Origin of the sequence: Sphingobacterium sp. (genome assembly GCF_039596235.1) — a bacterium.
In the GTDB taxonomy this organism is placed as follows: Bacteria; Bacteroidota; Bacteroidia; order Sphingobacteriales; family Sphingobacteriaceae; genus Sphingobacterium.
The window spans coordinates 691,090-748,760 of the sequence record NZ_JBCNKE010000002.1; the positions used below are offsets into that span (position 1 = coordinate 691,090).

Here is a 57,671-nt window from a genome sequence, read left to right on the forward strand (position 1 = left end):
CCAATGCCTTACTTGTGAGATTGTACATATAATCATCATCGCATGTTGATTGATAAATAGGTTGAAGAATGATTGGTTAATTTTTCTTGAACTGGTTAGGTATGATGATACCTATGTTCGCGTGGTTCATTTGGCAAAAATGAACTGTCATTTAGGGACCGTTCTGTGCTATCATATTTTTGTTTAATAATTGGTTTATTTTCCCGATCTTAATTGCATCGCAACCGGTTGCATCATTGAGACGCAATTTCCCCATAAGGGGAGATGCCTTTCAAAGCAGTTTATAATTGTAGACCAAAGCTAGCCATTGTAAATTCGTACGGATAGCAAGAATGTTTAAATGAAGGATAAGAATGTCAAAAATGACTGCCAATAGCGTGTAAATCCTTGTACAGACTAGTTTGATCGGGATTAATTTGATAATTTAGTTGACAGTTCACTTCAAGTTTTTGGGGTGGGATAATATACCTAAAGATATGATACGGATTTTACTGGCATTAAGCTGGATATTGCTGACCTTATTTTCCTATGGGCAAAACCAGCCTGTAACATTTCAACGCTATTCTTCAAAAGACGGACTTTCTTCCAATACCATCTATAGTATCTATCGCGACAGCTATGGTTTTCTTTGGCTGGGGACAGAGGATGGGCTGAACCGCTTCGACGGGCGTCATTACAATGTCTATCGCTATGATGCCAATCAAGCGAACAGTTTAATGGCAAACCATATTTCGGCCTTAAGTGAAGACAGGAAGGGTAGAATATGGATTGGTACAAATGGCGGCGGATTAAGTTATTATGATCGGGAGGCCGACCGTATCCGCTCGTATAATCTTACACCCGATGGTAAATGGCTCAGCACGGCAATCAATGCAATTGATCAGGATGCAAATGGAAATATCTGGATCGCTTCCTATGGTGCGCTGTATATCCTGGATGTCAATGATCTCCAAAAAAAGATGGATCCGACCTATCGACGTATTGTCGAAACGTTTGTGGGCAAAGTAACGGGCTGTGTCTTTCGGGATCGGCACAACAACATGTGGGTCTCGTCGGAGAACGGAATTTTTCGTATCGCAGCAGATTTAAAGACCATCAAACGTTTTGAAGTTCTTTCGGAACAGGAAGGTTATGGAAATGGGATTGAAGTGACGTCCATTGTCGAAGATGATCAGGGTAGAATCTGGATCGGGTCTATGCTCGGACTTAAATATTTGAATCCGGGCGATACGCAGTTTAATAAATTTAGCGCCGGAGCAGGTAGAAGTGCTTTGAGCAGTCCACGCATTTATACCTTGTGTTATAATCAAAAGCAGGACTTATGGATCGGAACGGACAATGGTCTCGATGTACTTAATACCAGTGATTTTACCATTCGGACCTTTAAGCCCGACCCAAGTAATGTGCATAGCCTTTCCCATAAATCAATACGGTCAATTTTTAAGGACAACAGTGGAATCTACTGGATAGGTACATTTCAGGGCGGCTTAAATAAATTCGACACCAATTTAAGTCAATTTAGCTTAAAAAGCCTGGATTTCCTGGAAGGCATGACCGGCGATCCAGCGATTGTGACCTCCTTTGCAGCCTATCAAAATAAGGTCTTTTTGGGCGTGGACGGTGGTGGCATTTGGAAATACGACCGCACTACGGATCGATTGTCTCCCGTTGCGCTTTCTGCCAACCTGCCTAAAGATCTCACGGTGCTAACCTTGCAAAGAAACCTGGACCAGCTTTGGATCGGCACCTATCAGCAGGGGCTGATCTGTTATGATCTCCCTACTGGAAACCTCAAAAGATACACTGCTGGCAGTAGAAAAGACAACTTGAATAGTAACGATATTTTTTGTTTGAAAGTTGATTTTCGGGGAAATACCTGGGTCGGGACAAACGGCGGCGGCGTAAACATCATCCAAAAGGGGAGCGGAATTGTTAAAAAATACAAACGCGAGGAGCAATCAGACGATGGAATTGAGCTATCGGGGAATTTTATACGTGCACTGGCGGAAGACCAGGATCACAACATGTGGATAGGGACCTACGGCTCGGGGCTGCTGATGTACGACCCTTTGAAACAACGGACTACAGGTTATGATAAAGCAAAAAATAAGCTTCCAAGCAATTATATACTAGCTATACATACCGATAAAAAAGGGAATCTGTGGGTAGGAACAAACGGTAATGGCATCGGTTTGCTGCGAAAAGGGAAAACAATCTTTGAGACGCTTTCCGAGAAAGATGGCCTATTGAATGGTGCTATTCAAAGTATTGTGGAAGACGATCGCGGGCGGATCTGGTTTTCAACGAACAAAGGTTTGAGTTGTTATTCTCCAGCACAAAATAAGTTTAAGAATTATTCAAATGCAGTCGGATTGCAAGAAGGTGCCTTTATGCTCGGGGCTTCGTTAAAAATGGACGACGGAGAAATTTACTTTGGCGGACAAAAGGGGTTTAACCATTTTTATCCCGCTCATTTAAAAACCAACAGCAATCCTGCCAAGGTCGCACTGACCGACCTAAAGATTGACAACGTGATCATTCAGCCTACCGAAAAAGGTCCGATACAAGAGTCTCTGTTGACCGCCGATCGCATCAACCTGAAGTATAAGCAGAATTTTTCAATTTCTTTTGCAGCACTAAACCTTACCGTGCCGGAAGATAACCAGTATGAGTACCGACTTGTGGGTTTCGATAAAAACTGGATTCGTAATGGAAAAGAAAATAGTGCCTATTACACGAATTTAGATCCTGGGGATTATGTCTTTGAGGTACGTGCGAGCAACAATGATGGTGTTTGGAACAAGGAAATTAAATCGATAGCGATACACGTTGCGCCACCTTTTTGGCGTACAATGTATGCCTATTTATTTTATGTACTGGCCTTCGTCGCAGTGCTGCTGTCCATCAGGCACCGTGGTATTCAAAAGTTGAAGCAGAAATTTGCCCTTGAGCAGGAACGCATCCAGGCGCGGCAGCTGATTGAACAGCAAAAAAGGGATGCGGAGACCAAGCATCAAGTGGATGCGATGAAGATCAGGTTTTTAACCAACTTAAGTCATGAATTCCGCACGCCGATCTCTCTGATCATGGGCCCGATAGATGCTTTGGTCGCTAAAAATAAAGATAGCAAACTGGGCGAGCAGCTTAATTTGATCAGCCGTAACGCACGTCGCCTACTGAACCTGGTCAACCAGTTACTTGATTTTCGGAAAATGGAATACCATGAACTGAAATTGCAGGATGAAGCCGGTGAGCTAGTTTCTTTTGTCCAGGAAGTATACCGTTCATTTCAGGACATGGCCTTGCAAAAAGGGATTGATTATTCTTTTTACCCTTGTCAGGAAAAACTGTATTGTCGATTTGACCGTAACAAAGTTGAGCGCGTTTTATTTAATTTGATCTATAATGCCTTCAAATTCACGAAAAAGGGTGGGGATATCGCGGTAACGATATCTTCGGTAAGCATTGTTGACACCAAACTGCATGTTTATCTTGAGGTGCGTGATACGGGCATAGGTATCCCTGAGCAATTGCAGCAGTCGATATTTGAAAGCTTTTTTCAACATGATACTGAAGGGATGATAGCAAGCCAGGGTTCCGGTATTGGACTTTCGATCGCCCAGTCATTTGTTCAGATGTACCATGGCGAGATTTCGGTAAACAGTCAGCCCAACAATGGGAGTACCTTTAAGTTTGATCTTTGGTTAGATCAAGCTGAACCGCTATACGAAGGGGGGCAAGAGCAGGAGACGATCGTATCTGCGCAGCCGCCGGAGCTTAGACAAAGTCCATTGGTGTTGATTATTGAAGATGATGAAGATTTTAGATACTACCTCCACGAGTCCCTAAAAGAACATTATCAGATAATCGAAGCTACCAACGGGAAGGATGGCTGGCAAAAGGCACTTTTTCATCATCCGGACCTTGTGGTAAGCGATGTTCAGATGCCTTATATGAACGGTATGGAATTTTCACAGAAGCTTGCACAGGATAAGCGGACAAAACATATCCCTGTTGTTTTACTGACGGCATCGCAGGTGGATAACGGTCTTGTCTGTGGCCTTGAGTCGGGTGCGGTGGGTTACCTGACCAAGCCCTTTGATATGGATGTATTGGTGGCGAAGGTTAACAGTTTGCTCCAGCTGAACCAGGCTTTTAAGGAGGTCTATAGCAAACAGGTATCTATACTGGCTCCCGAAATGACGATCAAGTCCGAAAAGGATAAATTTTTACAGAAAGTGCTCAGTTATGTGCACGATAATATCGATAATCCGCAGTTGTCGGTCGAAGCCCTGAGTGCTCACACATCGATGAGCAGGGCCTCCCTCTACAACAAACTACTGGAACTTACCGGAATGTCGCCCGTAGATTTTATCCGCTCAGTAAAACTAGAAAAGGCGGCGAACTTGTTAGAAAAAAGCGATAAGTCCATTTCTGAGATCGCTTACGAAACGGGGTTTGCCAATCCAAACTATTTTACAAAAGTCTTTAAGGCTAAATATCAAATGACACCAAGTGAATACATCCAGTCACAAAAAAGTACAACGGTTGAATAAGCGCACAACCGTTGCCTAAAAACATCGTTTTAACGCATTTTTTTAGAAGGGTAATCTGTTTTAAACATTTTTACCCTTCTTTTTTTTATTTGTTGCAATCGTATCTAGCTGAAAGCAATAGTTTTGTCCTATAACCAATCGCTGGAGATCTAGCGAATACAAAACTAATCAACTCAAAAAAATGAAATTTTTTATCGATACCGCAAGTCTCAATGAGATTCGCATGGCTCAAAATCTAGGTGTCTTAGATGGCGTAACGACCAACCCTTCACTCATGGCCAAAGAGGGCATTACAGGAACAGCCCATGTACATGCGCATTACAAAGCGATCTGTGCTATTGTAGACGGTGACGTAAGTGCTGAAGTCATTTCGACAGAATATAACGCAATGATTGAAGAGGGTTTGCTCCTGGCAGCCTTGGACAATAAGATTGTTGTTAAGGTGCCAATGACCGAAGACGGCATTAAAGCGATCAAATATTTTAGCACAAAACAAATTAAGACCAACTGTACTCTGGTATTTTCCGCGGGCCAGGCGCTCTTGGCAGCGAAAGCAGGAGCTACCTATGTATCGCCTTTTGTGGGCAGGCTTGATGACATCTCCGTCGATGGACTGGCGCTGATCCGTGAAATACGGACCATCTATGACAATTATGCTTTTCAGACCCAAATTCTTGCGGCTTCAGTCCGTCATAGTGCGCATATACTAGGTTGTGCCAAGATCGGTGCGGATGTCATGACCGGACCTTTGCAGGCGATCTTCTCCCTATTAAAACATCCATTGACGGATAGTGGACTTGCCCAATTTTTAGCTGATCATAAACGCGTTGCCGCACAAAGTAACAATTGAGATGGTCATGACGAAACATAGTATACATAATTTAGAGGCTATCGTTAAGCAGGTCCGGAGAGATATTGTCCGCATGGTACATGGCTGTCAGTCGGGACATCCTGGTGGGTCCTTGGGCTGTACCGAGCTGTTGGTCTGTCTATATTTCGAATTGATGCAGCGCAACGATCAGTTTGACCTGAATGGTGTAGGGGAGGATCTGTTTTTCCTTTCCAATGGACATATATCTCCGGTATTTTACAGTGTTTTGGCGCGGGCAGGGTATTTTCCCGTTGATGAGCTTGCCACCTTTAGAAAACTCAATTCACGACTTCAGGGACATCCGACAACACATGAAGGACTACCAGGCGTCCGTGTCGCTTCAGGATCCTTAGGGCAAGGTCTTTCTGTTGCTATCGGTGCTGCCCAAGCAAAAAAACTCAATAAGGATAAACAATTCGTGTATGTGCTGATGGGCGATGGTGAATTGCAGGAGGGACAGGTATGGGAAGCGGCGATGTATGCCGCCCACAACAAAATGGACAATCTAATCGCTATTGTAGATTACAATGGTGCCCAGATTGACGGCGCCACCAACGATGTCCTTTCGCTGGGCGATCTGCCCCGCAAATGGATGGCTTTTGGTTGGAAGGTTATTGAAATCATGCGTGGAAATGATATTGGATCTGTGATTTCAGGACTTCGTAAAGCGCAGGCTTCAACCGGAGCTGGCCAGCCAGTCATGCTGTTGCTCCATACCGAAATGGGTAATGGCGTCGATTTCATGATGGGCTCGCATAAATGGCACGGTATAGCGCCCAACGATGAGCAGCTGCGTGCCGCCTTAAGGCAGAATGCAGAAACATTGGGTGATTATATCATCTCCTAGGATGAAGATTTTGAAATAGAATTAAGATGAAGAAATATACATATACAGAATCAAAAGACACACGTTCTGGATTTGGTGCCGGTTTGCTGGAAGCAGGAAAGGAGGACGAAAATGTGGTTGCTCTCTGCGCAGATCTCATTGGTTCCCTCAAAATGAACGATTTTATCAAGGCCTTTCCGGAACGCTTCTTTCAGATCGGCATTGCCGAAGCAAATATGATGGGCATTGCGGCAGGACTTACCATCGGTGGAAAAATACCGTTCACAGGGACATTTGCCAATTTTTCGACAGGGCGGGTATACGACCAGATCCGGCAATCTATTGCCTATTCGGATAAAAACGTAAAAATCGCAGCTTCGCATGCGGGCCTTACCTTGGGCGAAGATGGAGCGACCCACCAGATATTGGAAGATATCGGATTGATGAAGATGCTTCCGGGAATGACGGTGATCAACCCTTGCGATTATAACCAGACGAAGGCTGCGACGAAAGCTGCAGCAAAACACCAAGGGCCGGTTTACCTGCGGTTTGGACGACCTGTTGTTCCCGTTTTCACACCCGAAGATCAGCAATTTGTGATCGGTGAAGCCGTCATGCTGAATCCGGGCACTGCAGTGACCATTTTGGCAACAGGGCACCTTGTCTGGGAAGCCATCCGTGCAGGGGAGGAACTGGAGACCTTGGGTATTGATGCTGAAATCATTAATATCCATACCATCAAACCTTTGGATGAGCGCGCAATACTAACTTCTATTGCTAAAACAGGCTGTGTCGTTACCGCTGAAGAACATAACCGTATCGGTGGTCTTGGCGACAGTGTAGCACAATTGTTGGCCAAACAAATGCCTAGTCCGCAGGAATATGTCGCTGTAAACGATAGCTTCGGTGAATCGGGGCCGCCAAGTGCATTAATGGATAAATATGGCTTAAACGCCGACGCTATTGTGGCAGCGGTATTACGCGTGCTCAAGAGAAAAGTGGCAACTTAATTTGTCATGGACTTTTGTTGCAATTATTGAATCCGCTACTGTTTCTAAATTGAAATTGGACGATTGTTTCTATTGCTTGCGTACCCTAAAATTTGATGTACTGTTAAACCAATTATACGATGAAAAAGATAATCTGCACCCTATTGTGTGTTTTTTCCGCCAGCTTAATGGCTCAAGCACAGCAGACTGCCCCACAAGGATTTGATGTGGAGCGAAAATTGGCGTCCACTGGAAAAATCGATTCCCTTGTTTACTCTTCAAAAACTGTAGGAGTTACAAGGAAAGCCTTAATTTATACCCCGCCGGGATACGATACCGCAAAAAAATATCCGGTACTGTACCTGCTGCATGGAATAGGCGGCGATGAACGGGAATGGTTCAGACATGGAAATCCACAGGTAATTTTTGATAATCTTTATGCCGAAGGAAAAATGGAACCCATGCTGGTGATCATGCCCAATGGCCGCGCAATGCAAGATGACCGCGCTGGCGGGAATGTGATGGCACCCGATCGGGTGGCGGCATTTTCGACTTTTGAAAAAGATCTGCTCAACGACCTGATTCCTTTTATTGAAAAACAGTTTCCCGTTTTCAAGGACCGTGAGCACCGTGCGATTTTTGGATTGTCAATGGGCGGAGGCCAGGCGCTGAATTTCGGACTGGGCCATATGGATACCTTTTCCTGGGTCGGTGGCTTTTCTTCTGCACCTAACACCAAGATGCCGCAGGAATTGCTACCCGTACCAAAAGAAGCTAAAGACAGGCTAAAACTGCTGTGGATCTCCTGCGGTGACCAGGACGGTTTGCTCAACATCAGTAAGCGTACGCATGAATATCTTTCGGAACACGGAGTACCTCATATCTATTACCTGGAACCTGGCGGGCATGATTTCCATGTGTGGAAAAATGACCTCTATCATGTTTCGCAATTACTATTTAAAAAATGAAAAGCCTAGGAAAACTTATCCTGTTTCTGCTCGTAATTTCCTACAAAGGTACATCGGCACAGGAGGCACAAAATCCGGTAATTTTCGCCGACGTACCCGATATGTCGATGATACGGGTCGGCGACACCTACTATATGAGCAGTACGACCATGCATATGAGTCCGGGGATTCCGATAATGAAATCCAAAGATCTGGTCAATTGGACTTTGGTTAATTATGCCTACGATTCGCTTGGTGATCAGGATGAACTTAACTTGGAAAACCAAAAAAATGCCTACGGACATGGTTCCTGGGCAAGTAGCCTGCGCTTTCATGCGGGGACCTATTATCTGAGTACCTTTTCTTCCAATACGGGGAAAACACATATCTATACCACAAAAGATATAGAAAATGGGCCTTGGCATGCGCATGAATTTCACCCGATGTTGCATGATCATAGTTTGTTCTTTGATCATGGAAAAATATATATGATCTGGGGGAGCGGGCGTTTGCATATTGCGGAGCTGGAATCAGACCTGTCTGGCATTCGGGTCGGAACTGAACGTACTTTGATCGAAGATGCTTCCTTGCCAAGTTTACCCAAGGGCGGTAAGATGGGATTACCGGCCGAAGGTTCGCAGCTATTCAAGGTCAATGGCATGTATTATCTTTTTAATATTTCCTGGCCAGCACGGGGAATGCGCACCGTTATTGTACATCGCGCGCGCCAATTGGAAGGTCCGTATGAAGGGAAAGTTGTTTTACAAGATCAAGGCGTGGCGCAAGGCGGCTTGATTGATATGCCCAATGGGCAATGGTATGCGTACCTTTTTCAAGATCATGGTGCTGTCGGTCGGATTCCATTTTTGGTACCGGTCAGCTGGAAGGATGCATGGCCAGTACTGGGAGAAGCAGGCAAAGTCCCAAGCAAGCTGAAACTACCCAAGAGCAAAGGCCTCATGCCGGGTATTGTTAGCTCCGACGAGTTTAAGCGAACCAAAGACCAATCTGCATTGCCCTTCGTATGGCAATGGAACCATCGTCCTGATTCAAACTTATGGTCTGTAACAGAACGTAGCGGTTTTTTGCGCTTAAAAACGGGTGAACTTACCAACGACTTCCTGCAAGCCAAAAACACGCTGACACAACGTACGATAGGCCCCACCTGTAGCGGTTCGATCGCTATTGATGTGTCGCAGATGAAAGATGGCGATTTCGCAGGATTGTCCCTGCTGCAAAAAAACTATGGTCTGCTGGGAATCCGGATGGAAGGAAAGGACAAATTTTTGGTTATGCTCAATGCGCATACGGGGATTCCGGAGGAGGTGGCGAAAATCGCCCTAAAAGAACAGCGTGTAATGCTAAAAGCCAGCTGCGATTTTAGCAACAGAAAGGATATCGCCCAATTTTATTACAGCACAGATGGACGCCAGTGGAAGGCGGTCGGCAACGAACTGAAGATGAGCTATACAATACCACATTTTATGGGATATCGCTTTGGACTTTTTAATTACGCAAGTAAGGCGGCTGGCGGCTATGTGGATTTTGATTATTTCCATCTTACAACAAACTAAGACAATATGAGACGACAATTTTTAACCTGCTTACTTTTTGGATTTCTGATTATGGTCTTGGTGACGATCAATACATTAAAGGCCCAGAATCCGATTATACAAACAGCCTACACGGCCGATCCTGCACCTTTGGTATATAATAACCGCCTCTATCTCTATACCACACAGGATGAGGAAGAATCGACCTGGTTTAATATGAACAATTGGCGGGCATATTCAACCAACGATATGGTCAATTGGACCGATCATGGTGCAATCCTTTCGTATAGCGATTTTGAATGGGCAAAAGGCGACGCCTGGGCGGCGCAATGTGTTGAAAAAAACGGCAAATTTTATCTGTATGTACCTGTTATTTCCAAACTGAACAATCGTGGAGCGATCGGCGTGGCTGTCGGTGATAGCCCATTAGGGCCATTTCATGACCCTTTGGGAAAACCGCTTGTACAGAGTGAATGGGGCGATATCGATCCAACTGTGTTTATTGATGAAGATGGGCAGGCGCATATGTACTGGGGTAATCCCCAGCTGAAATATGTCAAGCTGAATGAAGATATGATCTCCTATACCGGCAGTATCCTTGAGGTTCCAATGACGGCGGCAGCATTCGGAAAAAGGGAGGGCGACCCGAAACGACCTACGGGCTATGAAGAGGGTCCTTGGTTGTATAAAAGGAACAGTTTGTATTATCTTTTTTGGCCGGGAGGTCCTCTACCTGAATATATCGCTTATTCGACAAGCAAAAAAGCTGAAGGTCCCTGGACCTACGGGGGTGTTATCATGCCTGCCGAAGGTAAGGCTTTCACCAACCATCCCGGAGTGATCGACTTTAAGGGGAAAAGTTACTTCTTTTACCATAACGGGGCTTTGAGAGGCGGCGGTGGGTTCACACGCTCGGTCGCCGTGCAGGAATTAAAGTTTAATCCCGATGGCAGTGTGCAAGCGATGAAGATGAACTCGGGCGGGGTCCAAGCGCTTACAACATTAAATCCTTATGAACTCACGCAGGCGGAAACCATCTCCTGGTCCGAATATGTTAAATCGTATCAAAATAATCAGGTGGGTGTTTTTATCAAAGCACTCAAAAACGGCGCCTATATGAGCCTGAAAAACGTTGATTTTGGTGAAAAGGGGGCAACAACATTCTTTGCGAGACTCGGTACAACACACCATAGTGACGTTAACATGGAGGTAAGGTTAAATGCCGTTGATGGTCCACTTTTAGCAACGATACCGGTACCAATGACAGGGGGTGACGACAGATGGACCACGGTGGATACGCCGCTTTCCAATAAAGTCACCGGCGTCCATGATCTGTACTTTGTCTTTAAAGGTAAAGCGCCATCGAATATCTTATTTTTTGATTGTTGGAAGTTCGGAAAATAAACGAAAGGGATATGATAACTAGCGTTCGAGCTTTCTTTTTTGTGCCATACTTTTTGCGCCAAGTCATGCTGGCCATTGGCCTGGTATTGCTACTGCAGCCCTGTCGGGCCGAGGTGCGCCTACCGGCACTTGTGAGCGACTGTATGGTCTTACAACGCGATACTGAACTTAAGATTTGGGGCTGGGCTGCTCCGGGCGAAAAAATAACGCTGCGTTTTCGGGGGAGCTATTATTATACCGCAACTGGAAACGATGGTAGGTGGAGCGTAACTATTCCACCGCAGCAGTATGGCGGCCCATATACCATGGAGATCAATGAACTCGTGATCCGGGACATTCTGATTGGCGACGTATGGCTCTGTTCGGGTCAGTCGAACATGGAAACACCGATCCAGCGACTTGTTGAGCGATTTCCGGAGATCAACGTTTCCAATAATCATATGATACGTTATTTTAAGGTACCGACGCAAAATAGTATACTGGAACCGAAAGAAGCAATACTTTCCGGCGCGAGGTGGCACTCGGGCATCGCTTCGGATGTCATGAACTGGACCGCCTTAGCATATTTTTATGCGCAGGAATCTCACCGGCATAATGGCATACCCGTAGGAATGCTCGTTTCCAGTCTCGGTGGCTCGGGAATAGAAAGCTGGATTGATCAGCAGCATTTAAAGCAGTTCCCCGACCTATTGATTGATCAAGCAGCAGTAGATAGTCTCCAAATACTTGAAAAAGACAAGGGCCTGAACCGATGGACCGCTGAAGGCTTTGATGACTCGTCCTGGCCAGTTGTACAAGTCCCTGATTATTGGCGTAATCCAAAAGAATCCAAACCGGGTATTGTTTATTATCGAAAGCATTTTATGCTTCCAGCTGCCAAAGACGGCCGGCATGCGAAATTGTATTTAGGCACCTTGATTGACAGTGATTCCGTTTATATCAACGGTCATTTCATTGGTACGACAGCTTATCGTTATCCGCCACGGATTTATGATGTGCCTGCGGGCATACTTCATACCGGACAAAACTGCCTCAGCATCAGACTGCAGTGTAATGGTCCCGATGGGGGTTTTACACCCGATAAGCCATATCAATTGAAAATAGATGATGTCACGATAGATCTGGCCGGTGAGTGGCGTTGGCAAGTCGGAATTGACCAAAATGAGGTAGATAAATACAAAAGCCGGCTACGACAGCTTGTTAAAGCTGGTTCCGGTCTATATAATGGGATGATCTATCCCTTGGCAAACTATCGTATTAAGGGGGTGATCTGGTATCAGGGCGAAGCAAATACAAATAAGCCCGAGTACTATGAAAGCTATCTAAGCGCGCTGATAAAAAACTGGCGTACCCTGTATCAACAAGCACAGCTTCCCTTTTTGCTGGTGCAGCTTCCCAACTTTATGCCTAAGGATACGGTTCCAACCGGCTCAAACTGGGCACTTCTCCGAGAGGCTCAGTTTCAGGTTAGCAATAAAATACCGGGAACGGCATTAGCGGTGACTTACGATCTAGGGGAGTGGAATGACATTCATCCACTAAATAAAAAGGATATCGCGAAGCGACTATTCTTAGCTGCGCGTAGGCTCGTCTATGGCGAAGATATAGCCGCATCCGGACCCCGATATCAAGGGATGCAGATAACAGGAGATAAGATCCTGGTTTCCTTTGATCAAATTGGAAAAGGATTAGCGATTCGTCATGGAAAAACATTACAGCATTTCGCTATAGCGGGTGCGGACCGAAAATTTGTATGGGCGAATGCATTTATTCAACACAATAAAGTCGTGCTGAGCCATCCAACGGTTAAACATCCCCAAGCTGTTCGCTATGCCTGGAGCAATAATCCAGAAGATGCAAACCTGATCAGTAAAGAGGGATTATTAGCGATTCCATTTCGTACCGATAATTGGTAAAAATGCATCCTGAACGTAGCGAAATAAGACGTAGTGAAATAAATTAATCGGCGCAACAAAAAGTGCAATTAATAAATTTAAACAACTAATTTATAGAATTTTATGAAGAAACTGAATATTGTCCTAAGAAAACGGACAATGGTATTATTATTATCCGTCACAGGAATTTTGCCGACAAAGATTTTGATGGCACAGCTACAAAATAAGGTAATGGATTACAGTAAAGGATACGTGCACCAATCGATCGGAAATCCCTATCTTCCGCTTTGGGAGCATCTTCCTGATGGTGAGCCCCGTGTATTCGAAGATCCAGATCAACCTGGAAAATATCGTGCTTATATCATCGGCTCCCATGATTTGCGGTTTACTAGTTATTGTGGCCCGGATATTCGTATGTGGTCCGCACCTATTGATAATCTAACAAGCTGGCGTGATGAAGGCGCTATTTTTACCTATCCGATGGACGCCAAATGGGATGTTATGTATGCCCCTGACCTTGTGGAGGTCAAAAGGAAAGACGGAAAAAAAGAATATTATTTGTTTCCGCACAGCAGAGGGGAGCATAGGGAAGCCATGGTTGTCAAAGGAGACCGCCCAAATGGTCCCTTTAAACCGATAAATCTGACGGAAGATGGCAAACGTACTTTGCCGGGAAGCATCCTGGGCTTTGATCCGGCGGTCTATATTGAATACGTCACTGATCCGAAAGACCCGGATTTCGAAATCGGATTCCGGGCATATGGGTTCTGGGGATTTCAACGGTCAATGGCGGCGCAATTGGATCAAAAAACCATGTACTCATTAAGACCCGGAACTGAAATTATCAATTATCTTCTGCCGGCGAGCGCACGATATGGTGAGCTGCGAGACCCAAAAGGAACCACATATCCTAATATTTTTAAAGGTGAGGATCTGGGAACTTTTAATTTTTTTGAAGCCTCTTCCATTCGAAAAGTCGGCAACAAATACGTTACGGTATATAGTGGTTATTCGGGCCCCGAATATGGTGTAGCTAGCTCCAATTCAACCCTACGCTATGCGGTCGCAGATTCACCGCTAGGGCCATGGAAGGGTGGCGGCGTATTGGTAGACTCCCGGGCTCCGGTATTGAATAAAGATGGTTCGGCTATTGAAACCAGCAATGCCGGGCATAATACACATGGCAGTATTGAGCTGATCAATGGACAATGGTATGTATTTTATCATAGACCACCGCGAGGGTTTGGCTTTGCAAGACAGGCTGTAGTCGAACCGATCAAGGTGGAATGGGACGAAAAATCTGTGAAGGAGGGTGGGATGGTTTCCATCCGTGCCTTTGATCCCTATCAGGAAAACCTGACAGTCAAAACTAAACAAGGGAAGGAATATAAAGGTGCAGAAGTCACGTCCGAAGGATTCCATTTTTACGGCTTAGCTCCTTATCAGTACTATTCTGCTGGCTATGCCTGTTACCTTTCTGATATCAGTTTACAACAGGATTCCTGGGATGTTTGGGATAATCATATGCCAATAACCAATATGAAAAATGGACATATTGTCGGTTTCAAATATTTCGGGTTTGGGGGACTTCATCAGGATAAATTTGGGTTGAAAGCCTTTCAAGGAACTAAAAAAGGGAACCAAACAGCTTTCAACCTGTTTATCACACCAAAAACAAAAGCCGCATTTAAGGTCAATGTATGGTTGGATGGTCCTTGGGATAATGAGGCCTGGAAGGGCAAAAGGATTGCCCAAATAAGCATTCCCGCAAATTCCAAATCGGAGGTCACACAGTTTACGGTCGATGTATCCGATGCCGTTGATCAGCTGGACCGCAAGCACGCCTTGTATTTAGTTGCAGAAGGCGGAGATGATAATGCACTTTTTGATTTTATTGGACTAGGCTTTAGTTCGAAAGATCAAAAAATGGTACGTCCGATAGCACCAACGGTCGATATTATTGTAGAAGGTAAAAAACTAGACCTGCCTTCCATTCCCCTAAGATCTACAGATGAGAACGGCATCATTGGATACAATATATATGAAATTGCGGCTCCTATTCAGGTAAAAGGTAAAAAGATCCCTGCTGTAAAAGCATACTCAGCTAACCCCGAGGTTAAGATTACAGTGACGCAAGCAAGTTTGCTGTCAGATCATACCAAAGTCGATTGTGTTTACCGGGGACAGACGAAAAGCTACCTCATAAAATATGTGGCCGATTAAATGAACGCAAGGTATCCTTCGAGGGTGGATTTGCTGCAGTGTTTTCTATTATTTCGTGTTTAGGAGTCTTTTTTAAACATTTTTATTAGCATATAAAACATTTGTATCAGTTGCCCTCGAAAAGGTACTTGTAGTTTTACGTCAGTAATTCAACATTCGATTAACCAATTATATATGGACCAAATGACAACAGCTGTAAAGCCTGCGAAAGGCTTTTATAAGCTTTCAATGAAACAAAGGGTAGGCTTCGGTGCAGGAGATCTGGCACAGAATCTTATTTACCAGACCGTTTCGATGTACCTATTGCTTTTTTATACCAATGTCTATGGAATATCTGCGGCATCAGCGGGTATCATGTTTCTCGTCGTACGTATTGTTGATGTTGTTTGGGATCCTATCGTAGGCGCATTTGTCGACAAAAGCAATCCCCGTTTGGGTAAATATAGATCTTACTTAGTTCTGGGGGGAATTCCGCTTACAGGTTTTGCGATCTTGTGTTTCTGGAATGGATTTTCAGGCTCACTGACCTATGCTTACCTCACTTATGTTGGACTATCGATGTTGTATACATTGATTAATGTTCCCTATGGTGCTTTAAATGCTTCTTTAACGAGAGATACGGATGAAGTGACGAAACTGACGTCCATCCGCATGTTTATGGCCAATATTGGCGGGCTCGCGGTTGGCTATGGAGTACCTATTGTCGTGAAATATTTCTCTCCGGATGGAAAGATCAACTCGAAGGACTCTGCCGAAGCCTGGTTTACGACAATGCTTATCTATGCTTTGGTTGGTTTGGTGCTGCTATTTTTTTGTTTTTCACAAACAAAAGAGCGGGTCATTATGGATGAAAAAGATACCGAAAACGTTCGGGTGTCTGATCTATGGCAAGAATTTAAGCACAACCGCCCCTTGCGTATTCTGGCGTATTTCTTCATTACTGCTTTTGCCATGATGGCCGTTGGAAATTCGGCAGGTTCTTATTATATGATCTATAATGTCAATGCACCGGATATGCTTCCTTACTTTATGGCTTTGGGATCTTTACCCGCATTTATTTTTATGCCCCTTGTACCGGCAATCAAACGAGCAATCGGAAAGAAGCAAATGTTCTATGTATTTCTGGGAATCGCGATTCTGGGCATGCTGATGTTATATATTATTTCATCAAATGAAACCCTTAAGGGGAATATCGGCTTGGTGCTGATCGCGCAGTTTATCAAATCTACAGGCGTTATCGTTGCCACAGGATATATGTGGGCACTGGTACCGGAGGTCATATCCTATGGGGAATACAAAACCGGTAAAAGGATATCCGGAATTGTCAATGCACTAACAGGTATTTTCTACAAGGCCGGTATGGCCCTGGGAGGAATCATTCCGGGACTGGTGCTCGCTTATGTTGCATTTGACAAAGATAATGCAACAGCACAGTCCGCCACAGCCCAAATAGGGATCCTATGGTTGGTGGCTGTCATTCCAGCGCTGCTTCTGTTACTTGCCATGTATATCATCTCCAAATACGAATTGGATGACAGGACGATAGACAAAATCAATCAGGATATTGAATCCCGACATAATAATTAAACTCAACTAGACCATGAATATACTAAAGACTATTGCATTAGCTGCAACAACCTTATTGAGCGTAAGTGTTTTCTCTGCAGCTATGCCCGGTATGAATCAGGAGCCTGATTCATTGCCCTTAAAGAAAGCTTTTGAAGATAAGTTTTTTATCGGGACGGCCCTCAACCTCGATCAGATTTGGGAAAGGGATGCTAAAGCTGTTGCCGTCGTCAAACAACAATTCAACTCCATTGTGGCAGAGAACTGCATGAAAAGTATGTTTTTGCAACCTCGGGAAGGAGAATTTTTCTTTAAAGACGCAGATCGCTTTATAGCTTTTGGCCAACAGAATAAGATGCAGATCATTGGTCATACATTAATCTGGCATTCACAGACACCAGCTTGGTTTTTTGTTGATAAAAATGGAAAAGATGTTTCCAGGGATGTATTGATCGAACGCATGCGTAAGCATATACATACTGTCGTGTCCCGCTATAGAGGTAAGGTATTCGGTTGGGACGTTGTCAACGAAGCCATATTGGATAATGGGGAATGGCGCAAAAGTAAATTTTACGAAATTATTGGTCCCGACTTTATCAAATTGGCCTTTCAGTTTGCCCATGAAGCCGATCCCAATGCCGAATTGTATTATAATGACTATTCAACAGCCATTCCCGAAAAGCGAAAGGGAATTATGGCCATGGTGCAACAGGTCAAAGCCGCTGGTGGAAAGGTTAGTGGAATCGGTATGCAGGAACATAATGCGCTGGACAATCCATCGCTGGCAGAAGTCGAGAAGACTATCCTTGGGTTTTCAAGTCTAGGTGTAAACGTGATGGTGACGGAGATGGACATTTCCGTACTTCCACATGTGCGACCCAATATGGGCGCTGAAATTGGCGAACGCTACGCTTACCGTAAGGAGACGAACCCCTATGAAAAAGGCTTGCCTGCGGACAAGATGGCGGAGCTTGGAAAACGATATGTTGACTTTTTTAGGCTGTATCTGAAACATCAGGATAAAATATCCCGAGTGACTCTCTGGGGGGTTGGTGACGCCGATTCATGGAAAAATGGCTGGCCCATTCCTGGTCGTACGGATTATCCGCTCTTGTTTGACCGTCATTATCAAGCCAAGCCTTTTTTAAAAGATATTATAGCGTTGACTCAAAAAAAAAAGTAATCGTAAAAAAAATGAAAAAGAGTAGATATTTATATCCAGCAGACTACATGGCGGATCCATCCGCACATGTCTTTGAAAATAAGATATACATTTATCCCTCTCATGATCGGGAGAGTGGAATAGCCGAAAATGACAATGGCGATCATTTCGATATGCAAGACTATCATGTATTTTCCCTGGAAGATGTACAAGCTGAAGTGATTGACCATGGGAAAGTATTGGCTGTAACAGATATTCCCTGGTCCGGTAGGCAGCTTTGGGATTCGGATGTGACCGAGAAAGATGGCAGATACTATATGTATTTTTCCATGAAGGATAAAAACGATATCTTTCGGCTCGGAGTAGCTATAGCGGATAGACCCTATGGGCCATTTATACCGCAGTCCAATCCGATAAAAGGGAGTTACAGCATAGATCCCTGTGCCTTTAAGGATCAGGATGGATCCTATTACCTGTATTTTGGTGGTATCTGGGGTGGGCAGCTGCAATTTTATCGAAACAATAAAATTGTTGTGCCGAACGAATTGCCGCAGGATAATGACGCCGCATTGAGTCCCAAGGTTGTGAAATTAGCTGCAGATATGCTGGAGTTTTCAGAACCACCACGGGATCTTGTCATCCTGGATAAAAACGGACAATCCTTAAAACAAGGGGATTCCGAAAAACGATTTTTTGAGGCATCCTGGATGCATAAATACAAAAACAAATATTATTTTTCTTATTCAACAGGCGACAGTCACTTAATCTGCTATGCCATAGGGGACAACCCTTATGGTCCATTCACTTATCAAGGAGTCATCTTATCACCGGTTGTCGGCTGGACCACGCATCATAGTATTTTGGAATTCCGGGGCAAATGGTATCTTTTTTATCATGATTCTGTTCCATCGGGGGGAAAAACCTGGTTAAGGAGCATGAAAGTGATCGAGCTTGAATATGATGAAAACGGATTTATTAAAACCATAGATGGCATGTCGTCTTAACGAACGATTTTATACATTCTCTAACATTTTTTGATTATGCGTGTGCAGTTGCTTTTATTGATGACGTTGTTGTGTGTCCCTTTTCTTGCCAGATCGGAAGATGGGAGTCGGTTGTGGTTACGATTTTCCAAACTGCCGAAGGCGGTACATAGCGTAGATGTCCTAGGTATAAAGTCAGCGGATCCAACTGTAACTTTGGCAAAGCAAGAGCTGTTGGACTATTGGAAGGGAGCTGCGATCACCCTGCAAATCGATGTGAAGCAAAAGCAGTTAAAAGATGGCTATCAAATCAATCAGAACGAGAAAAAAATCCAGGTTGTCGCCAGTCGTCCAATCGGCTTATTATACGCTGCATATCATTTGTTGCGCCTACAAGAAACAGGTGGGCAGTTATCCTCTTCCAAAATCATTGAGACACCGTCCTATGATATTCGTGTACTGAATCACTGGGACAATTTGGATGGTACCATAGAACGCGGTTATGCCGGCCATTCGCTATGGAACTGGGCGGAACTGCCGAAAAAGCTATCACCTAGGTACGAGCAATATGCGCGGGCTAATGCTTCAATCGGTATAAATGCTGCCGTATTGAACAATGTAAATGCTTCTGCACAGGTATTGGATGCGGGGTATCTTGTCAAAGTGAAAGCGCTAGCAGATGTTTTTCGCAAATATGGGATCAAAGTATATCTATCGGTGAATTTTTCTTCTCCCAAAATTTTGGGTGGTTTACCAGATTCAGATCCCCTCCATAGAGACGTCCAACGCTGGTGGAAAGCCAAGGCTAAGGAAATTTATACCTTGATACCCGATTTTGGTGGTTTTTTAGTCAAAGCGAATTCAGAAGGTCAGCCCGGGCCACAGGATTACGGGCGGACACATGCGGATGGGGCAAATATGCTTGCCGATGCACTAAAACCCTATGGAGGAATGGTGTTTTGGCGGGCATTTGTTTATCATCCCACCAAAGATGACCGAGCTAAACAAGCCTATCAGGAGTTTGTGCCACTTGACGGGAAATTTAGGGATAATGTTATTGTCCAGATAAAAAATGGACCAATAGATTTCCAACCCCGCGAACCGTTCAATCCATTGTTCGGAGCTATGCCGCATACAGCAAAGATGCTCGAATTTCAGTTGACACAGGAGTATTTAGGCTTCTCCAACCATTTAGTGTACTTGGCACCCTTATTTAAGGAAGTATTGGATAGCGATACTTTTGCTCATGGAGATGGATCTACCATAGCCAAGATGACAGATAGCAGTGGAAATCTACATCGGAAAACTGCAATCGCGGCTGTTGCCAATATAGGCCAAGATAGCAATTGGACAGGTCATCATTTTGCGCAAGCCAATTGGTATGCTTTCGGGCGGCTGGCCTGGAATAATACACTTTCTTCAGCGCAAATCGCAGCGGAGTGGATAGGCCTCACTTTTAGCCGAGAGGAGGCTTTTGTCAATCCCGTTAAGCAAATCATGCTGGACTCACGTGAAGCTGCCGTTGACTATATGATGCCACTAGGCTTGCATCATTTGTTTGCCTTTGACCATCATTACGGACCCGAACCCTGGGGCAACATACCCGGTGGTCGTCCGGATTGGATGCCTTGGTATTATCATAACGCAGATAGCCTGGGAATAGGTTTTGAGCGTAGCATATATGGGAGCAATGCTGTTGCGCAATATAATCCACCCTTGGATAAGCGATATGGCGTTCGCGCAAACTGTCCGGAAAATCTGTTGTTATGGTTTCATCATGTGCCCTGGGACTATCGGATGAAAAGTGGTAAAACACTTTGGACAGCGTTATGCTACCATTATGATCAAGGGGTTCAGAAAGTTCGTGAATTTCAAAAAGTCTGGGATCGAATGGAGCAGCATATAGATCCTTTCCGTTTTAGATCGGTACAATCCAAGCTTAGAATACAGGCACGCGATGCGGTGTGGTGGAAAGACGCCTGCCTGCAATATTTTCAACTGTTTTCGGGGCAGCCTATTCCTTACGAATTAGAGCGACCTATTCATGATTTAGAAGAATTAAAAAAGATCAAATTACCCTTACGCCATCATAATTAAGGCGATCTCACCCTCGATCATGGATTTTAACATCAGCAGATCTTCCCGATGAATAAAAATCGGGAAGATCTTAGCAACAGCCAATGTACTATACCATTAATCGTATTTAAAGTTGTCAGCGACAATATACCAGGCTTTCTTTTTTTGGCCTCTTTCAGATAATAATCCTTTTCTGTTCCAACCCTTTTGATAGACAGGATGGGCCCTTCCAGGCGAACGAAAGTCGACCAGGAGCCATGGTGTCAATCCACGTAAGAAGGAAATGTTTTTAAACATGCTAAATTGACGTTTATAAATATCCACAAGATAATCTTCACTCCAACTGCTCGCCCTTTTTGGGTCTATATTGTTTCCAAAAACCGCCTCGCCACCAAATTCCGAAAAAATAAGCGGTTTATTGAAGTGGGATATCCACTCGACTTCGCTATCATTCTCGGGCCATGCTTTGTACCATCCAATGTATTGGTTGATTGCCATAACATCCATCAAACGATTCATTTTATCTTCGATATAGGCCTTGTTGCCTTCAAAACGCATGTTATTAAACGCTGATGTTACAAGACGGGTATTATCCAAGGCCTTTGTGAGGTGATAAAGTGCCGTGAGCGAACTGTCTCTGGCCGGGGAGGAGTAAGTTTCGTTCGAAAGGCTCCAGATAATGGTTGCCGCCCGATTTTTATCACGAGCAATCATCTCCCGAAGCATTAAATTCATTTTTTTCATCATTCCGGGATCTGCAAAATCAATACCCTGATATATAGGCAATTCTTCCCAGACCATCAATCCCATTTGCTCAGCCATTTTTATCATTTTTTCATGATGTGGGTAATGTACTAGACGCACATAATTACACCCCAGCTCTTTCGCCCAATCCAAGAGCATTTTATAATCACTTTCGCTATAGGCCCGTGATCTACGTTGTGGGACTTCTTCATGAATATTAACCCCTTTAAGAAAGATGGATTTGCCATTCAATAAAATATTTGTCCCATCAACTTTGATTGTTCGAAAACCAATTTCTTCCTCGATACGATCGGTTTCGGAATCGACCTGAACGGCATATAATTTCGGAACTGCAGGTGTCCACAAGGTCTTCTTACGAAACGGAATTTTAAGCCTGGCTTTTCCGGTGCTATCTGTTCTTGTTTTATAAATAAAGTTCAATTCGGGAATGCGTATTGCAATCGCTTGTTCTTTTTTAGGGCCATCTAGGGATACATAGCCATTGATGATATTTTCATCCTGCTGCGATAGCTGAATAAAATAATCCCTGATATAGGTCTTTGGCGTCTGTACGAGATCGACATCCCGTGTGATTCCACCATAATTGAACCAGTCGAAACCGAGACCAGGTATGCCATCTTTCATCCGTTGATTATTTGCTTTCACGATAAGGCTATTTTCGCCAATTTTGACATGATCGGTTACTTCAAACTGGAAAGGTGTGAAGCCACCTTCATGTTCACCAATCTTTACCCCGTTCAGATAAACTTCGGCCTTATAGTTTACGGCTGCAAAGTGGATAAAAAACCGGTTATCCTGTTTTGTTTGGATCTTAAAGGGACGTTTGTACCAGATGCTGCTTTCATAATAGTTGAGCTCAGGAAGTTGAGAATTGAAATCTCCTGGTACATATAGTTGATGACCACCTTCAAATGCGGATTCCACAAAATCCGTGTTGCCCAACGGTTTTCGATCTTTATAATATGCAGCCCAATCACCAGACCCCGCATCAAAAGGATCGATAATGGCCTCCCATAAGCCATTTAGACTGGTTCTATGCCGTCCCTCGATATGAATCATTGCTGATTGTCCGAATAACAGGGATGGAAATAAGGAGCATAGCGCTAAAATGATTTTTATGTTACAAGGTGTTTTCATGTTCTAATTGTATCAGCGATATCTTGGAAATAAGTTGGATATCTTGATGAAGAAAAAATGGTTTAATTAATTTTCAGTACCAATGAAATTTGATTGGGCTTATCCGAAGGCAAGGCAACGTGGAGTGCGTCGTCATCTTGTTTAAATGCCAGTTTTTTCTGATGCCCCAATAGTGATACTGTTTTAACCGTTATTGGATCAACGGTGTTATTCTTCTTTCCGAAAGATTTGATCATGATTTTTCCATCCGTTGGCCATGCCAAGACATGAGCGTAGATCGCATCGCCTTTTTTCACAAACCGGATATCCCTAGCGGTATAGTTATTTTCTTTGTCCTCATTGAATCCAGCGGCATTCAATGGTTTCTTCTCTTCTGTACTTGGACCCTCGCCATATGTTTTCCAGGGACGGGTATCAAAAATTCCCTCCTTATTAACCTGAATCCAATCGCCTATTTCATGCAGAATTTTCTCTTCTTTCTCGTCAATGCTACCATCGCCCTTGATAGGAACATTAAGCAGGAGGTTCCCATTTTTACTGACGATATCAATAAGCATATGGACAACTTTTTTTGCCGACTTGTAATTGTTGTTTTCATAATCAGCTTTGCTATAATGCCAGCTTCCCAGGCAAGTGCAGGTCTGCCAGGCTTTTTCTTGCACCTGGTCAGGAACACCGCGCTCGACATCCCATACCAAACACTCTTTTTGTTGTTCGGATAAGATTTTTCCAAACAAAACGGCATCGACTTTTCCCTTATTTTTCTTCGCGTTACTGTTATAAAAATGGGCCGCGATATCGAGCCCGACTGTGCTGATAGGCCATAGAGGGAGTGTAGTATCATCAAAATAGAGCAGGTCCGGCTGATAGCTGTCGACCATGTCTATTGTTCGTTGATAGAAATTATCAATATACTCCGGTGTCGGTTTGGATGCACCGTTATGCCAGTCCCACTGTGCCCACAATGATTTTACGTCTTCACTTCCCTTGCTAAGGGGATGGTTTTGCCGATACAGCTCCTGGGGATCGTAGCCTTCCCACCATTTTCCTTTTCCCTGTTCTTTGCTGAGCTTTCCATCATAAGGTACTCCCTTTAGTGGTCCCGACCGATCTGCCCTTTGGGCTGTTTCATACCATGTCCATGCATGGGAGGCATGGATGCTCACACCGAAGGGAAGTTTATTTTTTTTCGCCGCCTTTGACCATTCGGCGAGAATATCACGTTTAGGCCCCATATTGACCGAATTCCATTTTTGATACTTGCTATCCCACAGATCGAAGTTGTCATGATGGTTTCCCATTGCAAAAAAGTACTGTGCACCTACCTTTTTGTAGAGTGCCACAAGCCGTTCGGGATCCCATTTTTCAGCCTTCCAGGTAGGGATGATATCCTTAAATCCGGCTACTGAAGGATGTCCATAAGTTTTTACATGTGCATTGTATTGCCCGCTGCCTTCATCATACATACCACGTGCATACCAGTCGCCCTGCTCAGGTTGGCATTGTGGACCCCAGTGTGCCCAAATACCGAATTTGGCATTACGAAACCATTCAGGCGCTTCGTATTGCGCCAAAGATTCCCAGTTGGGCTGAAATTTACCAGGCAAGTCTACCGGACTTTTTTGTTGGGCTGGAGCATTTAATGTAGCCCCAAGGATTGTAAAGAGTACTAATGTCTTAAAAATGTTCTTGTTCATAACAGGATTTATCGTTTCTTTAGTTAAATAGTGTGCTACTTTAAATAATATTTTTTTACATCAATTCGGATCTAAACTTTACAGTGGCCTAATGATTGCAACATAGCCGCCACCGCTGACCATTGGTATTTTTATCGTTTTCCCAGCTTCGATTATCCTACTTTTTTTCTCGAGTTTTGCAGGGACTCTTTCCGCGTCTTTTGCATCCTGCCAGTAGTCCAGCACATATTTTCCAGCGGCTAGAAAGCTTGTAGGTATTGTAATCGTGCGGGACATGCTATTGGTCATGGCACCGATAAACCAGTTTTTTTCAGAACGTTTGGCCAGTACAATATATTCCCCGGGATAACCATCAATGAAGCGCGTATCATCCCACACCGTCGGAACGATTTTTAGAAAGTCACTCCCGGGTTGGCCCAACACATGCTTCGGGTGGTCGCAGAATACCGTAAGGGGGCTTTCATAAATGACAAATTTGGCGAGCTCGGCACAGCGGGTATTCATCATCAGGGTTGGAGATTGTTTCTTAAACTGCGCTGGAGTTACATTGAGAAAACCGCCCGGGGTATAGTCCATTGGCCCTGCCAGCATACGCGTAAACGGCAAAGTGACATTGTGAGCAGGTTTGATACGGTCGGAAAATTTCGCATACTCTTCGCCCAGGACGCCCTCACGGGTTATCATATTCGGGTAGGTCCGTTCTATTCCATCAGGTTTATACGCTCCGTGGAAGTTAACCATCAACCTGTGCTCGGCGGCCTTCTTAATTACTTTATGGTACCAGTTTACCATCTCCTGATCGTCGCGGTCCATAAAATCTATTTTTACGCCGGCGATGCCCCAGCGCTCATACAGTGCGAAAGCTTCCTCATAGGCGTTGTTGCGATTGGCGTCGGTACTATATAGCCAAAGCCAAAGACGCACATTTTTTTTGCGGGCATAGTCAAGTATTTCTGGCATGTTGATTTGCGGTGCCGGTTTGGTAATATCCGCTTGAGCTTGGTTGAAGGGGCCGTACCATTGCCAGTCGATCAACATATAAGGCCATCCCTGCGTAGAAGCAAAGTCGATATACTCTTTTATAACAGCAGTTTCCATTTTCACTTCTCCGCTCCACCAGTGATCCCATGCGCAAAGTCCCGGTTTTATCCATGCGGGGTCTTCGATCGCACATGCAGGATTAAGCGACTGAACAATTTCGGATTCGATAAATCGTCCCGGATTATCGCCAATCATGACCACGCGCCAAGGGGTTTGGATTTTGTCCGAGAAACGAGCTTTGGCCCCATCTTCTTTTTCGCCAGGTAAGGGGGAGAGTTTCGTCGTGAGCAATACCTGTTCCGTCGTATGATCTGCAGCCCGACTAATATAAAAACCGGGATAGTTATCAATGTTCGCTTCGGTAATAGCCAAATAGTTATCTTTGTCAACTTCGATCAGTAGTGGAAGTCCGGTTAGCGTCTGATCGCTGATTCCCGCTAAAGGGAGTTTATCGAATTCGCTTTCCTGACTGGACATAAAACGTGGTTTGTATTGTGCTGCCCAAGCGTGAGCCTGACTGGATACTGAAAATCCGGTCATCTCCCGGCTTATCACCCGATTTCCAATTCTAGCACTGCTGAATAGTTGATAGCGAAAGGCGATTCCGTTATTATAAGCTCTAAAGAAAAGGTCCAAGCGGCGTTTCTCACCTTCTTTTTCGATCAGGCTCAGCTGTGTTTCATTCCACTGCAAATCGATATGGGCATGTTTGTTCTTCACTACTGGAGCCCAGGAATCACGCTTCGATGTGGTCTGAGGAGTGTTTAGCAGCATAAAACCTTGATGCATCGGGGGCTCGTCTTGCAATTCAAAGCCTAAGGGTGAAGGATCTATTACCTGTTTGCCTTTGTAGGAAACAGCGTAGGAAAGTCCGTGAGATAGGTCTATGTCCAAACAAATTTTTCCATCCGGCGATAGTAACGTATAAGTCTGGGCCGAAAGGCCGGATGTTATCGCGATAAATAGGATAATTATAAGTGCTCTCATAGTAAAGTCAATGTTTTGGTAATTAGCGCGTCGTTTAGTTTTGTTCCATAATGAGTACTTCCCAGGGATCCAATACAATCTGTTGCCCCGTCTGCGTGAGCTTATCTGAAATAAGTTCTTTCGCTGGGTCACCTGTATAAGTAATCCGTTTTGTTTCTGTACTGTAATTAAAAATGTAATGAATTGTCTTACCCCATTTATTCTTTCCTGAACGCTGAATAATTGGGAAAGTGTAATTGTCGGCAGTAATGACTTTCGCTGCGATAGCCATTTTTTTGATGATCGTATGGAGTAGTTCTTGTGATGGATAGCTGCCGATATAAGTCAGTTTTCCTTTACCATAGCTGTTTTCTGTGATCACTGGCCACTTGCCAAAGAAGGGATGTTCAGCATAGGCCAGCGGTTTGGCTGTCTCAAGGATCAAAAATTCATACCAGTCACCAATTTGGTTTTTATCCGTCAATTGAAAAGGATTATCTTTGAGCCGCATGTCTCCGATGGTGGAGAACTCTTGATAATGGAATCCGCAGGCCTTTCTTAACGGCCCGGGAGCAGCTGTGGCCCGGACGGCCGAATGTTCGTTACAATAGCCACTTTTGTACATCATCACGACATGGCCGCCCGCTTTTACAAACTTGTCAATGGCCAGCAGCAGCTCATCCGTAGCGACATAGAGGGGCGGAATAACCAGCATATCGTAGCCTTTAAAATCGGTGATTTTATCACAGGGGATAATATCAGCTTCAATGTTCTGAAAGTAGAGTGCCTTATGAACCATATCGATGGGATAATTGTTTTTATAGGTATAAGGCATAAAATTCAGTGCGTGGTAGGAATCGTGGCTATATAAGATTGCTGTTTTATTTTTCTTCTTCAAGTCCATAAGACGATCCCCTATCCTTGCCAGTTCCTGTGCGGTGGTTTTAAATTCATCGTATATTCTATTCGGTTGGAGATCGTGCCCCAATACACCGCGCCAATACGTTTCCTGCCCATAATGCAGCGTAGACCAATGCCAGTATTCCACCATATTGGCACCGGAAGCATAATGGGCATATACATTTTGCCGGAGCTGTCTGTCGTATGGCGGGTATTGCGTACGTGCATCCCAGCCTATACCTTGTGCGTTGGTTTCCATGACAATATAATTGTTCTTGGCAACCGTCCGGACAAAATCGCCTGAATAAGCAATGCGCTGTCCGTCTTGTTTATCCTGTACGTCGTGATAAATATTGATAGCGGGGTATTGCATCTGGCGAAAGCTTTCTACCTGATCTACGTTGTGAAAATCAGGCATGAAGCAATGAGTTATAAATTGGTCCTGACGTTTATATGCATTGACTATATTACATTGCCAATTCAGGAAGTCCGCTACCTGCTTGCGGTTGTAGCGTTCCCATTCGTTTTTATAGGAAGGATTGGTGACACCATCGCGGGTATAGAATTCCTCCCAGGTACGAATATTCATGCCCCAATAGTTCATTCCCCAGGCTTTGTTGAGTAAGTCGAGGTTGTTGTTAAAACGGCCTTTGATGTAGTTACGAAAGCCGATAAAATAATCCCTGTTGTTTATCCCGCGTGCTTCTGTTTCGTTGTCTACCTGATAGCCAATGACTCCAGGATGCTTTGCATACCGTTCCATTAGCTTGCGGATGATACGTTCACTATAGTATTTAAAAGTGGGGTTGCTCAAGTCAATATTTTGCCTGATGCCATAATAAGCTTTGGTACCCCGCTGATATTCGGCCAAAACCTCGGGGTGCATATGCGCAAGCCAGGCCGGAATGGAATAGGTCGGTGTACCCAGAATGATGCGGATACCAGCCTGATGCATTTTGTCGATAACGCGGTCCATCCATTCGAATTCAAAGACACCTTCCTCCGGTTCAAATAATCCCCAGGTAGATTCGCCCAGCCGCACGACATTGAGCCCGGCATTTTTCATCAATCGGATATCTTCATCCAGACGCTCACTGGGCATATATTCGTGGTAATAGGCTGCTCCGTAGAGCGGTTTATCGAACTTGTATTGTGCTTCAAGCGAAAATACTGCAAGAAATAGGAGGCAAAGCAGAATATAGTTTTTTTGTTTCATGGTTTTTGGTACCGGGTTGTGTTAAGGGCTAGAGACGTACATGGTACGTCTCTATGTGGCATTTATTCAAAAGTTGCTTTCACATGGCTTCCATCGGAGGCTTAGGGAAGACCTTGATTTTAATTGCGTGGATATTTAGCAGGTATTGCCATCATTTGTTCTAAAAAGACTGGATCCTTGAATTTACTGGTTGTTCGCTCATATTGCCCAGCACCCTGAACATCCCAAAGCATGGGACACATACCACGTGAATAAATCGCTTCGGTGACCGAGACATTAAATAACCTGACCACCTCCTGTGTTCTGTTCTTTGAGGAACATGCATATTCGCCAATAACGACGGGAATTCCTTTATCGACACAATTCTTCTTTAACAGCTCCATATTGTCATTGAGCTCTTTAACTTCCTGTGCCGTGCCCCAAGACGGCACACCGACACCCCATCCGGCGTCTTCACCGTTACCCAATATGGCAAACAAAGGTGGCGTATAATAGTGTACGGTCAATGCAAGATGTTTAGCCGGATCGGCCGGAATTTTGGTTAGCGGGTCAAAGGCATACTCGAGACCAGTGTTATAAATTTCCACTAAAAGATGGCGCTTGGCATTGTTGCCGCCCGATTTCCTGACGATGTCGACAAAAAGCTGGTTCAGCTCGTTTACGTATCCGAATGCTTTTGCTTTTTCGGTTTGCCCGCCCTTCCAGGGAGTCCATATTTCATCGTAACCAATTTCATTCATGGGTTCGAATAGCAAATGATCTCCATATTTTTCAAAACGGTTACAGAGCTGCTCCCAGATAGAAGTGAACTTTTTCTTAGCTTCGCTGTCTGTCGGGACTTTTTTGACCCATTCATTTTCATGGTGAACGTTTATAATGGCGACCATGCCGCAATCGAGTGTCCAGTTTAAGATCTCTTCGACTCTATTGAGGAGATCTGGATGGATCCTGTAATTTTCCGCGTTGTTCATCATATTACTCCAGGTGACCGGAATTCGTAAGGAAGAATAACCGGCTTTTGCATAACCTTCGATCATTTCTTTCGTAATGAGGGGACTTCCCCAAGCCGTCTCGTAATTAGAAATACTACTTGGGTTGATCCAGTCGCCCGTTGCGTCCAGGGCATTACCGAGGTTAATCCCCAAACCCATTTCATTAACTAACTGGCTGGTACTAAAATTTTCCCTAATGGAGAATTTACTATAAGCAGGTTTAGGTTCTTCTTTTGTTTCAGGTTTGCTGAGCTCCGTATTTGCCTTTATTTCCTTGTTGGAGCATGCCGGAAGAACCAGCAGCATAAAAATGTAACTTAATAGTGTTTTCATTTGAATAATTTTTAGGTGTGTTTTTAAAATCATGTTATGTAGATTAATGGATATTTATTCCTCATTGCTGAAAGGTAGAGCAGGCAAGCCTTCTTTATTGAATAAATTGACATCGGGATTATTGCTCCAGGCATAACGGACAAATACAGGGCTGCTGAGCTGATCTGCCTGAACGACAATTCGGTTACCATCAATATGAGCTTGGGCCCATACAAATTTTTTATCTGCTCCAGCAAGGGCAAAACCTTCCACGTAACCGTATTTGTTGTTAACAACGAGTCCGCCTCCAATAGCATCAAAAGAAATAATCAGTTTATTGCCCTCCTTGACCATCGATTTGAATGTAGGTCCAGAATACACAAGATTTTTTCGGCCATAATTTTTAGCCAGTGCTATTAAAGCGAGTCGTCGGCCCACTTCCTGTTTATTACGTGGATGAATATCGTCCGCTTCACCAATATCCGTGATTACCGCCTGACCCGTATGAGCAAGACGGAGTGTCCGGGTCTGTGCATCTCTCAGTTTTGCCCAGTCGCTGTCTTCGGGTGATTTTTCTTTAGCCATATAATTGGCCAATTGCACCCAGTAGAAAGGCAAATCAGTTTTCCATTGTGACCGCCAATCCGCGATGAGGTTAGGGAAGAGCGTGCGATAATCATAGGCTCGACCGGCATTATTTTCACCTTGGTACCAGATCACGCCCCGAATGGTATAAGGAACAAGAGGATTGATCATGGCATTGAAGAGGAGGGATGGAAGCATATTCGGCGAAACTTCTTTGTAACCATGCTGCTGGGTGGTGACAGCCTCTTTATAATTCCAATCACCATCAAGCGGGAATTTCTCGCCCTCTACGTCGAGGTACAGCTGGGTCGGATTTCCGTAAAAGCCACCGCCGCCGCCCGTATCCATAATTTTTAGCGTAATTATATTTTCACCGTCTTTTAGTACAGCCTTCGGGATCGTGTAGTTTCGTACGCTTGTGTATCCTGTTGTTTCACCAATTTTGACGCCGTTAATCCAGCAGACATCATCATCATCGATGGTACCAAGCAGGACGGATCCCGTCTTTTGCGCGCTGCCCTTAGGCAAATAAATACGGCGTTTGAACCATACAATACCATCCATATCGCCCAATTTGGATTCCCACAACTGTGGAATATTCATCTTTCCCCAAGCGGATATATCCGTATCATTTTCGTACCATTTTGCAGCTATTCCCGGATCGTTTGTTAAGGCTTGCAGATAGTTCTGTTTTTTCAATTCGTTTTCTTTTAAAAAGCGCTGCAGACTGCCGTCGAAATGCTGTTGGTAAGGAGCTTTGAAATGCGCGGGCAATTTATTGAAGCCGCTTTCGCTAGTCCAGGTTTCGGCGCCCGTACCACCCCAGGAAGCATTGATGATGCCTACAGGTATGCCGAGTTCCTGATACAGTTTGAGCGAAAAGAAGTATCCTACAGCTGAAAAGTCACGAACAGTGGCGGGGGAGCATACAGCCCATTTTCCCTTTAGCTCTCGTTTAGGGACATCACTGATGCTCTTCTCCACATTGAAGGCCCGAATGTTCGGATAATCGGCAATGCTGATTTCATTCGCAGCATTATTGGAATTCTTTACCGTCCATTCCATATTGGATTGTCCGGATGCAAGCCAAACTTCACCGACCAGGATGTTTTTTAGGGATACCTGTTCGCTATGGCCTTTTATTTCCATGTTATACGGTCCTCCATAGGGAGTTGGGGCTAAAGTAACGCTCCATTGACCATTTTTATCTGCTTGTGCCTTTAGTTTCTGCTGCATAAACCGGACATGGATCGTTTCATTTTTTTCGGCCCAGCCCCACAATTTTATGGGACTGTCCCTTTGTAGAATCATGTTGTCACCAAATATTGCAGGAAGCCTGAGTTCGGCTTTCAATAGGAACGCCTGCAAAAAAAAGACGAAGAAAATTGGAATCTGTTTTAAAGTCATCGTTTATTTTGTGTTATAGTCAAATCAGTCGAAAAATGCTTTGAGCACTGCTCGGTATGCCATTTGATGTTGCATATCTTCCATGTAATCATGAAGGGAATGCGCTTTTTAAATTTCATGTCTGTTTATATTTACTTTTATAAATGGCCGGCATGGAATGGCTATTCCATTATCCGGCCTTATTGTATCGAAATTCGCTATCCTCCAAATAGACCTAATTTTTGCTGTTATCAATGATTCTAAAATTGTCGAAGTAGATATCCACCTTGACATTGGCATTGTCTGCTTTATTTTTCGTAAAAATGCCCAGTTCGGAACTAGCGATGGCAGCAAAGCTTCCATAGTCCGCAACAGACGTAAACCTATTAAGAGCTATGTCGCATGTCATCCATTTGCCAAGGCTTGTTTTGTTGGTGTTTCTATCACGGGGCACATAATCTGACAGCATTTTATCCCAATTTCCTTTCAACTGCATATCAAATGTTGCTGTCGCAAGAGGTTCATTTACGAAGCATTCAAAGCGCAGTACAAGGTTGCTTATAGGTGTATTCGCGGGTATTGCATTTACCGAAGGATAGACAGCTTTATTGGCTAAGTTTCCCCACCAATATTGCCATGCCCCTGGTGATCCAAAAATGCGGTAAGCTATTCCTGTGCTGAAGAAAGGTGGCTTGGTCCCGTCTGCCGTTACAGCCATATTGTTGTCCCCCCAATCATAACTACCTACTTTATCCCAATCCAGGACGAGGTTTTGGACGGGATAAAATAGGAGGGTCGAATTGGATTGTCCCCCTGCCGCATGGACTGTAACCGTACCAGCTTTTGTTGGGGCCTTTGGTAGTCGATAATAAATTGTATCCTGGCTTTTGGCTACAATTAAATCTTCGCCTGCAATATCAAATTCGCCATTGATCGTTAGTTTACTGACATCAATAAAGTTGTTGCCGGTAATAAATGCCTGATCCCCAATGATAGGCATATCACTGCTCCATGATTTAATTATTGGCGGCGAAACATTCGTTGTGAAAGCGATGCTAACTGAATCCGTCATGCAGTAGACCGCGAGCCGGCCATCTTGGATACCGGCGGGAATCTTTAATTCGATTTTATCATAGTCCTTACCGATTTCATATTCCGTAGCTAATACATTGCCGCCGGCCTTGCCTTCGAATACAACTTTTTTTACTTCGTAAAAATTTGAACCGTAGATGCGGAGTTTTTCACCTGCCTTGGCCGGGTATTTTAATTCAATACGGGCGATTTGCGGAGCGGGAGAGTAGATATGAAAACTGAACCTTGCTTCGCCATGGTTTGTTTCGATCCGGATTTCGTTTGGAAGTTCCGGATGGGTGCCAGTCAATAGAAGATCTGCAGGAATAGAAATAATAGCACTTGTCGAGGTACAGTAGTTTGCATTAAATGCGATCTGTTGGTCATTGATGTAAATTTTTTGGATGCCGTCAAGATTTTTTCCGATAACGGCAACCATTGTACCCGGAAATGCACCTGTGAAAGTGCTATCTGCTTTTGCTGGATCTGTCAACCGTACATGGCTTATCTCCGGAACTACGGTCATATCATTGTTGCGACTACAGGATATTGCTGGTAAGAGAAGGACAACAATAAGTAAATGATAGATACAGCGTATGGTTTTATTTAAAGCTTTCATAATTCTTTACTGATTATTAAATGGATAAGCCTGGGGCTCTTCTTTTAATCTCGGATTTTGGATGAGATCATTCTCAGGATAGGGGAAGAAGATATTGTTTGCGGTCACGACGACAGGTACTGCCGGTGCCGTAGGATCTTCAAAAATAAGATTACCATCTTCATCCTTCGTGATGGATGCCGTGGACCAGCCACGTTGTTGATCATTAAAGTATTTAAGCATTTTCTCAGGCTTGAAGCAATACCAGCTAACCATATCGTACCAGTTGCTATACTCCATGGCAAACTCCACGCGCCGTTCTTTGATGATATCGTCAAGCGTAATTGAGGTCTTTCGTCCGATCTTGGCCCGATCCCTTACTTTATTAAAGTAAATTAGTGCTTCGCCACCATTGAGTGTGCTGTTATTACCCAGACTCGCCTCAGCATAGGTCAGGTATACATCGGCCAAGCGTAGAATATAGGTGTTTAGCGGTGAACTCATCGACTGCACATAGCCGTCATTATCATCGTTCGGACCGCCGATTACCCCTTTTTTGATCGATGCACCTGCATTGCTATACGAATATCCACCTTTGTCAATGGCAATATAGGGATAGAAGGAGTGCTGGGTAAAGTAGGTGGCATTTCTCCGGAGTGTATCGGCTCGTTCGTATTGTTTGAGCATGTCGATTGTTCCGTTCAGTCCGCCACCCCATACGTTGACACCACCGGTCACGTCGGATGAAAATGCCAGGTCAGCTAAAAGTGTATTGCAGACGCCCCAGTCGCCAAGTGGTACCCATTGCATGGCAATAAGTGATTCGGGATTGTTGTTATGTTTGTATTTGAACAGATCTTCATATCTGGCATAGAGTTCCAGACCACTATTTACACAGACATCCTGTGCGTACTCCTTTGCTTTAGCCAGATCAGCTTCGTTTCGAATTCCGCCGGTTTTCCAGCCAGCACGGGAGAGATATACCTTGGCGAGCATACCTTTGGCGCCCCAGCTCGTTGCACGGCCTTTATCGGCCTGAACAGGAAGGTGCTGCGCTGCAAAGCTGAGATCGTCTATAATAAATCGAAAAATATCTTCCTCCCGATGCCTGGGTTGCATAGGCTCTTTGATCACAGCATCGTTATTCTCGATCAATATGACGGGGCCCCAGGTCCGGAGAAGATAAAAGTAAGCAATACCACGCATTAGGCGTGCTTCCCCAATAGCCACGTTTTTTTGCGCTTCAGTTACATTAACGGCTTTATGCTTCACGGCATCGATGATCGCGTTTGACATTGTTATTACGCCATAGAATGATTTCCATGAGTCTGAAAGCCCATCATCCAGCGATGTTACGGTGAATAAGGTATAGGAAGGGTTCATATAGGGATTATAGCCATCATTGGCTCTCAAACTGCCAATAGCGACGGCCGGTCGTTTATTATAGTCAAACCATGCTCGGTTGTACAGTGGTGCTGTGGCTGCTTTCAATGCTTCAGGAGAAGTATAAAAGGTTGCATCCACATAGGCTCCTTCCGGTTCTCTGTCAAGAAAACTTTTTTTACAGGAATGTAGCGCAACAATAGCCATCAATGCAGTGATTAAGAATAGCTTTTTCATAATTCAGTCGTTAATATTAAAACATGAAGTTTAAACCCAGCGTATAAATACGCTGTGAGGGATACCGGGCATAATCTATTCCCCTTAGTAAGACATTTTGGTTGTAGGAACCTATTTCCGGATCATAGCCCGTATACTTGGTCCATGTAAAAAGATTCTGAATATTGACATATAACCTGAGGTTTTCAATTTGATATTTCTTCAGCAGGTTTTGGGAGAAAGTATAGCCAAGAGAAACATTTTTCAAGCGCAAATAAGAGCCATCTTCAATAAACCGATTGCTCATACGGCTATTGTCATTTGCATCACTTACGGTAATACGTTGAATGCTCGCATTGGGATTGGACACCCTTACATTGGAGATATCCTGGTCGGAACCGCTCGGATCAATTGTTTCAATGAGGGCAATCTCTGTCGTTTTTTTGAGCATACCCGAATTATTCATCGGGTTTGTAAAATCTTTACGCAGTTGATTATAGATCTTGTTGCCATATACGGCGTTCAGAAAGATATTTAGGTCAAATCCTTTGTAAGAAAAATAATTGTTTAGCCCAAGGATGAACTTCGGATCCGGATTGCCGATAAAATCACGGTCTTGCTCATCTATTTTTCCGTCTTTATTTTTGTCCTCGAAAATAAAATCTCCCACCCAAATCCCGTTGACTCCTATGCTTTTATCTTTGGGTAGAGCAATAGGAACTTTATTGCCATCCTGATCCAGCACGGCATGATGTTGACTGTCCTTCAGATAAAAGTCACTTTCATCCTGAAACATGCCGATCACATTGTATCCATAAAATTGGCCGACAGGATTACCCACCTTGGTCAGCGTGAATGTTTCTGCACCTATTTTTCCCTGAATGGCGGTTGCATCCGTATACAGGTGCGTGACACGGTTTCTATTCATCGAGAAGGTCAGACCGGATTTCCAGAAAAGACCATTCTTATTGATATTTATGGTATTTAATGTTAATTCAACACCTTTATTCGTCATCGAACCCGCATTTACCCAGGGTGCAGCAATTAGCCCACTGATATAGTCAGGCAATACGGCCTGCATCAAAAGGTTATCTATTTTCTTTAAATAGACTTCCGTTGTAAGTTCGATTCTATTCTTAAATAAGCTCAGATCCAAGCCGATATTGTAGGCATTGGTTTTTTCCCACTTTAGATCTGGGTTGGCAAAATTGGCAGGATAGAAGCCTGTACCCCATATGGATGCGGCCGAAGCCATGGTCACGCCATAGGCGTAGGAGCTTGCAGCTTGGTTTCCAACAAGTCCCCAGCCCAAACGTAGCTTAAGGTTGTCTATCGCCGGATTATTTTTTAAGAAAGGCTCATTTTTAATCTTCCACGCAGCGGCAAGAGAAGGGAAGGTGCCCCAGCGATTGTTGGTACCGAATTTGTCCGATCCGTCCCTACGGAATGTAGCAGTCAATAAATACTTATCATCAAATCCATAATTTAAGCGGCCGAAATAAGATTCAATGCCACCTGAACTCCTTGAACTTCCATTTTTGGCAGTTTTAGAATCGCCAGCATCCAGCTCGTGCACCGTATTTAAAAAATAATTGCTGCGGCTACCAGAGAGGGACTCCCATTTGTTTTCCTGAGCCTCATGCCCAGCCATGATCGACAGGTTATGCTTTTCGGCGAAAGATTTAGTGTAGGTCAGATAAGTTTTCAGGTTGGTAAACGAACCATTACTGGCAAACCTTGCTCCGGCGGATTGCTGTTTGAAATTCCCGTAATCATATGCGGGCGTGAATTGATAAGCGTTGGAATAATTATAGTTCCCATTACCTTCGACCCGTAGTACAAGATCTTTGATTGGTGAAATATCCGCATAAGCATTGACACTAATTTGTGCTCCTTTTGCATAGTTTTCACGGGTAAGCGCTTCCTCCAATGGATTGGCGAAATAGGTACCATACATATTTTCCTGTTGTGTTCCCCAGGAACCGTCTGGATTTTTGGCAGGCACCTCTGGCAGCTGCCTAATGGCGAGTGAAATGATACCCCCATTATCTATGGTGTTTCTATTTTTTGTTTTCGCGGTATAGGCATTGACGCCTACGGTCAGCCACTTGTTGATTTTTGAATCAAAGTTCATCCGTAACGAATAGCGTTCAAAACCTGAGCCTTGTGCGATACCTTGTTGATCAAGGTATCCACCAGTGATCGCAAATCTATTTTGTTCGGTTCCACCGCTGATGTTCAGTTGATGGTTATGCATCAATGAAGTTCTAAAAATCTCCTTCTGCCAATTTGTACCTTCACCCAATAGCGATGGATCTTTAAATTCCTCCCGATCGCCGAAGCCGATGACTTTGCTGCGAAGATTTTGGTACACGGCATATTCGCGAAGGTTAAGGACATCCAATATGGTTGGCAGCTGTTGGAATCCTACATACCCTTCATAACCTAACTTGGTTTTTCCAGCTTGTCCGCGTTTTGTAGAGATCAGGACGACGCCGTTTGCCGCCCTTGTCCCATATATGGCAGCAGCAGAAGCATCCTTTAATATTTCCATGGATACGATATCTGATGGATTTATTGACGAGAGTGCACTTGAATTGTCCCGGGTATTACCATCAATTGGGATTCCATCGATCACATAGAGCGGCTCGTTGCCGCTGAAGGAATTTGTACCCCGGATGCTCACTGAGATTCCGCCGCCCGGTGCTCCTGAATTCTGTGTTACCGAGACCCCGGCAGCGCGTCCCTGTAACGCTTGATCCAGGGAGGTACTTACAGACTTACTGATGTCATCGGCCGTTACCGAAACGACGGCCCCTGTTAGGTCGCCCCGCTTCATTTTTCCGTAGCCTACCACAACGACCTCGTCCATGGCGTGGATATTCTCCGTTAACTGAATATTTTGCTGATTTCCAGCTATTCGAACTTCCTGCGCATGGAACCCTACATGGTTGAAGATCAATACATCTCCTTTTGAGGCTAAAATAGCATACTTGCCCTGTTCATTGGAAGATGTCAACACCTTTGTACCTTTGAGTTTAACCGAAACATTGCTTAGAGGCCTCCCCGTAGTCTTGTCCGTAATAAGACCAGAGACATTGATTTTCGACTCCTGCGCCTGCAAGACATTGATAAAAAGGAGAAACGAGGCCGCCAGCATCAGATATACCCGATGCCGCAGTTTGGGCCAAAAAAACTTTTGTGATCCGTTTTTTGATTTCATGGTTAATTTAAGTTTATAATTTGTTTGGTTATTATCCCCAGAAAGGGATGATTAAAATTAGGAACAACAAATTATGTTGACGGGGTTCGAATGTTGAAGAAGAGCGGTTAAAATGTTTATAAAACTGGAAGTACGATCAATTCATGGGAATTGCAACCTTAATCGCGATGCACTTCATATAGGCAGGCATAGGCCAACTAGGGATCTAAATGTTTCAGCTTAGGGGATAAAATGATCACTTATGCTGTAAAGATTTGATAAAATCAGTATTTTAACGGAAGTTCTTGAAACAATAACCAATGAAACGTCTTTTATTACTATTTCTATTTTTTGGAATTATTTCCTGCTATGGACAGGAGTTTAAGTTCGCCCATATTAACAATGGGAATGGCTTAGCCGGAAATGAAGTTGTTGCCATATATAAAGATGGTAGAGGATTTGTCTGGTTTACAACAAACACGGGGCTAAATAGATTTGACGGTGAGCGAATCAAAGTTTTCAATCGCAGCAGCGAAGGCACTTCAGGGACTCTTTATGATGGTTTGAAGAAAATTGTAGAAGATGAGCAGGGGAATTTATGGATGTTGGGCAATAAGTATGTCATGTTTGATTGGCGAAAGGAGGTTTTTATCAATAATACAGATTCCATTCTTGAAAAAATGGGACTTCCATCAAACCCAATTTCTATACAAATAGATCAGTATAAAAATTTTATTGTAGCCTATTCACAAAAAGGCATTTACAGATATGATCCTAAGCATAAAAAATTAGTAAGCTTCAGACCGTCAAATAATCCAATAAGCATTCGTCCTACCGAGATCGTAGAGATCGCCATAAAAGATGAATTTGTGTGGGTACTCCACAAAGATGGCTTATTGGAACGTCTGAATACCCGAACAAAGCAAATTGATATCCGAAAAAATTATTTAAACAGTAGGGCTATAAATTCTTTAATTCCAAAGAGTATGTTTATAGATCCAGACCATATGGTCTGGATTTATCCAGGTATAAATAATAGTGGTGCAGTCTGTTATAATAAAACCAATGATCAATGGAAACAGTATGATATTGATACGAAGCCTGCACTTTCCAATTCCTTTGTCCGTGGAATCGTAGCGGACAGGCAAGGATTAATTTGGATTGCAACGGACCATGGTGGTCTCAATCTGCTTGATAAAAAGCAGAACTCCATCCAGGTCCTTCAACATAACGAGTATAATAAAACCTCAGTTGGACAAAACTCCATTGTAAGTTTATATTGTGATAATCAAGGAATTGTTTGGGCAGGAACGTATAAGAATGGTGTTTCATATTATCATCCAGAAATATTCAAGTTTCCTGGTACCGGATTATCCGATGGCAAAAGTGAACTTTTTGACTGCAGCAGTATTGTTAAGGACAAAGAGGGGAACCTTTGGTTGGGGACAAATGGAAAAGGTCTCATTAAATTGAATGAAACTACCGGAGAACGCCATTTTTTCAGAAGCAAACGCGGTGATATGACAAGTTTATCGTCTGATATTGTTACCGCGCTCCATGAAGACTATACAAAGAAAATGTGGATAGGCACTTTTATGGGCGGTTTAAATGTGTATGATGGTCGGCAGTTTAAACGATATGAAGTACAGGAGAAAAACAACAAAGGACTATCCAATCAGAGCATATATGGGATCACGGAAGATTCCGGCCAAAATTTGTGGATTGCCACTTTGGGGGGCGGAATTGACAGATTGGATCCCAGTAGAACGACATTTACAAATTTTAATAGAGACAATAGCAAACTACGTTCTAACTTCATTCTTTCCACTTTAAAAGATCGTGATGGAACGATTAATTTCTCGTCAGATATCGGTGTGTACAAACTCATTGGTGACCAGACCATTATACCTTATTTTCCCGACGCCAATTTTCAGGACAAGGCTGCTTCAGTTCCCGTTTATCAGCTTATGAAGGATTCAAAAGGTCGCATCTGGTTGGCTACAAAAAGGGGCATAAAAATCTTTGACAATACAAACCGGAGCTTCTCTTTTTTGACTCTTGCGGATGGCCTATGCAGCGATGATGTACGATCTTTAGTTGAGGATCAAGATGGGAATATATGGGCGGGGACTAGCAATGGACTCAACCGGATAAAGTACTTGTCAGCTAGCGGAGCTAAGCGCCGAAGTATTGTTTCTACCTTTGATCTCAGTGATGGGCTGACGGGAATGGTTTTTAATCCCAACGCCGTATATACCGATAAGACCGGAAAAATATATATGGGTACAACCGAAGGTTACATCGCTTTTTATCCAAGAAAGATCCCGGCCAATAAAAGCATACCGCAAGCTCGATTTACGGAACTGTTATTGTCTAATGAAGTGGTTAATCCCGAGGAGAAAAGAGGCGATCACACCGTTTTGCCAATTTCCATTGTAGGCCTCGATAAGCTCATCCTGAAATATAATGAAACAAACTTTTCCATCCGATTTTCCGCATTCAACTTTATCCAGCCCAATAAAAATAAATATCGCTATAAGTTGGAAGGTGTCGATAAAGAATGGATTGAAACCTCGCGTAGTACAGGAGTAGCTTCCTATTCCAATCTCAATCCCGGTCGATATATTTTAAAAGTTTATGCCGGCAATCAGGATAATGTGTGGTCGCCTCAACCGATCGAGATGCAGATTGTAGTTAATCCACCATTTTGGTTTTCATGGTGGGCTATAGCGATTTATATTGCAGCGTTTGTTTTGGTAATCAGGTGGTTTATTAAATACCGGTTGAAGAGAAAGCAGGATCAGCTTGATCAAAATGCCCGTATGTTGGAAGCTGATAAGCTGCATGAAATAGACCAGCTGAAATTAAAGTTTTTCACCAATATCAGTCATGAATTTAAGACCCCTTTATCATTGATTATCAGCCCACTGGAAATGTTGATAAAAAAAGATAGCCATCAGGAACAAAAAGCAGCACTGGGAGTGATGTACAAAAACGCGCAGAAACTACTTACGATGGTCAACGATATCCTGGATTTTCGAAAACTAGATCAGGACAAAACGAAACTCAATATTTCATCCGGTAATATCATTGAATTTGTCAAAGAGATCAGTACTTCATTTTTATCTATTGCAGCCGAAAAATCCATCAAACTAACCTTTACGGCAAACCACCAATACATAGACCTAAGCTTTGATAAAGATAAGATGTATATGGCAATTTCCAATTTGATTTCAAATGCCTTTAAATATACCCGAACTTCTGGCCACGTAGACGTTAGCGTAGCTATAAGTGAAACCATTATAGATCATGAAATCGATAAGCGTCTCTGTATTAAGGTCTCAGATACAGGTATAGGAATAGAAAAGGAGCATCTTGAACGTATTTTTGATCGTTTTTACCGAATTGATTCCAATGAGACCCACGGTATCTCAGGGACAGGCGTTGGGCTTCATATTGTAAATGAATTTGTCAAGCTCCATGGAGGAACAGTGGAGGTCGATAGTGAACTTGGAAAAGGCACAGTTTTTACGGTGCAAATTCCCATGTCCAAAGAGACTTATGGCACAAACAGACAAGATGTGATCTATTCGGGTACTGATGATGAAAGCAATGCAGCATACAATAGGGATAGTGAAAACGACTTTATCCTAGATGCGGAGAACGGCGTATATACGCTTCTCATTATTGATGATAATGAGGATTTTCGCCTGTTTCTAAAGGATCTTTTTAGCAATGATTACAGGATCTTATCCGCAAAAGATGGCCAACATGGCTATGAGCTCGCGACCGAATATATTCCGGATCTTGTGCTTTGCGATGTTATGATGCCAAATGTAGATGGCTACGAATTCTGTCGCAAGATCAAGCAGGATATACGCAGTTCCCATATACCAGTCGTCTTGCTTACGGCAAAATGTTCGGATGAAAATCAATTCCAGGGTATGGAAGCAGGTGCAGATGCTTATATCTCGAAACCTTTTAATATCGATATTCTACGTGTTACGCTGGCCAATATCGCAAAAAGGCAGAAACAACTACAGGATAAATTCAAATCAAGAATTGATATCTCAACAACCAAACCGGAGATCATTTCGATGGATCAGAAATTTATACAAAAAGCCGTCTCCATCGTTGAGTCAAATATAGAACGAACCGACTTCTTAGTGGAAGATTTATGCCGTGAAATGGCAATGAGCAGGGTTAATTTCTATAAGAAAATTCTTGCTTTGACCGATAAAACGCCCTCGGAATTTATCCGCTTTATCAGGCTAAAAAGAGCAGCAGAACTGCTCGAAAAAAGCCAGATGTACGTCAATGAAATCGCTTTTCTTGTCGGATTTAATGAAACCAAATACTTTAGAAAATATTTCAAAGAAGAGTTTGGCGTAACACCGAATGAATATAAAAAGACAATCACTTTAAAGTAGGAAATTACTGTACAATTTCGATGTTTAAAAGCAATCATAAAAATACATGCAGATCATTCGCTGCTATGATGTTTTCGCTGATTTATCAATAATGGTCGTGCCGATCCACTATTTTGTGTTCTCCAAATTCGGAAGACAAGTATGAATAGCTGGATCAACGATCCATGCAGCCCATACAGCATATCAATTATCCATGGCTGCAATCGCTTATGAAGTGCAAGTCGGCAATCCAAAATAATTCAGCAAATAAATTTTAGATCCGCTTTCACAACTTTATTTCCACTTCAACGTAACTTTCTTTAAAGCAGATAGTTAAAATATAGTGTATTCCGATTTTCCGCTCGCATGTTAACAAATCACCCCCTAAAAGTGAACAAATCATAACCTTAAGACAACCGGTTGCACTTTATATTTGACTTGTTCTTTCACTAGGAAAGCACAAGCAATAACCAAGGGAATATAATAACCAATAAATCTTTATTTACATGCGCAACATAACGTATGCTTTAAGTGGTCTGATGTTCTTTACGATGATGCATCAAGCATCTGCACAAGCTCAGAAAGCTCAGTTTGAAAAAACCACCACCGGTATGAAGGTCAGCTTCAAAAATTCCGCGACCTCGATTGATCAGGACGTCTATCTCGACGCCATTACGGATAAAATCATACGGGTAACGGCAGTGCCTGCTGGCTCTGGCTTTCCGAAACAGCAGCACCTGGTGATCGTAGACTCCTTGCACCGGCAGCTGAAATCATTTGCTGCCAGATCGACAGACTCAACGGCCACGATACAGACAGCGGATCTCCAGGCCATTGTTTCGTTGAGCAGCGGTAAAGTAGAATTCTATGACTTAAATGGCCGTCCAATTTTAAAGGAAGCAAAACGAAATTCCGGTTCCTTTACTGCGGCTAGCTATAACGGCGATGCTTTTTACCAGATCAATCAGGATTTTATGGTTCAACCGGAGGAGGGGATCTATGGGCTTGGACAGCATCAGAATGCGGTTATGAATTACAACCGCGGAAAACAGGTCACGCTGCTGCAGTACAATACCGAAATCGGCATTCCGTTTTTGCTATCCACCAACAACTATGGTCTGCTCTGGCATAATTACTCGATCACCAAAGCCGGGGATGTGCGCCCATTATTACCGTTGAATGCATTTAAGCTCTCGTCTGTGGAAGGAGAGCAAGGCTGGCTCACGGCTACTTATATGAACCGTAATACCGACTCGGTATACCTGTCCCGTCCAGAATCGATCATCGATTATGGCTATTTAACGGACCAGCACAAGTTTCCCAAAGAGATCAAACTTGCGGATACGAAGGTAGTTTATGAGGGTACACTTGCCTCGCCCTACGCCGGCAGGCATATCCTGCACTTCAAATATTCGGGGTATATGAAGGTGTGGATAGATGGTCAGCTCGTCGCGGACCGCTGGCGGCAGTCCTGGAATGCCGGCACTTTTGAGCTTGAAAAAGACCTGGAGAAAGATCAGCCGCACCGGATCCGGATGGAATGGATCCCAGATGGCAGCGAGTCTTATTTTACCCTAAACTGGCAGAGCCCAATTCCCGCTACACGGCAGAACCTCTTTTCATTTAATTCCGAAGCCGGGGACGCAATCGACTATTACTTTGTCCATGGTGAATCTATGGACGATGTCATCAGCGGGTACCGGCATTTGTCAGGCAAGGCTCCGATTATGCCGGTCTGGAGTTTTGGTTTTTGGCAGAGCCGCGAGCGCTACAAAACGCAGGCGGAAATTGAACAGGTGGCCACGGAATTCCGCAAACGGAAAATTCCAATTGACAATATTGTCCAGGACTGGTCGTATTGGTCAGAAAATGACTGGGGAAGTCAACAATTTGATTTAAACCGCTTTCCGGATCCGAAGGCGATGCTGAAGAAATTGCATGACCAAAATCTGAAGATCATGATTTCCGCCTGGCCAAAAATAAATGAAGAGTCGCGTGTATACCAGGAGTTTAAAACCAATAAGTGGATTTACCCACGGAATATTTACGATGGCCGCAAAGATTGGATCGGCAAGGGTTATACCTCTACATTTTATGATCCTTTTAATCAGGGTGCGCGGGATGCCTTCTGGAAGTTATTGGACAACAACTTATTTAAAATAGGCATCGACGCCTGGTGGATGGATGCAAGTGAACCGGATATCCATTCCAATATCGATCTGGATGAACGCAAAGCTGTTTTTCAGCCCAGCATCGGTTCCTCGGTACGCTACTATAATGCCTTTCCGCTTCAAAATGCGAAGGGTATTTACGAGGGGCAGCGCGCAACAGATCCCAATAAGCGGGTGTTTATCCTGACACGTTCATTTTTTGCCGGTCAGCAACGCTATGCCGCTGCCGCCTGGAGCGGGGATATCGCATCCCGATGGCACGATATGAAGGACCAGATCGCAGGCGGAATAAATTTCTCCATGTCCGGCACACCGTACTGGACGATGGATGCGGGTGGATTCCTCGTCGAAAATAGGTTCCATAAGCCCAATGCGGTGGATCTGGAAGAATGGCGTGAACTTAATAGCCGCTGGTATCAATATGCTGCATTCTTGCCACTGTTCCGGGCACATGGCCAATTCCCGTTCCGAGAACCTTATCACATCGCTCCCGCGGAGCACCCTGCCTACAGAAGCATGCTTTATGCCATCAATCTGCGCTATAAAATGCTAGCCTATAACTACAGCCTGGCGGCAAAGACCTTTTTCGATGATTATTCGATGATCCGGGGGCTGGCCATGGATTTTCCGCTGGATAAAGCAGGATTTGACCGTAATGACCAGTACCTATGGGGACCATCTCTATTGGTGAGCCCCGTCACCGAGAAAGGTGCACGAAGCCGCAAAATACATTTTCCACAGGGTGCTGATTGGTATGATTTATACAGCGGCAAGAAAGTCAGGGGCGGCCAGGATCTCCTCGTAGATGCGCCATACGAGCGTATCCCAGTGTATGCAAAAGCCGGTGCGATCGTTCCGATCGGTCAGGAGCTGCAATACAGCACGGAGAAAAAGCAGACTGTACTGGACCTCTATATCTATGCCGGTGCCGATGGCCAGTTTTCGTTGTATGAAGATGAAGGCGATAACTATAACTACGAAAAAGGAAAATACAGCCGCATTGATATCCGCTACGATAACAGTACCCAAACCTTGTCCCTAGCCGACCGCAAAGGGGAGTTTGAGGGTATGCTGCGCAGCAGAAAATTCAATATCATCTTCGTTAGCGACAGTAATGCAGTTGGAATCGACAGTAGTACCAAAAAATCAAGGGCAGTATCTTATCAGGGTAAAGCCCTACAGGTTAAATTAAAATAAGTAAAACCAATTTATAAATCAAATCATATGATAAGCAAACAATTGTTGAGCAGGGGAGTGGCCGTGGTAGTCATGACCGGCATGACCTCGCTGGTCTGGGCGCAGTCCTTTACGGGGTCCGTTGTTTCCGCTGATTCTGGCTTGCCGATCGGGGGTGCAAGCATTAAAGTAAAGAATCAGAAGATTTCAACGAGTACAGATGAATCGGGTAAGTTCTCATTACAGGCCGCAAAAGGAAGCGTGCTGACGATCTCTTACGTGGGCTATAAAACGCAAGAAATTACAGTCGCCGGAGCAAATGGCATCATTCGTCTGCAGCCTAGTACCTCGGATCTGGAAGAGGTCGTAGTCATCGGCTATGGTGTGCAGAAGAAAAAGCTAAATACCGGCGCGAATCTGAAAGTAGAAGGCGAGGAACTGCAGAAACGGAATCAGCTGAATCCCCTGCAGTCCCTTCAGGGGCAGGCGCCGGGCGTTTCCATTACTTCCACCTCCGGTCAGCCCGGAGCGGATATGAAGGTCGTCGTCCGCGGCTTAGGGACAATTGGCAATTCGGGCCCGCTTTATGTCATTGATGGGGTGCCCGGAGGTGATATTTCGGTATTGAACGCTGCAGATATCCAGTCGATCGATGTTTTAAAAGACGCCGCTTCGGCAGCGATATACGGTTCGCAGGCAGCCAATGGTGTAATCCTGGTGACCACCAAGATGGGCGCTGCCGGTAAAAGCCAGCTGTCTTTTGACGGGTATACGGGTATTCAGAACGTATCACGCAAAGTGAAGCTGCTGGATGCCCATCAGTATAAAACAATCATGAATGAGCAATCCCTCAATTCAGGTGCTGCTGCCATTGATTTTGATGGCATGGCCGGACTCGCCAATACTAGCTGGCTGGATTATATGTTCAAGGACAATGCAAAAATGGACAATTACAATGTGGCCCTCACTGGTGGTTCGGAGAAATCCACCTACGCCCTGTCCATGAACTATATCAGTCAGGAGGGAATCGTCGGTGGTAAAGATGTATCCAACTACGAGCGCTATGGCTTCCGGACAAATTCAGAACATAAGCTGTTCGATAATTTTGTGAAAATCGGGCAGCACCTTAATTTCAACTACATTAAAAATCGGGGAATCGGTGTTGGTAACCAATACAACAATACCTTACGGGGAGCTTTTACCACCTCGCCGTTGTCACCCGTTTATTCGGACAACGGACTATATGGAAGCCCCTTCAACGATACGTCCAACTCGCCCTGGTACAATGGGGACAGTAATCCTTATGGCGTGATGATGACCAATTCGAATAATAGCAACGATGGCCAGAAATTACTGGCCGATATTTTTGCCGAGATCGAACCGGTCAAAGGGCTTAAAGTACGCTCTTTATTAGGATTCAACTATTATGCTTCGGAATACCGGAGTTTTACACCCCTGTACCGTTTTTCCATTTATACATACAACCAGGACCATACCACTACGTCCCAGAATATGAGCAAGGGACATACATTGACCTGGACCAATACCGCTTCCTATGATTTTGATATCCAGACGGATCACCGCTTTTCGGCCATGATCGGGATGGAATCATTGCGGTATCAGGGCACCTACCTCTCGGGTTCAAACTGGAACCTGCTTTCGCAGTTCAACGATTTTGCGCATGCCTATCTGGACAACACAACTGGGCAGGCACATCTGGATGAAAAGGGCAATGTTGTCGAGACGCGCACTGTTTCGGGAAAACCGGAGAACGTCACCCGCCGGGTGTCCTACTTCGGCCGGTTAGGATACAATTACAAAGAGAAATACCTGTTTAATGCCACCCTTCGGGCCGATGCTTCCTCCAAATTTTCACGTAGCAACCGTTGGGGCTATTTCCCTTCGGTTTCAGCAGGTTGGGTAATCTCTTCGGAAGATTTTTTCCAGGAGAACCTACCGGGAGTAAACTTCTTTAAATTGCGGGCTTCCTGGGGACAGGTGGGCAACCAGGATATTGCTGATTTCCAGTATGCGGCACCGATCAGTACCTCAACAGGTATCACTTCATCCAATCCCGGAGCCCATTATGTATTCGGTACCAGCAACAACAATATTGCCGGAGCTTATCCGAGCCGCCTGTCCAATCCCAATCTAACCTGGGAAACCTCCGAACAGACAAATGTTGGATTTGATGCCAAATTCGCACAGAGCCGGCTGGATGTCGTCGCTGACTTTTATGTCAAAAAGACCAAAGACTGGTTGGTAACAGCTCCGGTGCTGGCCACGACAGGTACGCTGCCACCTTTTATCAATGGCGGTGATGTGAAGAATACAGGGGTAGAACTCGGACTGAACTGGGCAGATAAAGTGAATGAGCTTAAGTACCGTCTGGGCGTAAATGGCGCTTACAACAAAAATAAAGTGGGTAAGATCCCTACTGAAGACGGTATTATTCACGGCCAGACAGCCATGTTATACGATAATTCTGAGGAATTTTACCGTGCCGCCAATGGACAGCCCATCGGTTATTTCTGGGGCTACAGCACCGCGGGATTATTCCAGAACCAGGCTGAAATCGACGCCTGGAAAAATGCTGGAAAGGGCATCCTGCAGGCAGATGTCAAGCCCGGTGATGTAAAATATGTAGACCAGAATGCTGATGGCATTATCAACGCCGCCGACAAAACAAATCTTGGTGTGGGCATGCCTAATTTTACCTATGGATTTAATATCGGACTGGATTACAAAGGATTTGATTTCTCCGTTAATGCTTACGGTTCTTTGGGTAATAAGATTGTACAGTCTTACCGTAATCATACCAATAAGCAGGCGAATTATACCACCCGCATCCTGGACCGTTGGACGGGTGAAGGTACTTCCAATACCATACCGCGTGTGACCGAAACAAACGTCAACTGGCAGTTTTCGGATTTATACATCCAGGATGGCGATTTCCTACGGATTAGCAATGTCACCCTGGGTTATGATCTTTCCAAACTGATCCGGTGGAAATACGCCAATCAGATCCGTTTCTATGTACAGGGGCAGAACCTATTCACCTTTACGAAATATGATGGAATGGATCCGGAGATCGGCTATGGTACAGATGGTTGGGTATCGGGTATCGATCTGGGCTATTACCCTAGACCCCGGACGGTATTATTTGGTTTAAATGTTAAATTCTAAAATCGAGAAATCATGAAAAAAACAGGTTATATCTCTTATTCAATGCTATTGGGATCGCTATTATTGGGATCCTGTTCATCCAGTTTCCTGGACGTTGAACCGATGACAAGTGTATTGGAGAGCAATTTTTATAAAACAGTGGCCGATGCCGAAATGGCTTTAATAGGTTGTTATGACGGTTACCAACGGACAACCTCCAACGGGAGCCAGGCCTTTTATATTACCTCGGAAGTCGCCTCGGATAACTGTTTCGGCGGTACCGGAACAACAGATGGCCGTGGTTTCCAGGCCATAGACCGCTTTGATATCGGGCAGTCCCAATCGGACAACAATATTTTTGATGGGACGTGGTCAGACTACTATTCGGGTATTTTTAGATGTAATACGCTGCTAGGAAAGTTAGATGGCACAGATTTCTCGGGCAATACAGCGGCACGCGCACGGATCGAAGGTGAAACGCGCTTCCTGCGGGCAGTCCTATACTTCGATTTGGTGCGTCTCTTTGAGAACATACCACTGCTGACCAGCCCCACGAGCGATAATATTCCACAATCAGATCCAAAGGAAGTGTATAAACTGATTGTTTCAGACCTAAAATTTGCTGCAAGCAGTATCCCGGCCGATGCTTATCCAAAATCGGCTGCCGCAACCAACGATGGCCGCGCAACGCCGTTTGCAGCAAAAGCACTACTGGCACGGGTTTACCTCTTTTATTCTGGTTATTATGCCGCCGAAGATATTGGCGTATCCAAAGCCGAGGCGCTGGCGGGACTGGAAGAGGTGATCAAAAGTGGCCAATTTGCACTAGTCGCTGATTTTAAAAATTTATGGCCGGCATCAAGTTACATTCCCAATGCCGCCGACAATACATTGGATATTTCCAAGTACGCCGGTAAAGGGAACTCCGAAGTGGTATTTGCACAGAAATTTAACAATACATCGGATTACGAAGGTCATATTGATGGCAACCGCTGGGTCGTTTTCTTGGGCTTGAGAGGGAAGAGCTGGTCTCCCTATGGCCAGGGATGGGGCGCATGTACTGTAAGCAAAAGCTTCTTTAATGCCTTCGATAACAACGATACCAGAAAAACAGCGTCCATTATCGATATCAACGGAGAGAAGATACCGGATTTTAATCTGAAAGACCAGCGCGAATATACGGGCTATGCCATCAAAAAATATGCACCGACAGCATTGCCGGATGGCACCACAAATACAGGGGGGGATAAGGATATGCAATTGTCCCAGGATCAGGATTACTTTGTGATCCGGTATGCAGACGTGTTGCTGATGGCGGCTGAACTCGGTTCGCCCAATGCGCAGCAATATTTTGACCAGGTGCGCAAGCGGGCCTATAAAACCAATTTCGTTGCATTGCCCGTCTCAAAAAGTAATATCCTGAAAGAGCGGAATTTTGAATTTGCCTTTGAAGGTATCCGCTATTGGGATGTGCTGCGTCAGGGTGTCAATAATGCCGCCGCAATCATAGAAACTTCCGAAGATGTGCTTAGTGGTTCGGCTCCCGACAAAGTTGTTATCACAAAGAGCAAATTTCTGGCCACCCGCGGATTTATGCAGATTCCCAATAAGCAGATCACGTTGTCAAATGGAGTACTGAAACAAAATGCAGGCTGGAATTAATGAAAAGTACCGTTAAAAGGTCGCTTGGTTTAACGATATAAATCTATATACATGAAAAAGATAATACACTATGTCATGGCCCTCTTTGCGCTGATGACGATGGCCGGAGCTTGTTCTCCGGAAAAATATGCGTTAGGGGAGATCGACGTCAGTCCGGCACAACTGACTGAAGGTAAATCCTACCGTATTGAACATGATGTAAATAATCCGAATATTGTTTATTTAACGAGTTTGATGGATCCCAAATACACTGCGCTTTGGGAACATCCCCAAGGCCGGAGCCAGGATAAAAAGGTGACTTTAAAAATGCCTTTTCCGGGAGAATATACGGTTAAGTTCGGGGTTGAAACCCGGGGCGGAATCGTATATGGCGAGCCTGTAAGCTTTAAGATTGACGCGATGTATGCTGAATTTATCAGTGACGAGACCTGGACATTATTGACCGGTGGTGCAGGGCAGGAGAAAACCTGGTATCTGGATCTTGATGCAGCAGGAGTATCGCGCCATTTTAAAGGGCCTATGTATTTTTATGGAACGGGCGACTGGTGGGGCACAGTGAACAAGACCGGCGAACCCTTGAACAGCGACAGCTGGAGTTGGGAACCCGACTGGAAGGGCAATAGCTGGCTAATGCCAGCCGGCGATTATGGTCGTATGACTTTTGACCTCAAAGGCGGCGCCAACGTCAATGTAAACCATGCCATGCTGGGAAAAGTGCAGAAAGGTGTTTTTAATATTGACACCGAAAAGAAAACCATGCGCATGACCGGGGCATCGCCACTCCATGGCAAACCGCAAGATGGTATCGTGGTAGACTGGGGTGATGTTCGCATTATGTCGCTGACAAAGAATACAATGCAGCTGGCTGTCTTAAGGGATCCTGTACTTTCGAATGACGGTGCAGCCATGCTGACTTTCAATTTTATCAGTAAGGAGTATAAGGAAAGTTTGGATCAAGGAGGATCGGAATCCGGTCCGGCCAAATAAGAGGAATAACATGACTATATATCACATGACTTCAAGGTACTTGACACTTCTTAGCTCCACGATTTATTGCAGCTTACTCTTTTTGCTGGCAGCGCCGAGCTATGCACAACTGGGGTTTAAAAACCCAGTTGTCCGAGGATTTAATCCAGATCCGAGCATCTGTCGCGTAGGCGATGACTTTTACCTCGTGACCTCTTCTTTCGAATATTTTCCGGGGCTTCCGATATATCATAGTAAGGATCTGGTCAACTGGGAGCAGCTGGGGCATTGCCTGACACGGTCTTCACAGCTCAATCTACGCGGAGTACCTTCTTCGGGAGGGCTATTCGCGCCTTCGATCCGCTATCACGATGGTTTATTCTATGTCATATGTACCAATGTATCGGACAAAGGCAATTTCTATTGCACGGCAAAAAACCCGGCTGGCCCCTGGAGTGATCCGGTCTGGGTGGATATCAAAAGCATAGATCCGGACATTTTTTGGGATGAGGACGGCAAAAGCTATTTTGTGACCCAGGGAGATGAAGGAATCCGTGTGACGGCCATAGATCTGAGTACCGGGAAGCTGACCTCGGCGGAAAAAGTGGTCTGGGCCGGAACGGGCGGGCGCTTTCCCGAGGCACCACATATCTACAAAAAGGATGGTTACTATTATCTACTATTGGGTGAAGGTGGTACAGAATATGCCCACAGTGCCAGTATCGGACGGAGCCGCTCCATCTGGGGGCCTTACGAATCCTGCCCGCTCAACCCAATTCTATCACACTCCAACCGTTTGGGACAGGGAAATCCCATTCAAGGGGTTGGGCATGCGGACTTTATCCAGGCAGCAGATGGCTCCTGGTGGACCGTATTTTTAGGTTTCCGCGTCACGCAACCTTACAGTTATTACCATATACTCGGGCGGGAGACATTTCTGGCACCGGTAAGCTGGCCTAAAGATGGCTGGCCACAGATCAACGGTAATGGAAAGATCCAGCTGGATATGGCGGTGAAGCCCCTGCCAGCAGTTCCTGTAGCAACTCCGACACAGCGCGATGAGTTTACTGCCACACAGCTGGGTTTGCAATGGCAGTATCTTCGGAATCCCGATTCGGCAAAGTACTCGCTGACCGAACGTCGTGGTAGCCTCTGCCTGTACAGCAGTCCGATATCATTAAACGAGACGGAGTCGCCTTCTTTTATCGGCCGCAGGCAAACGGAACACGATTTTCAGGCCAGCGTAAAGCTTGAATTTAATGCAGCTGCCGATAGAGAAGAAGCCGGTTTAACGCTGTATCAGAACAATTCGCACCATTACGACTTCTTCCTCAAACGCAGCGGAAAGGTCTTTATGCTGCAGCTGCGCGCTAAGGTAGGATCTCTGCATTATATTGTTGCTGAAAAAGAAATCGCAGGCAACAAGATAGAACTGCGTATCAGTGGAACGCCTTTAAACTACAGCTTTGCTTTTAAAGATCCAAAGTCCGGGGACTACAGCAAGCTCGCTAGTCTGGATACCCGCTATCTAAGCACAGAGGTAGCCGGCGGCTTTACGGGAGTAATGATCGGTCTGTATACAAGTACCAATGGGCAGCCAACCAATGCGAAAGCATTTTTTGACTGGTTTGACTATCAATCCTCCTATTAAAGTATGGAGCGGTTCCTTTTCTATAATTTTATGCTAAAATTACTTGTTTGCACCCCATATCGCCGCCAACTGAATGTCCTGGGGCTTTGGTTGATCATGACGATACCGCTGTTGGGGCAATCCCGACAGGAAATTAATTTCAATGCAGGTTGGCGGTTTACACTTGATAGTGTTGGGCAGCATAGCCAGGATTCTGGTGGTGACAACTGGCGCCTGCTTGACCTGCCGCATGACTGGAGCATTGAGATGCCCTTCCGCGAACATAGCCCCGCAGGTAGCGGCGGGGCTTATCTGGATGGGGGCATCGGCTGGTATCAAAAGTCATTTAAGCTGCCCCCGGCCTATACAGGTCAGCGGATATTTATCGCCTTTGAGGGCGTGTATGAAAACAGCGAGGTCTGGATCAATGGTCATTTGCTGGGAAAACGGCCAAACGGTTATATCGGCTTTGAATACGAACTATCGTCTTATCTACATGCCGATGGCCGGGAAAATCTGCTAGCTGTTAAGGTCAACAACAATAGGCAGCCCAACTCACGTTTCTATTCGGGTTCGGGCATCTATCGTGATGTTAAGTTGATTGCCCGTAATAAGGTCAGTATCGGAACAAACAGCACTTTTATCAAAGTAGAGCAGCTCAGTGAAAAACAAGCTGTGCTGAGTCTTTCGTTGGACATCGAACAGATTCCCAAACAGACTGGATCACTTTCCCTACGGACACAAATTGTATCACCCACCGGAGAAACGGTTTCCCAGGTTGAGGATATATTGGTCAAGCGCGGCTCCGGCGTCCATCCGTTCCGGCAGAAAATCGTGCTGGACAATCCGCTGTTGTGGGGAGTTGAAACACCACGGCAATATACTGCGAATGTACAGCTTGTATCGGACGGCCGGGTGCTGGATGAGCAGGAAACCAGATTTGGCTTACGCGACTTTAGCTTTGATCAACAGCAGGGATTTGTACTGAACGGAAAGCGCCTTAAGATCCGCGGAGTCTGTCTACATAGTGATCTTGGCGCCCTAGGCATGGCCTTCAACCGATCTGCAGCGTTACGTCAGCTAAATTCAATGAAAGCAATGGGTGTCAACGGGATACGTACATCCCATAATCCGGCCGCACCAGCATTTCTAGATCTATGCGATAGCCTGGGTTTTATTGTGATGAGTGAAACTTTCGATGTATGGAAAGGACATAAGAATCCATTTGACTACCATTTGTATTGGGATAAATGGTTCGAGCGCGACTTTGCCGCCCATGTAAAACGGGACCGAAACCATCCCTCGTTATTCATCTGGTGCCTAGGGAATGAAGTGCAGGAGCAATGGCACTCTAAGTCGGATGGGGCAGCTATTCCCAGGCGCTTAGCAGCAATTGCCGACAGCCTGGACGGTACCCGCCCGACTACCATTGCCAATAATGAGCTGTCCAGCGAAAACCCGGTATTAATGAATCCGGCCGTAGATATTATAGGCTATAATTATAACCATAAGCAATGGGCCAGTTTCCCGTCAGATCATCCTGGGAAGAAGTTTATCATAACAGAAAGCACGTCTGCGCTGGAAAGTCGGGGTCAATATGATCTGGTGCCCTACGATTCAGTGCGCATGTGGCCTGAAAGATGGGATATTCCCTTCAATGGCGGCAATAGGGACAAGTCCATATCAGCTTACGACAACATTTATACCCCCTGGGGATCTAACCATCAGACCAGTCTACGGCTGATGGAGCAATATGATCATATTGCTGGAATGTATGTATGGACGGGTTTCGATTACCTCGGCGAACCTACACCTTATACTTGGCCTGCCCGGAGTTCATATTTCGGAATCGTCGATTTAGCAGGCTTCCCGAAAGATGTATATTATCTGTACCAAAGCGTCTGGACCGACAAGCCGGTCTTACACGTATTACCGCACTGGAACTGGAAACAGGGGGATAAAATTGATGTGGTGGTCTATTACAATCAGGCGGACCGGTTGGAACTGTATCTGAACGGTAGGAAGATCAGCGAGCAATCTAAAGATCCTAGCCGTTATGACCTCGTATTCAAAGCTATTCCTTTTGAGCCTGGGGTACTTGAAGTGGTTTCCTACCGGGGAAACGAGAAAGTAATGCGCAAAACGGTCCGTACGGCAGCAAAGCCATACCGCGTCAAGCTAGTTTCCGAGAAGCCTAGTGTAAATGCTGCAGAGAATGAACTGGCTTATATACAGGCATACGTTGTGGACGAGTTTGATACTGTTGTTCCGGATGCGGCTCATGACATCAAGTTTAACGATGAAGGGGAAGGCGCTAGGATTGTGGCCACAGACAATGGCAATACAACCGATCTCCGGAAATTCCAGTCCAGGGCGCGACAGGCATTTCACGGCAAAGCGCTGGCCATAGTTGCTGTCAAGCATAGTGGCAAATTGATTATCAGGGCAAAAAGTGAGGGACTGATCTCCGGGAGTGTTGAACTGGACGTACAGTAGAAAAAGCAAGTGAGATCTGCTTGTCGTATAGCTTTGTTCGCTATTGCGCTCCACGGCTTAAAGTACTGACGCTGGGACAGTAAACCGGCCAGGAGCAGAAGGTCAGGCAGACCTCAGTTTTTCAGCGCTGAATTCCGGCATTGTCAGCGCGGCACCAAAACAGCTCAATGCGCAAACCGATCTCGGTAAACTTCTATTGTCAACGATTACCATCGGGCCGGTCACGGCTACAAACCTTATGCCGCTGGACAGCCTAAGTATCCTGCCCGGAGTAAAGTACAACCTCAATCTTTCGATTATCCCCAACGATACCTACCTGACTTATCAAGGACAATCTGCCGCACGCATCAATGGGCTCATCTGGATGCGTCATAATCTAGGGGCAAACTACAACCTTGATCCGGATCAAAATCCTTCGTTGAGTGGATTGCATGGCAACTATTATCAGTGGGGACGGAAAGCTGTTGCTGCTACGGCAACAACTGCACCAGGGCCAATTAACCCTTGGAACACGCAAAGTCCAGGCGATAATGCATGGAACTCGGGGACAGAAACAGCACCTGTTAAAACAGCAAATGATCCTTGCCCTTCGGGATATCGGGTACCTACTGAACGTGAAATGGCGATGTTAGATGATGGAGTGACAAATCTCAATATTGGCAACTGGTCGGAATCATCAAGCAACTATTCAGCTGCCCGGGTATTTAAGAGCAACCGAAATGCAAATGTACGCTTAACATTTCCAATTGCGGGCAATAGGGCCCTTGATAACGGTGCCTTAGCCAAAAGAGGTCTTGAGGGCTATTATTGGTCAAGCCAGATTTTAAATAACAGGGTCCGTCACATAAAAATTGTCCAGAACCGAAATGCTACGATTGAAGACAGCAGTTTTGATAGGGACTGGGCCTTTCCGCTCCGTTGTATCGCAGAACGGTAATAATGACACCGTTCCGAAAACACAACATCCAACGCTTTTCTCCTGGAAAAGCGGTGGATGTTAATACACAATAGATCACTGTAAATTGCTTATTGATCCAGTTTATCCTTTACTTTTTTACTGTGTTCCAGATGGGTACGCAGCGTCGGTAAGGTTTTGTCCACAAATGCTTTTAACTCGGTATCTTTGAGATTCTTACTGGCATCCTCAAAAAGTTTGACATCCTTTTCGTGATCCTCAACCATTTCCGCTATGTAGGCCTTGTCAAATTCCCTTCCGGTCTTTTTGGCCAGTTCATCTTTCACTTTTTGCTGATCGGTGCCTAGTGTCGCGGGAACAGTAATATTCTTTGCCTGAGCAAGCGTAGTCAGTTCGTCGTTGGCTTTGGAGTGGTCTTTTACCATCATTTCTCCAAAGGCTTTAACATCTGCATGCTGAGCTTTTTCCTGCGCCAGCTTTCCGAGCTCCACTTCGGCCATACCGCCATTTGCGGCTTCCGTCACAAATTTAGCGTCGTCCTCACTCACGGCGAGTGGCGTGG

Annotated in this window: 32 protein-coding genes (2 of these 32 only partly in view); 21 read left to right on the forward strand and 11 right to left on the reverse strand. The window is 44.7% G+C overall.

What is annotated here, in order from left to right; translation table 11 throughout:
- Positions 1-39, reverse strand: the beginning of a protein-coding gene (locus ABDW32_RS06965; protein ID WP_343560768.1) for a SusC/RagA family TonB-linked outer membrane protein. It extends 3,144 nt beyond the left edge of the window; only the first 39 of its 3,183 coding nucleotides appear in the window; the start codon lies at positions 37-39; its stop codon lies off the left edge, out of view.
- Positions 40-476: 437 nt separating this feature from the next.
- Here ABDW32_RS06965 and ABDW32_RS06970 point away from each other — a divergent pair, with 437 nt between their 5' ends.
- The 13 genes from ABDW32_RS06970 (at position 477) to ABDW32_RS07030 (ending at position 21,072) form a co-directional block, all read left to right on the forward strand.
- Positions 477-4,556 (forward strand): two-component regulator propeller domain-containing protein, encoded by a 4,080-nt coding sequence (locus ABDW32_RS06970; RefSeq protein WP_343560770.1) that lies wholly within the window; start codon positions 477-479, stop codon positions 4,554-4,556.
- 181 nt (positions 4,557-4,737) lie between these two features.
- Positions 4,738-5,406 (forward strand): fructose-6-phosphate aldolase, encoded by a 669-nt coding sequence (gene fsa, locus ABDW32_RS06975; RefSeq protein ID WP_343560772.1) that lies wholly within the window; start codon positions 4,738-4,740, stop codon positions 5,404-5,406.
- 7 nt (positions 5,407-5,413) lie between these two features.
- Positions 5,414-6,274 (forward strand): transketolase, encoded by an 861-nt coding sequence (locus ABDW32_RS06980; RefSeq protein WP_343560774.1) that lies wholly within the window; start codon positions 5,414-5,416, stop codon positions 6,272-6,274.
- Between the two features lie 26 nt (positions 6,275-6,300).
- A complete protein-coding gene (locus tag ABDW32_RS06985; protein WP_343560776.1) occupies positions 6,301-7,263 on the forward strand; it encodes a transketolase C-terminal domain-containing protein in 963 nt (320 codons plus the stop codon).
- 119 nt (positions 7,264-7,382) lie between these two features.
- A complete protein-coding gene (locus tag ABDW32_RS06990) occupies positions 7,383-8,210 on the forward strand; it encodes an alpha/beta hydrolase-fold protein (RefSeq protein WP_343560778.1) in 828 nt (275 codons plus the stop codon).
- Positions 8,207-9,763: a glycoside hydrolase 43 family protein gene (locus ABDW32_RS06995; protein WP_343560780.1), complete on the forward strand. Its 1,557-nt coding sequence runs from the start codon at positions 8,207-8,209 to the stop codon at positions 9,761-9,763. Before ABDW32_RS06990 ends, ABDW32_RS06995 begins: the two co-directional genes overlap by 4 nt.
- A gap of 6 nt (positions 9,764-9,769) precedes the next feature.
- On the forward strand, positions 9,770-11,146 hold the full coding sequence (locus ABDW32_RS07000; protein WP_343560782.1) for a glycoside hydrolase family 43 protein: 1,377 nt from the start codon (positions 9,770-9,772) through the stop codon (positions 11,144-11,146).
- 11 nt (positions 11,147-11,157) lie between these two features.
- Positions 11,158-13,062, forward strand: a complete 1,905-nt coding sequence (locus ABDW32_RS07005; protein WP_343560785.1) for a sialate O-acetylesterase — start codon at positions 11,158-11,160, stop codon at positions 13,060-13,062.
- Between the two features lie 102 nt (positions 13,063-13,164).
- A complete protein-coding gene (locus ABDW32_RS07010) occupies positions 13,165-15,264 on the forward strand; it encodes a hypothetical protein (RefSeq protein ID WP_343560787.1) in 2,100 nt (699 codons plus the stop codon).
- 228 nt (positions 15,265-15,492) lie between these two features.
- Positions 15,493-16,851: an MFS transporter gene (locus ABDW32_RS07015; RefSeq protein WP_343560789.1), complete on the forward strand. Its 1,359-nt coding sequence runs from the start codon at positions 15,493-15,495 to the stop codon at positions 16,849-16,851.
- Positions 16,852-16,864: 13 nt separating this feature from the next.
- Positions 16,865-18,013, forward strand: a complete 1,149-nt coding sequence (locus ABDW32_RS07020; RefSeq protein WP_343560791.1) for an endo-1,4-beta-xylanase — start codon at positions 16,865-16,867, stop codon at positions 18,011-18,013.
- An 11-nt stretch (positions 18,014-18,024) separates the two neighbouring features.
- The gene (locus ABDW32_RS07025; RefSeq protein ID WP_343560793.1) at positions 18,025-18,996 is read left to right on the forward strand and encodes a glycoside hydrolase family 43 protein; all 972 of its coding nucleotides are present in this window, start codon (positions 18,025-18,027) and stop codon (positions 18,994-18,996) included.
- Positions 18,997-19,032: 36 nt separating this feature from the next.
- Positions 19,033-21,072, forward strand: coding sequence for an alpha-glucuronidase (locus tag ABDW32_RS07030; RefSeq protein WP_343560795.1), 2,040 nt, complete (start codon positions 19,033-19,035; stop codon positions 21,070-21,072).
- Positions 21,073-21,168: 96 nt separating this feature from the next.
- Here ABDW32_RS07030 and ABDW32_RS07035 read toward each other — a convergent pair whose 3' ends face one another.
- From ABDW32_RS07035 to ABDW32_RS07075, 9 genes are all read right to left on the reverse strand, one after another.
- Positions 21,169-22,953: a glycoside hydrolase family 2 TIM barrel-domain containing protein gene (locus ABDW32_RS07035; RefSeq protein ID WP_343560797.1), complete on the reverse strand. Its 1,785-nt coding sequence runs from the start codon at positions 22,951-22,953 to the stop codon at positions 21,169-21,171.
- Positions 22,954-23,015: 62 nt separating this feature from the next.
- Positions 23,016-24,650, reverse strand: coding sequence for an alpha-L-fucosidase (locus ABDW32_RS07040; RefSeq protein ID WP_343560799.1), 1,635 nt, complete (start codon positions 24,648-24,650; stop codon positions 23,016-23,018).
- A 78-nt stretch (positions 24,651-24,728) separates the two neighbouring features.
- Positions 24,729-26,678: a glycoside hydrolase family 97 protein gene (locus ABDW32_RS07045; RefSeq protein ID WP_343560801.1), complete on the reverse strand. Its 1,950-nt coding sequence runs from the start codon at positions 26,676-26,678 to the stop codon at positions 24,729-24,731.
- Positions 26,679-26,712: 34 nt separating this feature from the next.
- Complete coding sequence (locus ABDW32_RS07050; protein ID WP_343560803.1) at positions 26,713-28,773, reverse strand: beta-galactosidase; 2,061 nt, start codon at positions 28,771-28,773, stop codon at positions 26,713-26,715.
- Positions 28,774-28,892: 119 nt separating this feature from the next.
- A complete protein-coding gene (locus ABDW32_RS07055) occupies positions 28,893-30,098 on the reverse strand; it encodes a glycoside hydrolase family 5 protein (protein WP_343560805.1) in 1,206 nt (401 codons plus the stop codon).
- Positions 30,099-30,152: 54 nt separating this feature from the next.
- Positions 30,153-32,069, reverse strand: coding sequence for a sialate O-acetylesterase (locus ABDW32_RS07060; protein WP_343560807.1), 1,917 nt, complete (start codon positions 32,067-32,069; stop codon positions 30,153-30,155).
- Between the two features lie 214 nt (positions 32,070-32,283).
- A complete protein-coding gene (locus ABDW32_RS07065) occupies positions 32,284-33,738 on the reverse strand; it encodes a glycan-binding surface protein (RefSeq protein WP_343560809.1) in 1,455 nt (484 codons plus the stop codon).
- 6 nt (positions 33,739-33,744) lie between these two features.
- Complete coding sequence (locus tag ABDW32_RS07070; RefSeq protein ID WP_343560811.1) at positions 33,745-35,337, reverse strand: RagB/SusD family nutrient uptake outer membrane protein; 1,593 nt, start codon at positions 35,335-35,337, stop codon at positions 33,745-33,747.
- Between the two features lie 16 nt (positions 35,338-35,353).
- Positions 35,354-38,539 (reverse strand): TonB-dependent receptor, encoded by a 3,186-nt coding sequence (locus ABDW32_RS07075; RefSeq protein ID WP_343560813.1) that lies wholly within the window; start codon positions 38,537-38,539, stop codon positions 35,354-35,356.
- A gap of 299 nt (positions 38,540-38,838) precedes the next feature.
- On the opposite strand from ABDW32_RS07075, the gene ABDW32_RS07080 reads away from it, so the two are divergent.
- From ABDW32_RS07080 to ABDW32_RS07115, 8 genes are all read left to right on the forward strand, one after another.
- A complete protein-coding gene (locus ABDW32_RS07080) occupies positions 38,839-42,948 on the forward strand; it encodes a two-component regulator propeller domain-containing protein (RefSeq protein ID WP_343560815.1) in 4,110 nt (1,369 codons plus the stop codon).
- A gap of 485 nt (positions 42,949-43,433) precedes the next feature.
- A complete protein-coding gene (locus ABDW32_RS07085; RefSeq protein ID WP_343560817.1) occupies positions 43,434-46,295 on the forward strand; it encodes a TIM-barrel domain-containing protein in 2,862 nt (953 codons plus the stop codon).
- A 27-nt stretch (positions 46,296-46,322) separates the two neighbouring features.
- A complete protein-coding gene (locus tag ABDW32_RS07090) occupies positions 46,323-49,460 on the forward strand; it encodes a TonB-dependent receptor (protein WP_343560819.1) in 3,138 nt (1,045 codons plus the stop codon).
- Between the two features lie 12 nt (positions 49,461-49,472).
- Complete coding sequence (locus ABDW32_RS07095; protein ID WP_343560821.1) at positions 49,473-51,101, forward strand: RagB/SusD family nutrient uptake outer membrane protein; 1,629 nt, start codon at positions 49,473-49,475, stop codon at positions 51,099-51,101.
- Between the two features lie 51 nt (positions 51,102-51,152).
- A complete protein-coding gene (locus ABDW32_RS07100; RefSeq protein WP_343560823.1) occupies positions 51,153-52,088 on the forward strand; it encodes a hypothetical protein in 936 nt (311 codons plus the stop codon).
- A gap of 10 nt (positions 52,089-52,098) precedes the next feature.
- Entirely contained in the window at positions 52,099-53,718 is a 1,620-nt protein-coding gene (locus tag ABDW32_RS07105; protein WP_343560825.1) for a glycoside hydrolase family 43 protein, read from the forward strand.
- 30 nt (positions 53,719-53,748) lie between these two features.
- On the forward strand, positions 53,749-56,193 hold the full coding sequence (locus ABDW32_RS07110; RefSeq protein WP_343560827.1) for a sugar-binding domain-containing protein: 2,445 nt from the start codon (positions 53,749-53,751) through the stop codon (positions 56,191-56,193).
- A 196-nt stretch (positions 56,194-56,389) separates the two neighbouring features.
- Entirely contained in the window at positions 56,390-57,130 is a 741-nt protein-coding gene (locus tag ABDW32_RS07115) for an FISUMP domain-containing protein (RefSeq protein ID WP_343560829.1), read from the forward strand.
- A gap of 89 nt (positions 57,131-57,219) precedes the next feature.
- On the opposite strand, the gene ABDW32_RS07120 is transcribed toward ABDW32_RS07115, so the two are convergent.
- Positions 57,220-57,671 carry the 3' portion of a DUF4142 domain-containing protein gene (locus ABDW32_RS07120; RefSeq protein WP_343560831.1) on the reverse strand. 151 nt of this gene lie beyond the right edge of the window, so 452 of the gene's 603 nt are visible here — the last part of the coding sequence; its start codon lies beyond the right edge, outside the window; it ends in the stop codon at positions 57,220-57,222.

Coding starts and splice junctions, on each gene's coding strand:
- ABDW32_RS06970 (WP_343560770.1), top strand. CDS start 477: ATGATACGGATTTTACTGGCATTAAGCTGGATATTGCTGACCTTATTT.
- fsa (WP_343560772.1), top strand. CDS start 4,738: ATGAAATTTTTTATCGATACCGCAAGTCTCAATGAGATTCGCATGGCT.
- ABDW32_RS06980 (WP_343560774.1), top strand. CDS start 5,414: ATGACGAAACATAGTATACATAATTTAGAGGCTATCGTTAAGCAGGTC.
- ABDW32_RS06985 (WP_343560776.1), top strand. CDS start 6,301: ATGAAGAAATATACATATACAGAATCAAAAGACACACGTTCTGGATTT.
- ABDW32_RS06990 (WP_343560778.1), top strand. CDS start 7,383: ATGAAAAAGATAATCTGCACCCTATTGTGTGTTTTTTCCGCCAGCTTA.
- ABDW32_RS06995 (WP_343560780.1), top strand. CDS start 8,207: ATGAAAAGCCTAGGAAAACTTATCCTGTTTCTGCTCGTAATTTCCTAC.
- ABDW32_RS07000 (WP_343560782.1), top strand. CDS start 9,770: ATGAGACGACAATTTTTAACCTGCTTACTTTTTGGATTTCTGATTATG.
- ABDW32_RS07005 (WP_343560785.1), top strand. CDS start 11,158: ATGATAACTAGCGTTCGAGCTTTCTTTTTTGTGCCATACTTTTTGCGC.
- ABDW32_RS07010 (WP_343560787.1), top strand. CDS start 13,165: ATGAAGAAACTGAATATTGTCCTAAGAAAACGGACAATGGTATTATTA.
- ABDW32_RS07015 (WP_343560789.1), top strand. CDS start 15,493: ATGAAACAAAGGGTAGGCTTCGGTGCAGGAGATCTGGCACAGAATCTT.
- ABDW32_RS07020 (WP_343560791.1), top strand. CDS start 16,865: ATGAATATACTAAAGACTATTGCATTAGCTGCAACAACCTTATTGAGC.
- ABDW32_RS07025 (WP_343560793.1), top strand. CDS start 18,025: ATGAAAAAGAGTAGATATTTATATCCAGCAGACTACATGGCGGATCCA.
- ABDW32_RS07030 (WP_343560795.1), top strand. CDS start 19,033: ATGCGTGTGCAGTTGCTTTTATTGATGACGTTGTTGTGTGTCCCTTTT.
- ABDW32_RS07035 (WP_343560797.1), bottom strand. CDS start 22,953: ATGAAAACACCTTGTAACATAAAAATCATTTTAGCGCTATGCTCCTTA.
- ABDW32_RS07040 (WP_343560799.1), bottom strand. CDS start 24,650: ATGAACAAGAACATTTTTAAGACATTAGTACTCTTTACAATCCTTGGG.
- ABDW32_RS07045 (WP_343560801.1), bottom strand. CDS start 26,678: ATGAGAGCACTTATAATTATCCTATTTATCGCGATAACATCCGGCCTT.
- ABDW32_RS07050 (WP_343560803.1), bottom strand. CDS start 28,773: ATGAAACAAAAAAACTATATTCTGCTTTGCCTCCTATTTCTTGCAGTA.
- ABDW32_RS07055 (WP_343560805.1), bottom strand. CDS start 30,098: ATGAAAACACTATTAAGTTACATTTTTATGCTGCTGGTTCTTCCGGCA.
- ABDW32_RS07060 (WP_343560807.1), bottom strand. CDS start 32,069: ATGACTTTAAAACAGATTCCAATTTTCTTCGTCTTTTTTTTGCAGGCG.
- ABDW32_RS07065 (WP_343560809.1), bottom strand. CDS start 33,738: ATGAAAGCTTTAAATAAAACCATACGCTGTATCTATCATTTACTTATT.
- ABDW32_RS07070 (WP_343560811.1), bottom strand. CDS start 35,337: ATGAAAAAGCTATTCTTAATCACTGCATTGATGGCTATTGTTGCGCTA.
- ABDW32_RS07075 (WP_343560813.1), bottom strand. CDS start 38,539: ATGAAATCAAAAAACGGATCACAAAAGTTTTTTTGGCCCAAACTGCGG.
- ABDW32_RS07080 (WP_343560815.1), top strand. CDS start 38,839: ATGAAACGTCTTTTATTACTATTTCTATTTTTTGGAATTATTTCCTGC.
- ABDW32_RS07085 (WP_343560817.1), top strand. CDS start 43,434: ATGCGCAACATAACGTATGCTTTAAGTGGTCTGATGTTCTTTACGATG.
- ABDW32_RS07090 (WP_343560819.1), top strand. CDS start 46,323: ATGATAAGCAAACAATTGTTGAGCAGGGGAGTGGCCGTGGTAGTCATG.
- ABDW32_RS07095 (WP_343560821.1), top strand. CDS start 49,473: ATGAAAAAAACAGGTTATATCTCTTATTCAATGCTATTGGGATCGCTA.
- ABDW32_RS07100 (WP_343560823.1), top strand. CDS start 51,153: ATGAAAAAGATAATACACTATGTCATGGCCCTCTTTGCGCTGATGACG.
- ABDW32_RS07105 (WP_343560825.1), top strand. CDS start 52,099: ATGACTATATATCACATGACTTCAAGGTACTTGACACTTCTTAGCTCC.
- ABDW32_RS07110 (WP_343560827.1), top strand. CDS start 53,749: ATGCTAAAATTACTTGTTTGCACCCCATATCGCCGCCAACTGAATGTC.